49 protein-coding genes, 1 tRNA gene and 2 pseudogenes (1 of these 52 running past the window's edge) are annotated in these 57671 nt (G+C 73.4%); 28 read left to right on the forward strand and 24 right to left on the reverse strand.

The genetic code is table 11. The features are described 5' to 3' along the window. Positions 1 to 81: 81 nt before the first annotated feature. The 5 genes and pseudogenes from ACZ6TV_RS51115 to trxA form a co-directional block, all read right to left on the reverse strand. Positions 82 to 495 carry a CoA-binding protein gene (locus tag ACZ6TV_RS51115; protein WP_465308269.1) on the reverse strand — a complete coding sequence of 138 codons (414 nt, stop codon included), beginning with the start codon at positions 493 to 495 and terminating at the stop codon, positions 82 to 84. 19 nt (positions 496 to 514) lie between these two features. Further along, positions 515 to 1255: a hypothetical protein gene (locus ACZ6TV_RS51120; protein ID WP_465308271.1), complete on the reverse strand. Its 741-nt coding sequence runs from the start codon at positions 1253 to 1255 to the stop codon at positions 515 to 517. A 126-nt stretch (positions 1256 to 1381) separates the two neighbouring features. After that, positions 1382 to 2092, reverse strand: coding sequence for a hypothetical protein (locus tag ACZ6TV_RS51125; protein ID WP_465308273.1), 711 nt, complete (start codon positions 2090 to 2092; stop codon positions 1382 to 1384). A 45-nt stretch (positions 2093 to 2137) separates the two neighbouring features. After that, a complete protein-coding gene (locus tag ACZ6TV_RS51130; RefSeq protein ID WP_465308275.1) occupies positions 2138 to 4681 on the reverse strand; it encodes an intein-containing Rv2578c family radical SAM protein in 2544 nt (847 codons plus the stop codon). 150 nt (positions 4682 to 4831) lie between these two features. Beyond that, positions 4832 to 5179: pseudogene (trxA, locus tag ACZ6TV_RS51135) on the reverse strand (thioredoxin); the annotation flags it as partial. A 125-nt stretch (positions 5180 to 5304) separates the two neighbouring features. Here trxA and ACZ6TV_RS51140 point away from each other — a divergent pair. Continuing rightward, complete coding sequence (locus ACZ6TV_RS51140) at positions 5305 to 5712, forward strand: thiol-disulfide oxidoreductase DCC family protein (protein WP_465308277.1); 408 nt, start codon at positions 5305 to 5307, stop codon at positions 5710 to 5712. Between the two features lie 177 nt (positions 5713 to 5889). Continuing rightward, positions 5890 to 6378 carry a hypothetical protein gene (locus ACZ6TV_RS51145; RefSeq protein ID WP_465308279.1) on the forward strand — a complete coding sequence of 163 codons (489 nt, stop codon included), beginning with the start codon at positions 5890 to 5892 and terminating at the stop codon, positions 6376 to 6378. A gap of 96 nt (positions 6379 to 6474) precedes the next feature. On the opposite strand, the gene ACZ6TV_RS51150 is transcribed toward ACZ6TV_RS51145, so the two are convergent. Together ACZ6TV_RS51150 and ACZ6TV_RS51155 are read right to left on the reverse strand one after the other, a co-directional pair. Further along, positions 6475 to 7233, reverse strand: a complete 759-nt coding sequence (locus tag ACZ6TV_RS51150) for a DUF695 domain-containing protein (RefSeq protein ID WP_465308281.1) — start codon at positions 7231 to 7233, stop codon at positions 6475 to 6477. Positions 7234 to 7251: 18 nt separating this feature from the next. Then, positions 7252 to 7746: a MaoC family dehydratase gene (locus ACZ6TV_RS51155; RefSeq protein WP_354783356.1), complete on the reverse strand. Its 495-nt coding sequence runs from the start codon at positions 7744 to 7746 to the stop codon at positions 7252 to 7254. A gap of 309 nt (positions 7747 to 8055) precedes the next feature. Between ACZ6TV_RS51155 and ACZ6TV_RS51160 the strand changes: the two genes are divergently transcribed. The 10 genes from ACZ6TV_RS51160 to ACZ6TV_RS51205 all read left to right on the forward strand — a co-directional run bounded on the left by ACZ6TV_RS51160 (position 8056) and on the right by ACZ6TV_RS51205 (position 15703). After that, positions 8056 to 8490 carry a hypothetical protein gene (locus ACZ6TV_RS51160; RefSeq protein ID WP_465308283.1) on the forward strand — a complete coding sequence of 145 codons (435 nt, stop codon included), beginning with the start codon at positions 8056 to 8058 and terminating at the stop codon, positions 8488 to 8490. Continuing rightward, positions 8487 to 9452 carry an MFS transporter permease gene (locus tag ACZ6TV_RS51165; RefSeq protein ID WP_465308285.1) on the forward strand — a complete coding sequence of 322 codons (966 nt, stop codon included), beginning with the start codon at positions 8487 to 8489 and terminating at the stop codon, positions 9450 to 9452. Before ACZ6TV_RS51160 ends, ACZ6TV_RS51165 begins: the two co-directional genes overlap by 4 nt. A gap of 166 nt (positions 9453 to 9618) precedes the next feature. After that, positions 9619 to 10236 carry a TrmH family RNA methyltransferase gene (locus ACZ6TV_RS51170; protein WP_465308287.1) on the forward strand — a complete coding sequence of 206 codons (618 nt, stop codon included), beginning with the start codon at positions 9619 to 9621 and terminating at the stop codon, positions 10234 to 10236. Positions 10237 to 10255: 19 nt separating this feature from the next. Continuing rightward, on the forward strand, positions 10256 to 10936 hold the full coding sequence (locus tag ACZ6TV_RS51175; protein ID WP_465308289.1) for a DUF6758 family protein: 681 nt from the start codon (positions 10256 to 10258) through the stop codon (positions 10934 to 10936). 104 nt (positions 10937 to 11040) lie between these two features. After that, the gene (locus ACZ6TV_RS51180) at positions 11041 to 11232 is read left to right on the forward strand and encodes a hypothetical protein (protein ID WP_354783668.1); all 192 of its coding nucleotides are present in this window, start codon (positions 11041 to 11043) and stop codon (positions 11230 to 11232) included. A 5-nt stretch (positions 11233 to 11237) separates the two neighbouring features. After that, a complete protein-coding gene (locus tag ACZ6TV_RS51185; protein ID WP_465308291.1) occupies positions 11238 to 12074 on the forward strand; it encodes a PH domain-containing protein in 837 nt (278 codons plus the stop codon). An 80-nt stretch (positions 12075 to 12154) separates the two neighbouring features. Then, positions 12155 to 12871, forward strand: coding sequence for a SigE family RNA polymerase sigma factor (locus ACZ6TV_RS51190; protein ID WP_465308293.1), 717 nt, complete (start codon positions 12155 to 12157; stop codon positions 12869 to 12871). Beyond that, positions 12868 to 14055 carry a hypothetical protein gene (locus ACZ6TV_RS51195; RefSeq protein ID WP_465308295.1) on the forward strand — a complete coding sequence of 396 codons (1188 nt, stop codon included), beginning with the start codon at positions 12868 to 12870 and terminating at the stop codon, positions 14053 to 14055. Before ACZ6TV_RS51190 ends, ACZ6TV_RS51195 begins: the two co-directional genes overlap by 4 nt. Before the next feature lie 9 nt (positions 14056 to 14064). After that, complete coding sequence (locus tag ACZ6TV_RS51200; protein WP_465308296.1) at positions 14065 to 14913, forward strand: PHP domain-containing protein; 849 nt, start codon at positions 14065 to 14067, stop codon at positions 14911 to 14913. Between the two features lie 28 nt (positions 14914 to 14941). Beyond that, complete coding sequence (locus ACZ6TV_RS51205) at positions 14942 to 15703, forward strand: TetR/AcrR family transcriptional regulator (RefSeq protein ID WP_465308297.1); 762 nt, start codon at positions 14942 to 14944, stop codon at positions 15701 to 15703. 71 nt (positions 15704 to 15774) lie between these two features. Here the strand turns inward: ACZ6TV_RS51205 and ACZ6TV_RS51210 are convergent, their stop codons facing one another. Then, positions 15775 to 17016, reverse strand: coding sequence for a glycoside hydrolase family 18 protein (locus tag ACZ6TV_RS51210; RefSeq protein WP_465308298.1), 1242 nt, complete (start codon positions 17014 to 17016; stop codon positions 15775 to 15777). Positions 17017 to 17132: 116 nt separating this feature from the next. Here ACZ6TV_RS51210 and ACZ6TV_RS51215 point away from each other — a divergent pair, with 116 nt between their 5' ends. Beyond that, positions 17133 to 17750: a MarC family protein gene (locus tag ACZ6TV_RS51215; RefSeq protein ID WP_465308299.1), complete on the forward strand. Its 618-nt coding sequence runs from the start codon at positions 17133 to 17135 to the stop codon at positions 17748 to 17750. A 33-nt stretch (positions 17751 to 17783) separates the two neighbouring features. Beyond that, entirely contained in the window at positions 17784 to 18626 is an 843-nt protein-coding gene (locus tag ACZ6TV_RS51220) for a RecB family exonuclease (protein ID WP_465308300.1), read from the forward strand. Positions 18627 to 19095: 469 nt separating this feature from the next. On the opposite strand, the gene ACZ6TV_RS51225 is transcribed toward ACZ6TV_RS51220, so the two are convergent. After that, on the reverse strand, positions 19096 to 19674 hold the full coding sequence (locus ACZ6TV_RS51225) for a TetR family transcriptional regulator (protein WP_465308301.1): 579 nt from the start codon (positions 19672 to 19674) through the stop codon (positions 19096 to 19098). A gap of 73 nt (positions 19675 to 19747) precedes the next feature. Between ACZ6TV_RS51225 and ACZ6TV_RS51230 the strand changes: the two genes are divergently transcribed. Continuing rightward, positions 19748 to 20641 carry an oxidoreductase gene (locus ACZ6TV_RS51230; protein ID WP_465308303.1) on the forward strand — a complete coding sequence of 298 codons (894 nt, stop codon included), beginning with the start codon at positions 19748 to 19750 and terminating at the stop codon, positions 20639 to 20641. Here the strand turns inward: ACZ6TV_RS51230 and ACZ6TV_RS51235 are convergent. From ACZ6TV_RS51235 to ACZ6TV_RS51245, 3 genes are read right to left on the reverse strand one after another with little or no spacing between them, the layout of a single operon-like run. Further along, positions 20575 to 22731: a hypothetical protein gene (locus ACZ6TV_RS51235; protein ID WP_465308305.1), complete on the reverse strand. Its 2157-nt coding sequence runs from the start codon at positions 22729 to 22731 to the stop codon at positions 20575 to 20577. The genes ACZ6TV_RS51230 and ACZ6TV_RS51235 overlap by 67 nt on opposite strands. Positions 22732 to 22772: 41 nt before the next feature. Further along, positions 22773 to 23579 carry an oxygenase MpaB family protein gene (locus tag ACZ6TV_RS51240; protein ID WP_465308307.1) on the reverse strand — a complete coding sequence of 269 codons (807 nt, stop codon included), beginning with the start codon at positions 23577 to 23579 and terminating at the stop codon, positions 22773 to 22775. Next, entirely contained in the window at positions 23572 to 24036 is a 465-nt protein-coding gene (locus ACZ6TV_RS51245; protein ID WP_465308309.1) for a Fur family transcriptional regulator, read from the reverse strand. Before ACZ6TV_RS51245 ends, ACZ6TV_RS51240 begins: the two co-directional genes overlap by 8 nt. A 125-nt stretch (positions 24037 to 24161) precedes the next feature. Here ACZ6TV_RS51245 and ACZ6TV_RS51250 point away from each other — a divergent pair, with 125 nt between their 5' ends. Then, a complete protein-coding gene (locus ACZ6TV_RS51250; RefSeq protein ID WP_465308311.1) occupies positions 24162 to 24635 on the forward strand; it encodes a DUF2231 domain-containing protein in 474 nt (157 codons plus the stop codon). Positions 24636 to 24650: 15 nt separating this feature from the next. Here ACZ6TV_RS51250 and ACZ6TV_RS51255 read toward each other — a convergent pair whose 3' ends face one another. From ACZ6TV_RS51255 to ACZ6TV_RS51265, 3 genes are all read right to left on the reverse strand, one after another. After that, positions 24651 to 24953: a translation initiation factor 2 gene (locus ACZ6TV_RS51255; RefSeq protein ID WP_465308313.1), complete on the reverse strand. Its 303-nt coding sequence runs from the start codon at positions 24951 to 24953 to the stop codon at positions 24651 to 24653. A gap of 70 nt (positions 24954 to 25023) precedes the next feature. Then, positions 25024 to 25170, reverse strand: coding sequence for a hypothetical protein (locus ACZ6TV_RS51260; RefSeq protein WP_465308315.1), 147 nt, complete (start codon positions 25168 to 25170; stop codon positions 25024 to 25026). 39 nt (positions 25171 to 25209) lie between these two features. After that, positions 25210 to 26415 (reverse strand): alpha/beta fold hydrolase, encoded by a 1206-nt coding sequence (locus ACZ6TV_RS51265; protein ID WP_465308317.1) that lies wholly within the window; start codon positions 26413 to 26415, stop codon positions 25210 to 25212. 88 nt (positions 26416 to 26503) lie between these two features. Here ACZ6TV_RS51265 and ACZ6TV_RS51270 point away from each other — a divergent pair, with 88 nt between their 5' ends. Next, positions 26504 to 26983, forward strand: coding sequence for a MarR family winged helix-turn-helix transcriptional regulator (locus ACZ6TV_RS51270; protein ID WP_465308319.1), 480 nt, complete (start codon positions 26504 to 26506; stop codon positions 26981 to 26983). A 140-nt stretch (positions 26984 to 27123) separates the two neighbouring features. Next, on the forward strand, positions 27124 to 27327 hold the full coding sequence (locus ACZ6TV_RS51275; protein WP_465308371.1) for a hypothetical protein: 204 nt from the start codon (positions 27124 to 27126) through the stop codon (positions 27325 to 27327). Positions 27328 to 27389: 62 nt separating this feature from the next. On the opposite strand, the pseudogene ACZ6TV_RS51280 reads toward ACZ6TV_RS51275, so the two are convergent. Further along, positions 27390 to 27482, reverse strand: a pseudogene (locus ACZ6TV_RS51280) (FmdB family zinc ribbon protein); the annotation flags it as partial. Between the two features lie 3 nt (positions 27483 to 27485). Next, complete coding sequence (locus ACZ6TV_RS51285) at positions 27486 to 28121, reverse strand: 5-formyltetrahydrofolate cyclo-ligase (protein ID WP_465308365.1); 636 nt, start codon at positions 28119 to 28121, stop codon at positions 27486 to 27488. A gap of 71 nt (positions 28122 to 28192) precedes the next feature. Between ACZ6TV_RS51285 and ACZ6TV_RS51290 the strand changes: the two genes are divergently transcribed. The 6 genes from ACZ6TV_RS51290 (at position 28193) to ACZ6TV_RS51315 (ending at position 34152) form a co-directional block, all read left to right on the forward strand. Then, positions 28193 to 30265 carry a GGDEF domain-containing protein gene (locus tag ACZ6TV_RS51290; protein WP_465308321.1) on the forward strand — a complete coding sequence of 691 codons (2073 nt, stop codon included), beginning with the start codon at positions 28193 to 28195 and terminating at the stop codon, positions 30263 to 30265. A gap of 9 nt (positions 30266 to 30274) precedes the next feature. After that, on the forward strand, positions 30275 to 31210 hold the full coding sequence (locus ACZ6TV_RS51295; RefSeq protein ID WP_465308323.1) for a UTP--glucose-1-phosphate uridylyltransferase: 936 nt from the start codon (positions 30275 to 30277) through the stop codon (positions 31208 to 31210). Next, positions 31207 to 32502 carry a molybdopterin molybdotransferase MoeA gene (locus ACZ6TV_RS51300; protein WP_465308325.1) on the forward strand — a complete coding sequence of 432 codons (1296 nt, stop codon included), beginning with the start codon at positions 31207 to 31209 and terminating at the stop codon, positions 32500 to 32502. Before ACZ6TV_RS51295 ends, ACZ6TV_RS51300 begins: the two co-directional genes overlap by 4 nt. Beyond that, positions 32499 to 33113 carry a GNAT family N-acetyltransferase gene (locus tag ACZ6TV_RS51305; protein WP_465308327.1) on the forward strand — a complete coding sequence of 205 codons (615 nt, stop codon included), beginning with the start codon at positions 32499 to 32501 and terminating at the stop codon, positions 33111 to 33113. Before ACZ6TV_RS51300 ends, ACZ6TV_RS51305 begins: the two co-directional genes overlap by 4 nt. A 144-nt stretch (positions 33114 to 33257) precedes the next feature. After that, positions 33258 to 34013: a divisome protein SepX/GlpR gene (sepX, locus tag ACZ6TV_RS51310; protein WP_465308329.1), complete on the forward strand. Its 756-nt coding sequence runs from the start codon at positions 33258 to 33260 to the stop codon at positions 34011 to 34013. A gap of 65 nt (positions 34014 to 34078) precedes the next feature. Next, positions 34079 to 34152: transfer RNA gene (locus tag ACZ6TV_RS51315), tRNA-Ala, on the forward strand. A gap of 791 nt (positions 34153 to 34943) precedes the next feature. Here ACZ6TV_RS51315 and ACZ6TV_RS51320 read toward each other — a convergent pair. Beyond that, positions 34944 to 35585 carry a lipoprotein gene (locus ACZ6TV_RS51320; RefSeq protein ID WP_465308331.1) on the reverse strand — a complete coding sequence of 214 codons (642 nt, stop codon included), beginning with the start codon at positions 35583 to 35585 and terminating at the stop codon, positions 34944 to 34946. A gap of 76 nt (positions 35586 to 35661) precedes the next feature. On the opposite strand from ACZ6TV_RS51320, the gene ACZ6TV_RS51325 reads away from it, so the two are divergent. Beyond that, on the forward strand, positions 35662 to 36036 hold the full coding sequence (locus tag ACZ6TV_RS51325) for an Mth938-like domain-containing protein (protein WP_465308333.1): 375 nt from the start codon (positions 35662 to 35664) through the stop codon (positions 36034 to 36036). On the opposite strand, the gene ACZ6TV_RS51330 is transcribed toward ACZ6TV_RS51325, so the two are convergent. From ACZ6TV_RS51330 to ACZ6TV_RS51345, 4 genes are read right to left on the reverse strand one after another with little or no spacing between them, the layout of a single operon-like run. Continuing rightward, the gene (locus tag ACZ6TV_RS51330; protein ID WP_465308335.1) at positions 36021 to 36500 is read right to left on the reverse strand and encodes an NUDIX hydrolase; all 480 of its coding nucleotides are present in this window, start codon (positions 36498 to 36500) and stop codon (positions 36021 to 36023) included. The genes ACZ6TV_RS51325 and ACZ6TV_RS51330 overlap by 16 nt on opposite strands. 34 nt (positions 36501 to 36534) lie before the next feature. Next, a complete protein-coding gene (locus ACZ6TV_RS51335; RefSeq protein WP_465308337.1) occupies positions 36535 to 38469 on the reverse strand; it encodes a hypothetical protein in 1935 nt (644 codons plus the stop codon). A gap of 10 nt (positions 38470 to 38479) precedes the next feature. Continuing rightward, positions 38480 to 41191 (reverse strand): CHAT domain-containing protein, encoded by a 2712-nt coding sequence (locus tag ACZ6TV_RS51340; protein ID WP_465308339.1) that lies wholly within the window; start codon positions 41189 to 41191, stop codon positions 38480 to 38482. 54 nt (positions 41192 to 41245) lie between these two features. Continuing rightward, positions 41246 to 41770, reverse strand: a complete 525-nt coding sequence (locus ACZ6TV_RS51345) for a DinB family protein (RefSeq protein ID WP_465308341.1) — start codon at positions 41768 to 41770, stop codon at positions 41246 to 41248. A gap of 69 nt (positions 41771 to 41839) precedes the next feature. On the opposite strand from ACZ6TV_RS51345, the gene ACZ6TV_RS51350 reads away from it, so the two are divergent. Both ACZ6TV_RS51350 and ACZ6TV_RS51355 read left to right on the forward strand, forming a co-directional pair. Then, positions 41840 to 42325 carry a hypothetical protein gene (locus ACZ6TV_RS51350; protein ID WP_465308342.1) on the forward strand — a complete coding sequence of 162 codons (486 nt, stop codon included), beginning with the start codon at positions 41840 to 41842 and terminating at the stop codon, positions 42323 to 42325. Continuing rightward, the gene (locus tag ACZ6TV_RS51355; RefSeq protein ID WP_465308344.1) at positions 42322 to 42777 is read left to right on the forward strand and encodes a hypothetical protein; all 456 of its coding nucleotides are present in this window, start codon (positions 42322 to 42324) and stop codon (positions 42775 to 42777) included. Before ACZ6TV_RS51350 ends, ACZ6TV_RS51355 begins: the two co-directional genes overlap by 4 nt. A gap of 7 nt (positions 42778 to 42784) precedes the next feature. Here the strand turns inward: ACZ6TV_RS51355 and ACZ6TV_RS51360 are convergent, their stop codons facing one another. Together ACZ6TV_RS51360 and ACZ6TV_RS51365 are read right to left on the reverse strand one after the other, a co-directional pair. Then, a complete protein-coding gene (locus ACZ6TV_RS51360; RefSeq protein WP_465308346.1) occupies positions 42785 to 44113 on the reverse strand; it encodes a ricin-type beta-trefoil lectin domain protein in 1329 nt (442 codons plus the stop codon). 175 nt (positions 44114 to 44288) lie between these two features. Beyond that, a complete protein-coding gene (locus tag ACZ6TV_RS51365; protein WP_465308348.1) occupies positions 44289 to 47096 on the reverse strand; it encodes a GH92 family glycosyl hydrolase in 2808 nt (935 codons plus the stop codon). Between the two features lie 265 nt (positions 47097 to 47361). Between ACZ6TV_RS51365 and ACZ6TV_RS51370 the strand changes: the two genes are divergently transcribed. Further along, positions 47362 to 57671, forward strand: the 5' portion of a protein-coding gene (locus ACZ6TV_RS51370; protein ID WP_465308350.1) for a fibronectin type III domain-containing protein. Its footprint extends 2260 nt past the window's final position; the window shows 10310 of its 12570 coding nt (coding positions 1–10310); its start codon is at positions 47362 to 47364; the stop codon falls past the right edge of the window.

The raw sequence follows: 57671 nt of genomic DNA on the forward strand, positions 1-57671 counted from the left end.
GCCTCATGCGCGAAGCCCCGTTCCTCCTCATCGGCGAAGGCACCAGCGAGATCCAGAAGACCATCATCAGCCGCGGCCTGCTCAAGGAATACGGGGCCCGTTGATCGCGTGCACCGCCCGCACCACCGCGATGCAGGTGTCCTCGACGTAGTCGACGCCGGCGGCCTCGGCCAGCACCCGCCCCTCGGGCGACACGATGTCCTGCTGCAGCCAGACCGCCGGCGCCCCGATCGCGATCGCGTCCTGCACCACCTGCGTGGCGTCCCTCGACGGCCGGAACACGTTGACGAAGTCGACCGGCTCGGGGATGTCGGCCAGCCGCCGGTACGCCCGCACCCCGAAGATCTCGTCCACGAACGGATTCACCGGGATGATCCGCCACCCCCGCCGCTGGATGGCGAGGGGCACCGAGTGCGCGGTCTTCCGCGGATCCCGGGACGCCCCGACAACAGCAATGGTCACCGATTCCCGCAGGATCTGCTCAGCGCTCCGCACCCATAGACCGTAGCTCGCGTCACGCCGCCGGGATCGGGATCGGGGTCGGCCCGCCGGTCAGGCCCGCGGACAGCCGGGCACCGAGCAGCGCCGCGTGCACCCGCACCGCCTCGCCCGGCTCACCGACCGCTCCCCGGCGCCGCGGGTGCGCCACGTAGTAGCCGATCAGATCCATCAGGAACAGCAGGCTGCCGTCGACGTCCTCCGGCCGCACCGTCACCGGCCGCGCCCGCCCGGCGACGGCCAGGTCGATCCGCGGATGCCACCGGTCGCCGTTGAGCTCGACGCGTTGAATGTCCTCCCAGGCGTACGAGCGTGCGCCCACCCCGACGCCGCCGTCCGTGAGCCGCACCGCGGGCGTACCGCGCATGAGCCGCACCAGCCCCCGGCACCCGACCGCGAAGCCCGCGACGGCACCGGCGAACGCGACGGTGGCGAGCACCGGCCCGGCGCCGGCGAGCAGCCCCCACACCAGGGCGACCGACCCGACCGCGAACAGCCTGCCGACCCGCGCGCACCCCTCCCGGAACGGCCGGTGGAACACCCACCCTGCCCGGGCCGGCGCCTCGTCCCGCCGCCGCATCTCGTTGACGACGTAGTTCGCCCCGTGCACGACCACGTTGGCCAGCACGAACAGCAGGAACATCGCGCTGCCGTCCGGCCCGCCGTACGCCAGCAGCAGCCCACCCCCGGCCAGCGTCACGGCCGGCGGCACCGCGACCCACAACCAGTTCAGCGGAGCACGCCGCGCCGAGGTCATGGCCACACGGTAGACATTCCGCGCCGTGCCTGCGTCACCCGATCAGCTCCGGCGGATGACCGTCCCGCGCCGAATCACCCGCACCCCGCCCACACTGTCCGCGTCTGCCCCGGAATGCGGGTGCGGTCAGCTGACCTGCCGGGTGAGCGCGCCGCGGAGCCGCTCCAGCTCCGCCTCGGTGCCGATCGCGGCCCGCCGCTCGGGCTGCCGGGCGTAGAGGTCGATGACGCGGGTCAGGAAGTACAGCGACACCTCCAGCGGCACGTCCTCACCGGGCCGGAACTCCCGCACCCGCCGCCCGCGCACCAGCTCAGGGCTGCCGACCGCCCACGTGCCGGGCTCCGACGTGACGTCGAGCGCGTCCCACGGCACGAACGAACGCCCACCGTCGATGGCGATCCCTTCCGCGGTGAGGACGAGCGGCCCGCTGCGCAGCATCCTGACCGACAGGACCAGCAGGAACAGCGTCGTCAGGACGATGATCCCGTACGACATGGCGCGCAGCACCGAGATGTGCCCGACCCGGAACCCGTTGAACGCCATCATCACCAGCGCCGCGCCCAGCACCCCGTAGAACACGCACTGGCGCCGGAAGCTCGGCCGCACCCGGAACGCCGCCTGCTCCTGCCACACCACGATCGCGAACGTCGACGGTCCCCGCGTCGTGTGCGCCAGCAGAATCAACCCGAACGCGATCCCGACCGTCGCGATGATCAGCAGCACGAGCAGCATCGGCACGTAAGCGGCCGGGTCGTCTCTGGTCACGACCGGCACCAGCACGCCGACCACCACGGTCGGCGCGAGCAGCACCACGAAGTCACCGGCACGAGCACGCATACGACCGAGCTTATGCACGCTAGCTGACGTTTTCCTGACCGTCGATCACAGCAACGACAGCTGCTCGACGACCTCGACCGTCCCCTGCCTCACCCGCGAAGACCGCCCACCCCGACCCGCCTTCACCGCCGTGGTGCCCGGGGTGTCCATGGCCGACCCCACCCCTGCCTCCGAGGTGACCGCCGGGGGTGCGGTGGGGGTGATCGTGGCCGACCCCGCACCCACCCCGTCGCCGCCCGCGGGTGATGCGGCCGGACCGGCTGCGGGCGAGGTGAGTGGCAATTCCGGGCTGCCGGTCGGTGCGGCGGCGAGGGCCGCTGCCGGTGCGGGTGTCGCGCCGGTCGGCGGTGTCGAGGCGGTTGATGCCGAGGCGAGCGGCAATTCCGGGCTGCCGGGCGAGGTGCCGGTCGGTGCGGCGGCGAGGAGCGCTGCCGGTGCGGACGTTGCGCCGGTCGGCGGTGTCGAGGCGGGCGACGCCGAGGCGAGTGACACTGCCGAATCGAGCGGCAACGCCGGAGCAGCGGGCCGCGACCCGGGCGGTGCCGCGACGGATGATGCCGTGGCGATGGGCGGCGTCGGGGCGGATGCCGGGCCGGGTGGCGCCAGCGGGGTGGGTGGCGTCACGGTGAACGGCAGCGTCGGGGGCCGGGGTGGTTCCGCGGGTGGGCCCCCTGACGGCTGGCGGGTGGCGGTCATGCCGCCGGTCGGGATGCCGTGGCGGCGGCAGGCGAGCCTGACCCTGGCGGCGATCTCGCGTTGATAGGCCTGGTCGGTGTAGGCGCCGGAGCCATACAGCCGGCGGTAGCGCGGGGCGAGGTGCGGGTGCTCGCGGGTGAGCCAGGCCTGATACCACTCGCGGGCGCCCGGGCGCAGGTGCAGGGCCAGGGGCACGACGCCCGCGGCGCCCGCGGCGGCGAGGGCGGCGACGGTGGTGTCGATCGACTCCGGGGTGTCGGTGAGGCCGGGGAGGATCGGGGCCATGAGGACGGTGACGGCGAAGCCCGCGTCGGACAGGCGGCGCACGACGTCGAGGCGGCGGCGGGGGCTGGGGGTGCCGGGCTCGACGGAGCGCCACAGGGGCTCGTCGACGAAGCCGATGGACATCGACAGGCCGGCGGTGGTGACCTGGGCGGCCTGGGTGAGCAGGTCGAGGTCGCGGGTGATGAGAGTGCCCTTGGTGAGGATCGAGAACGGGTTGGCGTGGTCGCGGAGGGCGGCGAGGATGTCGCGCATGAGGCGGTAGCGGCCCTCGGCGCGCTGGTAGACGTCGACGTTGCTGCCCATCGCCAGGTGCCTGCGGGTCCAGGACGGGGCGGAGAGCTCGCGGCGCAGGACCTCGCCGGCGTTGACCTTGACGACGATCTGGGAGTCGAAGTCGTGGCCGGCGTCGAGGTCGAGATAGGTGTGGCTGTTGCGGGCGAAGCAGTTGTGGCTGACCACGCCGCCGGCGATGAAGTCGCCGGTGCCGGTGGTGATGTCGAACATCGGCACGTCGACGCCGAGCGGCTCGATCCCGGTGACCCGCAGGCCGTCGTCGCCGCGGACGAGCTCGCCGGCGACGGTGCCGGTGGGGGTGGCCGGGGCGAACGTCAGGCCGAAGCGCAGCCGCTCCCGCACGCCGCCGAGGACCCTGGTCACGGTGCCGTCGGTGGCGGCGGCGAAGCCGAGGACCGACAGGCACTCGACGAGCCAGTCGACGACGACCTTGTCGACCACGTCGAAGGACGGCAGGTGGCCGTCGCCCGGCATGTCGCCGGCGGCGTCGAAGAGGCCGGCGACGAAGCCCTGCCGCCACGCGCGGGTGGGGGCGGCGGGCCAGTCGATGACGGCGCTCGTGTCGCGGACGCTGGCGCCCGCATACTCGCGGTCGTCGGCGGCCATGGCGTGCAGGCCGCCGCAGGCGGTGGCATAGGTCCTGGCGCGGCGCAGCGCGGCCGGGGCGACCGGGCCGACGTGCCCGTCGCCGTGCACGAACCCGCAGAGATAGCCCTGCCGGTATGCCGGGGTCTCGCGGGGGCGCTCGGGCAGGGCGCCGAAGCCGGTGAGCCGGTTGGCGGTGGTCAGGTGGGGCCGGCGGGCGCGGCCGTGCCGGGCGCCGGTGACGTGCTTCCAGCCGCGGTCGGACAGGAACCGGTGGTCGCCGGAGGCGACGAGCGTGGTGCCGTCGTGGAGGGTGACGCGGTGTGCGGGCTTGACGGTCGACCAGTGTGCGAGCACGGTCGTGGTGACATAGCGTCGCAGCCGCCCGTCGCGGACCGTGCCGATGATCTCGTCGCCGGTGCGGAGGTCGGCGAGGGGGCGGGTGGTGCCGTCGGCCATGAGGATCGCGGTGTCGCCGGCGAGGCAGTAGACACACGCGTGCGAGCAGCCGCGATAAGGGTTGATGGTCCACTCGAACGGCACCCTGGACTGGCCGGACACCCGGTTGATCAGGGATTTCGCCTGGACCTCATAGAAGGTGACGCCGCGGAACTCGGGCGTGTCGAAGGTGCGGGCGACGGCGCCGGGCAGTGCGAGCGGAAGTGCTCGCACTGCCCCGGCGTCACCGTTGCCGGGACCGCCGGACGCCTTCAGGTTCTCCCATCGCACACGCCAATTCGAACACGTGTACGAACGAACCGCAAGCTACGCCTCGACGCTTTCCCCCGACTTCTCGTCACTCTTCGCAACCGCGGCCGGGGTGTCGGCGGGGGCCTTCCCGGACTTGGCCGGCGCCGCCGGCTCGCCACCCGAGGCGGCGGCGATCTGCGCCCGCACCTCGTCCATGTCCAGGTCGCGGACCTGCTGGATCAGCGACTCGAGCTGCTGCTCACGCAGCATGCCCGGCTGGGAGAACACCGCGACCCCGTCCCGCACGATCATCAGGGTGGGGATCGAGCGGATCTGGAACTCCATCGCGAGCTCCTGCTGCGCCTCGGTGTCCACCTTGCCGAAGATCAGGTCCGGGTTGTTCTCCGAGGCCTTCTCGAACGTGGGTGCGAAGGCCCGACACGGCCCGCACCACTCGGCCCAGAAGTCGACGAGGGTGATGCCCTCGCCGCCGACCTTCTCAGCGAAGTTCTCGGCGGTCAGTTCTACGGTTGCCATGTCTCTTCCGATCCTTTCGGGCGGTCGGGTACGCACCGTTGTAACCACGTACCCCTTACCGGCATTCCCAACCGGTGTCCGGGCTCACGATGGCGGCGGTGAGCACGTGATCCATGATGGAGGACATGAATCGGCCGACGTTCGTCTTCGACGGTGACTGTGCCTTCTGTTCATCATGCGCCCGCTTCATCGAGCGCCGCATCAGGCCGTCCGCGCATGTCGTGGCGTGGCAGTTCACCGACCTCGGCGCGCTCGGTGTCACGCGGGAGGCGGCGAGCGCCGCGGTGCAGTACGTGACCGCCGGCCGTGCCCCGACCGCGGGCCCTGTCGCGATCGCCGACATGCTGCGCGACGTGCCCGGCGCCGCCGGCCGCTTCCTGTGGCGCCCGATCGGCACCATGCTCCGGCTGCGACCCGTCGCCGCGACGGCATGGCCGGTGTACCGGTGGATCGCCCGCAACCGGCACCGGATGCCGGGCGGGACCGCCGCCTGCGCCCTGCCGCCCGGGCACCCGGCCCGAGCCGGCAACTGAGAGCCCGGCAGCCGGCAGCTGAGAGCCCGGCAGCCGGCAGCTGAGAGCCCGCGCGGACTGTAGACCGGCCCGAGAAGCCGGCAGCGCAGGGACCGCCCCGGAAACGAGCAGCCAAGATCAGCGAACGGCGGCAATCCCGCGGATCTTCGGCATACGCTCGCGGGTGGGAGGTACGCCATGTCGAGCCAGCCCACACCGAGCCAACCCAGCGCCGGAGTCGACCTGCCGCTGCACAGGCACGAGTGGGACCGGCTCGTCCGGCTGCCCCGCAACGTCCTCGTCGTCGCCAGCGCCGGGGACGACAACGTCGACGCCGTCGCCGGGGTCGAGGCCATCGCGGCAGGTCAGCGCTCCAGGGCGCTGCTGGTGCGGGGCGTCGTCGCGGCGATCTTCGCCGAGCACGAGCAGGTCACGAGCACCGCGCCGCTGGACCGCGAGGGCGTCCTCGCCGAGTGCGGCGCGGCCGTGCGGATGCTGGCCGGGCGGCTGGGCACGGACGTCGCGCTCGCCTACGGCGAGTGGCTGATGGACGTCGCCGCCAGCGTCGGCCGCACCGCGTGGCGGCCCGGGGTGATCCGGCTCGGCGGGGTGGAGGTCCTGCTCGCCGAGCGGGAGTTCGTCAACGAGATCGGCAGGGAATTGGCGCTGGCTCTGCACCGCCAGTAAGGGGTCACGCCGGTGGTCGCCGGTCGGGTGGGCTGGGCAATCCTTCTCATCCGGCCGGCCTCCAGACGTGCGGAGACCGGCCGCGGCGACGAGGGCTCAGGCCTGCACCATGCAGCCCCAGCCGTCATAGCTGCCGTCGTGCCGCTCCACGACTCCGCGGACCTCCCAGGTGACCTCGTGCAACGCCGGCGGCTCCACCGCGTCGCGGCGGATCGCCTGGAGCACGAAGTCGGCCTCGTCGCCGCGTTCCACCGTCACCGCGAAACCCAGGTTGCGCAGGTCCGCCGCGGCCGCCTCGGCGTGCTCGGTCTGCGGGAAGTACGCGAGGAACTCCACCGGCCGCGGCTGGCTGAGCCGGTCGCCGTGCCCCTCCAGCTCCTGGACGACCTGGTTGTCCTCCATGATGTTGCGCTGCCAGGCGTCGGGGGTGAGCTCCTCGCGGACCCGCGTCCAGCCCGGGTCCGGGCTGAGCGTGGCGACCGGGGACAGCGCCGGGATGTCGGGCAGCGGGGGCACGGACGCGCCGTCGGGCAGGTAGCCGGTGATGCGGCCGGTGCCGGCGGTGACCACCCTGCCGACCATCGCGCCGCCGGCGCCGCGCAGCGCCTGCCGGACCGCCTCGTCGAGGGCGTGGATCGCGCCCAGCTCGGCCTCCGCGGGCATGCCGCCGGCGCCGTCACCCGCGTAGGTGAAGTCGACGTCGTACCGCGACGGCATCCTCCCCACCGGGGCGGCCTCGACGGCGCCGAGGTCGATGTTGTACATCGCCAGGCCGGCACCGATCTCGCCGGGATACACCGCCCAGCGTTCGACCCATGCCGGCTCGCGCCCCAGCAGCCTGCGCAGCAACCCCACTGCCGTCCTCCTAAAGCGTCATTCCCGCGGCTCCGGGAAACTCGGCATCTCCGGGCCGGCGTGCGACTTCTTCGGCACCATCACCTTGCGCCGGAAGACGCAGATCAGGGTGCCGTCCTGCTTGTATCCCTTGGTCTGCACGGTGACCACGCCGCGGTCGTCCTTGGACTCGGACTCGCGCTTGTCCAGCACCGTGGTCTCGCCGTAGATGGTGTCGCCGTGGAAGGTCGGCGCGGTGTGCCGCAGCGACTCGACCTCGAGATTGGCGATCGCCTTGCCGGACACGTCGGGCACCGACATGCCGAGCAGGATGGAATAGACGTAGTTGCCGACGACCACATTGCGCTGGAAATGCGTCGACGTCTCGGCGTAGTGCACGTCGAGGTGCAGCGGATGATGGTTCATCGTGAGCAGGCAGAACAGGTGGTCGTCGGATTCGGTGACCGTCTTGCCCGGCCAGTGCCGGTAGACGGCGCCGATCTCGAACTCCTCGAAATACCTGCCGAACTGCATCTCGCACTCCCTCGTCGTTGTGGGGTCTGCAAGCATGCCGGGTGCGGCTGGAAAATTCAGCATGATTGTGACAAAGACGCAGTGTGACAAAGACGCAGTGAGCGGCGGGGCCCTCCCTGGCACCCGCCGCCCACGCTCTGTGACGAGTATCTTGGCCGCGAAGGCAACGCTCCGTATAGAGACGCAGATCACAGTTATGGAAATGAGACGAAAATTGAGCGTGGCGACTACCGAGTGTGCCGATGGTCTCACTACACAGCGTAGTGAGGGCCGGAGGGGCGAGACGGCGGACGGTAAAGTCCGGCGGCGATGGAACGCTTGAGCGCGCGGGGGCGCGTGACACGGGTGGCGGTCACGCTGGTGGTCGTCGTGCTGACCTTCGCCGGCTCGTTCTTCGGCGATGACCGCCACTTCCCGTTCGCCGCGATGCAGATGTTCGCCAATGCCGACGACCCCAACGCGCCGATCATGGTGCTGCGCACGGACGGGGTCGACACCACGGGCCGGCGCATCGTGCTCGACGAGCGCAACGCCGGGGTGCGCCGGGCCGAGATCGAGGCGCAGATCGACCGGTTCAAGGCCGACCCGAGCCTGCTGCGGTCGGTCCAGGACGCCTACGCGGTCCGCAACCCGGGCCGGCCGCCGCTGGTGGAGGTCGACATCGTCGAGGTCCAGCACCACCTGCGCGACGCGCAGCCGACCGGCGAGGTCACCGAGGTCGTGCTGGCGAGGTGGAAGCCGTGACGAAGCTGCGGAACTGGCTCTTCGAGCCGGTGCCGAAGGGGCGCATCGCCGCCTTCCGCACCCTGATCTACGTCTTCGTCGCGCTCGACACGGTGTTCTTCAGTGCCTGGGTGAAGAGCCACGGCGACCTGCCGGGCAATCTCTACCAGCCGCTCGTGATCGGCAAGATCCTGCCGCTGCCCACGCCGACCCCGCTGATTGTCGGCTCGATCTACTGGGCGCTCATCCCGCTGAGCCTCGCCGCCGCGACCGGCCGGGCGCACCGGCTGCTCGGCTGGAGCGTGTTCGTCCTGTACTTCGAGTGGATGATCATCGCGATGAGCTATGGCAAGGTCGACCACGACAGGCTCGGCCTGCTCGTCGCGCTCGCCGTGCTCCCGGTCGCGGGGCGCGCCAGGCACGGCGACAAGGAGCTCACCGAGGCCGGCGGGTGGGCGCTGCGGCTCACCCAGATCGGCGTCGTCTGCACGTATTTCCTGGCCTCGATCGTCAAGCTGCGCCACGGCGGCCTTGCCTGGCTGACCGGGGCCACGCTGACCCGGGCCTTCATCCGGCGGGGCACCGCGCTCGCCCAATGGCTGCTCGGCATCCCCGGCTTCACCACGGTCAGCCAGATCGGCATCGTGGGCTTCGAACTGTTCAGCCCGCTGGTGTTCGTGGTGAAGCCGAAGGTGCGCACGGCGGTCGTCGCCGGTTTCTACGCCTTCCACATCGTGACCTTCTGCCTGATCACGATCTCCTTCATCCCGCACCAGGTGGCGATGGCGAGCTTCCTGCCCCTGGAGAAGGTCACACCCGTGCGCTGGGCGCGCCGGCTCGCCGGAAGACCCGCCACGACCGGGGCCGGTGCGGGCTCGGCCGAGCTGGCGGGCTCAGCCGAACAGGCTCGCGAAGAAGTCTCCGAAGCCGCCGGCGATGTCCATCAGGGCGCCGCCGACGGACTTGACCACCTCGGCCGCTGACTGCGGCCGATACGCGACGAAGAAGATGAGGAAGGCAATGCCTCCCCAGGTGAGGACCTTCTTGACCATTTTCGCCAATCCCCTCCGGGTCTGCGATTGCAAGGAACGTAGCGTATCGGGTGAGCGCCACAGGGTGAATGAGTGTCGGCCCGGGGATTCACGGTAGATGCACGATCAAGACGAAGTCGGCGTGGGGCCGTGGAGCGGCGAGTGGCCGGCCGGTCCGCAGTACGACCCTGAGCTCCTCGCGGCGGGCGACCGGCGCAATGTCGTCGACCGTTACCGCTACTGGACGCTCGAGGCGATCGTCGCCGACCTCGACGGGCGCCGGCACGGTTTCCACGTCGCCATCGAGAACTGGCAGCACGACCTCAACATCGGCACCGTGGTCCGCAACGCCAACGCGTTCCTCGCCGCCGAGGTGCACATCGTCGGCCGCCGCCGGTGGAACAAGCGCGGCGCAATGGTCACTGACCGCTATCAACACGTGCGGCATCATCCGACGGTCGAGGAGTTCCTCGACTGGACCGCCGCGCACGGCCTGCCGGTGATCGGCATCGACAACCTGCCCGGCGCGCTGCCCCTGGAGCGGGCCGAGCTGCCGCGCCGGTGCGTGCTGCTCTTCGGCCAGGAGGGCCCTGGCCTCTCGGAACCTGCCCGCAAGGCGTGTGCCGCCGTGTACTCCATCGCGCAGTACGGCTCGACCCGGTCGATCAACGCCGGCGTCGCCAGCGGGATCGCGATGCACGCCTGGATCCGGGCGTACGGCGACAACAGCCCATAAGACCCATTACCGTGGGTACATGGGCGTCGCAGTCAGCTGTCCCCGTTGTGGCGGCCCGGTGCGGTCACCGGACCTCATGCACTCCGAGTGGAGGTGCGATGAGGACGGCGGTGTGCTGCCGCTGCACGTGGCGCAGCACATCGGGCCGGAGATCGTCGAGTCGGCGAAGGCGAAGCTGGCCGCCGCGGCGCAGCGCGCCGGCGACCGGCGGCCGATGCCGCTGTGGTGCCCGTGGCCGCTGCCGACCGGCTGGACCGTCACCGGCGTCGGCTGGGTCGGCGACGAGCGCTCCGGCGTGCGCGCCACCGCGGTCGCGTGCAGCGGCCCCGGCCCCGTCCAGCACGGGCCGGCCGACTGCGTGATCGTCGCGGAGGAGCCCGGCGTCGGCCTCGGCACCCGCTTCGCCGGCATCCCCGGCACCGACCCCGGCCCGTTCTTCGACGGCGACATCGCCACGACGACCGCGCACGCCAAGGTCCGCGCCGCCGGATGGCCGACCCCGCTGTGGATGGCGAAGTCGCCGGAGGACCGCTGCGCCTACGTCGGCGAGGCGATGGGGATCTGGCTGTACGTCATCACCTGGCCGGCCGCCGCGGGCTACCTCCTGGAGGAGGAGCTGGACCTGCACGACCTCGCCGACGATGTGCCAACCCACCTCGTCTACGGCGCGCCGTCGCCCTATCTTCACGGCAAGGCGTAGAAGTTCACGACTAGGATCGACCCTCAGTCGATGGGGTCGATGTCGGCGCGGCATACATTCACCGTGTGCCGCGCAACTGATACGCTGAGTTCGCCACGGTGCACGTGCACGACGCCGTGGGGAGGGGATTGACGGCAATGGTCAAGAAGGTCCTCACCTGGGGAAGCATTGCTTTCCTCATCTTCTTTGTGGCATATCGGCCGCAGTCCGCGGCTGAGGTCTTCAAGTCCATCGGCGGCGGCATCATGGACATCGCCACCGGCTTCGGTGACTTCTTCTCCAGTCTGGTTGCCTGACTGCGATGTCCACCGGGCCTGAGCCTTCCGCCGAAGAACCGGGTGCCCGCCGCTGGGAGGATCGCGACACCGAGCCGATCCCGCGGGCCCGTCCCACCAGTTCAGACCCCGACGGCTATGCCGACGCCGACCCCTACAACGACGGTGCGCAGTCGGCGAGGCTCGGCGGTTACGGGCGCGACGACTATTACGTCGACGAGGGTCCGCCCACCTTCACCGAGGACGAGTTCTCCGGCCTGCGCGGCGGCGACTCGGGCCCGCCGGTGCCGCCCGGCAGCCGCATGGCGCCGCTGGACGAAGAGGCCAGCCGGCACGCGGCCCGTTATCTCTTCCCGACCGAGAAGTTCCGCGGCGAATGGAAGCGGCACTGGATCCAGCTCGCGAAAGAGGGCGGGATCGCGGTGGCCGCCACGATCGCCATGGGCTACATCGCGGGCTGGCTGACCAAGCACAACCAGACCCAGCTGCGCACCGCGGTCCTGGTCATCTGGGCCATCGTGATCCTCTACTGCGCGTGGCGGGTCGCCGACTGGTGGTATGACCGCTTCATCCTCACCAACAAGCGGGTGATGGTGGTCTCCGGGATCTTCACCCGCAATGTCGCCATGATGCCGCTGCTGCGGGTCACCGACATGAAATACGTGCAGTCGCTGACCGGCCGCATGTTCGGCTACGGGCATTTCGAGCTCGAGTCCGCGGGCCAGGACCAGGCGCTGCGCAACATCCGCAACCTGCCCAACCCCAATGAGCTCTACCTGCGCATCGTCGAAGAGATGTATGAGCCGGAGGCCGTCGAGGCCCGCCTGGGGCGTGCCGCGGGCGTCGAGGACGACGGCACCTAGAAAAGTTTTGCCCCGGCGTGCAACCGTGCCGCCCCTCTGTCGCGTCTTGCCTGGTGGGCGGAGCGGGGGAGGGAGCGGCGGTGCCGGACGAGGCGGGGTTCCGTGAGGAAGACTTCCGTGATTTCGTCGAGACCAGGTCCAGTGCGCTGCTGCGCACCGCGTACCTGCTCGCCGGGGACTGGGCGACCGCCGAGGACCTGCTGCAGATCGCACTGACCAAGACCTACCTCGCATGGAAACGGCTGGGCCACATCGAAGCGGTCGAGCCCTACGCCCGCCGGGTGCTGGTCAACACCTCCACCAGCTGGTGGAGGCGCCGGTGGCACGGCGAGCGACCCACGGAGATCCTTCCGGAGTCCGCCGCCGCGGACCGGGTCGAGGAGAGCCTCGAGCGCGACGCCCTGTGGCGGCACGTCCGGGAGCTGCCCAACCGGCAGCGCGCCGTGCTGGTCCTGCGTTTCTACGAGGACCAGTCGGAGGCGGAGACGGCACGCCTGCTCGGCGTGTCCGTCGGCACGGTGAAGAGCCAGGCGTCACGGGCACTCGCGACGCTGCGGCAGCGCCTCAGCGCCGAGGGCATCGAGCCGGCCGCCCGCCCCGCCCGGCCGCCGACCGTCCGGCTGCGGCCGGCCGTACCGGCGAAGACCGTGAAAACCGCGGCACCGGCGCGGACCGCTGAGGCGGCGGCAGCGGTGCCGAAGGAGCAGCCCGCACGCGAAGACGAGTGCGAGACGCCCGAACGTGAGGCCGTCCTGGTGGAGACCTCCGGGTCGGTGGAAGTGGGACTGGTGACGTGACCATGATCGAAGACGCGCTCCGCGAGGCGTTCCAGGCGAAGGCGGGCACCAAGCCGCCGACGTCGCTGGACGGCATCGCCGATGTCGCCATCCGCAACGCCGTGCGGGTCCGCCGCCGGCGGCGCACGGCGGTGACCGGGTTCGCCGCGTTCGTCGCCATCGCGTTCGCCGCCGTCGCCACGTTCCACGTCCTCACCCCGAACACCCCGGCCGGCACCGGCGTCGCGCAGACCGACACCGGCCACCGGCCGCCGGAGCCGGAGGCGACCCAGAACACCGCCACCGCCCCGCCGGCCGCGGCACGCGAGGTCGACGCGATCGACGGGCAGGCGCAGCCGTCGCTCACGGTGAAGCTGAAGCTGCCCGACAACGGCACCGTCGCCGCCGCGTACAAGGCGAAGGACGGCTACCTGGTCGTCAACACCGAGTCCGACGGCGACAAGCAGCTCGTGCTCCAGGACGACCACGACGCGCAGCAGGTGCTCGTCAAGAAGGCCTCCGACATCGCCGTCGCCAAGGGCGGCGCCAAGGTCGCCTGGGCGCAGGAGGGCAAGGTCACCGTCGCCTCCCGCATCACCGACGACAAGTCCAAGAAGCAGCAGCTCACCGAGCAGGTGACGACGTCGGCGCCGCAGAGCACGGTCCCGGTCGCGTTCGTCGGCTCCGACCTGCTCCTGGGCCGCGAGGAGGGCGCCGGCTTCGACGTCTGGTACGCCGGCCGCAGCTACACCGAGTCGTGGGACGACACGGTCGTGCGGATCTTCGGGGTGTACCAGGACACGAAGAGCGTCTACGCCGAGGTGAAGCCCGCCGACAAGGACGAGCCGATGTGCCTGGCGCTGCTCACCCTGGACCAGCCGTTCAAGGAGATGAAGCGGCGGTGCGGGCTGCCGGTCGCGGCGAAGGCCGGCGGCCGGGTCTCACCGGACGGGCACTGGCTCGCGTACCCGGTCGCCGGCCTCAAACAGATCGCCGTGCTGGACCTGACGAAGATCTTCGACGGGACGACGGCGGCGAAGACGTGGGGGCTGACGGTCACCACGAAGACCGTGTGGATGAACGCGACGACGTTCGTGGTCGAGAGCGAAGGCAAGTTCCGCGCGATCACCCCCACGGCGGCGAGCGGCGCCACCGAGCAGCTGGACGGCAAGAGCGACGGCGTGGTCCTGGTCGAACCGCTCTAGTCTTGTTGGGTGCGGATCGATCTTCACTGTCACTCGACGGCCAGCGACGGCACGTCGAGCCCGGCCCACCTGGTCGCCGAGGCGGCCGCCGCCGGGCTCGACGTCATGGCGCTGACCGACCACGACACGACGTCCGGGTGGGCCGCCGCCATCGCCGCCCGCCCGGCCGGGCTCACCCTCGTGCCGGGCGCCGAGCTGTCGTGCCGGTGGCACGGCGGGCCCTGGCCGATCTCCCTGCACCTGCTCGCGTACCTGTTCGACCCGTCGGAGCCGGCCCTGGCCGGGGAGCTCGCCCGCATCCGGGCCTCCCGCGAGACCCGCGCGGAACGCATGGTCCACCTGATGCGGGCCGACGGCATCGACGTCACCTGGGCCGAGGTCCTCGAGCACGCCGAGGGCGGCACCGTCGGCCGGCCGCACCTCGCGCAGGCGTTGATGCGCCGCGGGCTGGTGGACACCGTGTCCGAGGCGTTCCTGCCGGAGTGGCTCGGCCACCGGTACCGGGTGGGCAAGGAGGACCTCGACGTCTTCACCGCGCTCCGGCTGGTCATCGACGCCGGCGGCGTGCCGGTCTTCGCGCACCCGCGGGCCAGCACCCGCGGTCCCGTCGTGCCCGACGAGGTGATCGAGGAGATGGCGTACGAGGGGCTCTTCGGCGTCGAGGCCGACCACACCGACCACACGCCGGCGGAGCGGGCGCACGTGCGGGCCGTCGCCGACCGGCTCGGGCTCGTCGTCACCGGCTCCAGCGACTACCACGGCACCAACAAGACCGTCCGGCTCGGCGCGCGCACGACCACCCCCGCCGTCTTCGAGCAGATCGTCGAGGCCGCCACCGGGTCCGAAGTGATCGCGTGACCGGCCCGCGGCACGCCGGAGGGACGCCGTGACGACGGAGTACAGCGGCGCCGGCGACCCCAGGCGGAGCATCGAGCTGCTGTGGGGCACCGCGGCGCCGGCCCGGCGGGGCCCGAAGGCCAAGTTCAGCGTCGCCGACGTCACCGCCGCCGCGATCGCGCTCGCCGACGCCGAAGGGCTCGCCGCGGTCTCCATGCGGCGGGTCGCTGAGCAGCTCGGCGTCACGGCGATGTCGCTGTACACCTATGTGCCCAGCAAGGCGGAGCTGCTCGACGTCATGGTCGACACGGTCAGCGCGGAGGCGGTCCGGCCCGCATACACCGCGACGGGGTGGCGCGAACGGCTCATCGAGATCGCCGGGACCAACTGGCTGCTGTACCGGCGGCACCCGTGGCTGCTGCAGATCGCCACCAGCCGGCCCGTCCTGGGCCCGAACGTGATCGCGAAGTACGACTTCGAGCTGCGCGCCTTCGAGTCCCGCGACGTGCCCGACGTCGACGCGGACCTGCTGCTCAGCCTGGTGCTCAACTACGTCGCGGGTGCGGTGCGCGCCGCGGTACAGGCGGATCAGGCCGAACAGGGCACGGGTATGAGCGAGGAGCAGTGGTGGGAGGCCTACGCGCCGCTGCTCGGCGAGGTCCTCGACCCGGACCGCTTCCCGACCGCGGCGCGGGTGGGGCAGGCGGCGGGGGAGGAGTACGGCGCCGGGGACCCGGTGCGCGCCTACGAGTTCGGGCTCGCGCGGGTCCTGGACGGCATCGACGTGCACCTCGGACGCCTTCGTGGCTGAAGGCGGGGCCGGTCTCCGCTCAGACGTGCACCTGGGCCGCCTTCGTCCTTGAAGGCGGCCCAGGCGGGTCCTTACTTCAGCACCGTGCCGATCGTCTTGGTGAGGGTGCCGTTGGTGTCGTCGCCGTCGAGGGACCAGACCATCGCGCCGCCGTAGCCGCCGAGACGGACGTACAGCGACTTCTGCGCGACCGTGATCTGGTCGTCGAAGGTCCAGAACGTGGTGCCGTTGAACAGCCACGCGTGGCCCGACAGCAGGTCACGGTGCACCTTGTAGCCCTGCTGCGGCAGCGTCGCGAGGACCTTGTAGTCCTCGTTGCCCGCGGCCCAGGTGCCCGGCGCGGGGCCGGACGCGGTCTGGAAGAGGCCCCGGTTGGCGTCGGTCACGCCGGTCCAGCCCTGCCCGTAGTACGGGATGCCCAGGACCAGGGACTTCTTCGGTGCGCCGCGGTCGGTCCAGGCCTTCAGCGTGGTGGCGCCGCTGAAGTCCGGGGTGGTCGGCGCGCCGCGCGGGACGAACAGCGCCGACTGCTGGTTGGTCTTGGGCTCCCACGTACCGTGGAAGTCATAGCCCTGGATGGTGCCGAAGTCGAGGTACTTGAAGATCTTGTCGACCTCGAAGCCGGCGTCGATCTTCGCCGGGCTGGCCGGCAGGAACGCGGTCAGCGTCGCCTTCTTCGGCAGCTGCTTGCGGAACTCCGCGAGCAGGAGCGTGAAGTTCTGCTTGTCCTCGGGGCGGATGACGTTGCCCGGGTTGCCCTCGGAGCCCGGCCATTCCCAGTCGAGGTCGAAGCCGTCGAAGACGCCGGTCGAGTAGAACGTGTCGATGCACGACTTCACGAGCGCCTTGCGGGACGCGTCGGTCAGCACGGCGTCGGAGAAGTTCGCCGACAGCGTCCAGCCGCCGAGCGAGATCAGCACCTTCAGCCCGGGGTGCTTGAGCTTGAGCTTCCGGAGCTGGTTGAAGTTGCCGTTGAGCGTCTGACCCGGCGCGTCGGCGACCCCGTCGACGCTCTCCTCCGCGGAGACCGGCCGCTGGTAGTCGGCCCAAGGGTCGGCGGAGACGCACTTACCGGTCGCGTCCACGTTGCCGAACGCGTAGTTGATGTGGGTCAGGTTCTTGGCCTGACCACTGGTCTCGAGGTTCTTGACGTAGTACTGGCGGCCGTAGATGCCCCACTGGATGAAGTATCCGACGCGCTTGTACTGGTCCTGATTCGGCGCGGTGTGCGCCGACGCGGTGCCGGGCACGATCGCCAGCGACGCCAGCGTCAGCGACACCGCCAACCCGGCCAGGACGGAGCGTCTGCCCATGAACCCTCCATGACTGTAAGGAAAGTTTGCTGTTCATGGGGAACGTAGGGGTGCCGTTCGATGCCGTCAAGACCCTGGTTTCGGCTCGATGCGGGCGCACCACGACAATCCGGGTTGTGGATCTCAAGCTTTTCGGCGAAGTGTTCGTCACCCTGCTCGTCATCCTGGACCCCCCAGGGGCGGTGCCGATCTTCCTCGCCCTCACCGGCACCATGGCCGCCAAGCACCGCAACCGCGCGGCACTGCAGGCCGTCGCCCTCGCCTTCGGCGTCATCGTGGCGTTCGCGCTCGTCGGGCGGCAGATCCTGGCGTACCTGCACATCGACCTGCCGGCCCTCCAGGGCGCGGGCGGCCTGCTGCTCCTGCTCGTCGCCCTGGAACTGCTCACCGGCAAGACCGACGACCCGCGCCAGGAGGCCACCTCCAACGTCGCCCTCGTGCCGCTGGGCACCCCGCTGCTGGCCGGCCCGGGCGCCATCGTGGCCACGATGCTCTTCGTGCAACGGTCCTCCGGCGTGCTCGACTACGCCGCCATCGCCATCGGCATCATCGCCGTCATGGCCATCGTGTACCTGGCACTGCGCTTCTCCGGGATCCTGGTCCGCGTCCTGCGCCCGAGCGGCATCGAGGTCGTCACCCGCATCGCCGGCCTTCTCGTCGCCGCCATCGCCGTGCAACTGCTCGCCGACGCGATCGGAGCCTTCGTCACCGAATACCTGCATTCACCCCATTGAGTTTTTGTCGTACCGCGGTGGCAGGATCGGGGTGTGGACAATGAGCAGCTCGGTCTCTTCGCCCCGCCCCAGCGGCTGTTCACCTGCACGCCCAGCAAGCTCGGCAGCTATGAGGACTGCCCACGGCGCTACCGGTATACGTATGTCGACCGCCCGGCGCCGCAGAAGGGCCCGCCGTGGGCGCACAACTCGCTGGGCGCCTCCGTGCACACCGCCCTGCGCAGCTGGTATGCGCTGGACCCCGCGCGCCGCGACAAGGCCGCGTTGCCGACCCTGCTGAAGGCCACCTGGGTCAGCGAGGGCTACCGCGACGAGACCCAGGAGCGCGACGTCTTCCGCCGCGCCCTCGGCTGGCTCGAGTCCTATGTGGACGGCCTCGACCCCCACGACGAGCCGCTCGGCGTCGAGCGCACGGTCGCCGCCCGCACCGAGACCCTCGCCCTGTCCGGCCGCGTCGACCGCATCGACCAGCGCGCCGGCGAGCTCGTCATCGTCGACTACAAGACCGGCCGCTCGGGCCTCACCCCCGACGACGCGCGGGGCTCACGGGCGCTGGCGCTGTATGCGATCGCCGCCTCCCGCGTGTTCCGCAAGCCCTGCCACCGCGTCGAGCTCCACCACCTGCCCACGGGCACGGTCGCCGCCCACGACCACACCGACGAGTCCCTCGCCCGCCACCTCCGCCGCGCCGAGGCCACCGCCGCCGACATCACCACCGCGGACGCCGCCCTGGCCGCGGGCACACCGGCGGACGACGCGTTCCCGGTCGCCCCGGGACCGCAGTGCTCCTGGTGCGACTACCGCCGCACGTGCCCGGCGGGGGTTGACGCCGCCCCGAAGGACCCGTGGACCGCCGTGGACCGCCCCGCCACCTGACGACGCTCCCGTCTCCTGCCCGGCGCCTGGACAGCAGCCCTGGCCTGCGCCGTGGCGGGCCTTGTCACGAGGTGTCGCACCACCACCGCGGCCGCACGGCTGTTTGCGCCGCGGCCGGTTGGCCAGGTCACGATCCATGGCCTGCCGCGAGCCCGGCGTCCTCCGCGCGAGCCGGTCCACTCCGCCGCGAGTCGCGTCCCGCATCGTCGGGGCGGGGGGCGCCGAGAACGACCCCTCGGCCCGGCACCCGGGGTTGCGCTGCGGCCACCACGACATGCTCCGACGTCTCGCACCGGCCTCCCGGCCGAACTGTGATTCCCCAGGCCGCAGCGCCGGCACGCCGACAGAGACGCTGACCCGACGATGCGGGACGCGACTCGCGGCGAGACTCGCGCGGATGATCCCCCCAGCGGATCGGGCCGCACCCGCAGCGACGCACGGCGGAAAGGATCCGGCAGCGGAAAGGCCTCTACGACGGGACGGGGAAGGCGGCGGTGAAGCAGGAGGTCAGCAGGGCGTTGAGGTCGGCCGCGTCGTCCTCGGCCCAGCGCATCAGCGCGGTGTCGAAGGCGGCGAACGCGACCGCCACCAGGACGGCGGGCCGCAGATCGGTGGCGGGGTCGGCGGACATGCGGGCGGCCAGGCCGGCGGTGAGGTCGGCCCGCCACGTGACCTGGCGTTCGAGGTAGCGGGCCAGCAGGGCGGGCGTGCCGACCATGATCTTCGTGAGGCGGCGGGACTTCTCGGGGTGCTCCCAGAAGGTGTCGGTGAAGACGCGCAGGGTCTGTTGCAGGGCGGCCGCCGGGGGCTCGGCGAGCGGGCGGGCCGACAGGCCGTCGCTGAGCTGGCGGCCGAGGTCGCTGAGGAACTCGATGATGACGTCTTCCTTGGACTGGAAGTAGCGGAAGAACGTCCTGCGGGACACGCCGGCCGCGGCGGCCATCTGGTCGATCGTCGTCTCTTCGAAGCCCTGGAACGCGAGCAGCTGCAGGGCGGCCTCGGTCAGCTCGTCGCGGACGAGCTGGCGTTTGCGTTCGGCGAGGCTCACCCGAACATACTACGTCAGGTGGCATGTGGAGACGTAGTTGACACTATGTGCCACAAGCGGCACCATGGAGCGCATGCGATGGAGTGAGGCTGAGGTCGGGGATCAGAGCGGCAGGACGTTCGTCGTCACCGGGGCCAACAGTGGGCTCGGGTTCGAGATGTCGCGGGTGCTGCTCGCCAGGGGCGCGCGGGTGATCATGGCGGTGCGCAACCGGGAGAAGGGTGAGCGGGCGGCGAGGATCCTCGGCGGTGGCGAGCTCAGGACGGTCGACCTCGCCGACCTCGACTCGGTGCGGAGGCTCGCCGAGGAGCTGCGCCGGGAGCGCGTGAGCATCGACGTGCTCGTCAACAACGCGGGTGTGATGATGCCGCCGAGGACGCTCAGTGCGCAGGGCCACGAGCTGCAGTTCGCCGCGAACCATCTCGGGCACTTCGCGCTCACCGGGCTCCTGCTCGACCTCGTCACCGACCGGGTCGTCACCGTCAGCTCGACGCTGCACCGGCCCGGCCGGATCCATTACGACGACCTCGACGGCGCGAAGGACTACTCGCCGGCGAAGTACTACAGCCAGTCCAAGTTCGCCAATGTGCTGTTCGGGCTGGAGCTGGACCGCCGGCTGCGGGCGGCCGGCGCGAAGCAGCGCAGCGTCCTCGCGCACCCGGGGTATTCGGCGACGAACCTGCAGACGTCCGGCCCGACCGGCGTGATGAAGGCGTTCATGCGCATCGGCAACGTCGTCATGGCGCAGCCGGCGGCGAAGGGCGCGCTCAACCAGCTGTATGCCGCCGTCGACCCGCGCGCCGAGGGCGGGCAGTTCATCGGCCCGGACGGCATCGGCGAGCATCGTGGCTGGCCGAAGGTGGTGCAGCCGGTCGACCGGGCGGCGGACCCAGCCGACGCTCAGCGGCTCTGGACGCTGTCCGAGCAGCTCACCGGCGTGCAGTTCGAGGTCGCGCGGAGCCGGTAGACCGCGACGTCGCCCCGCTGCCAGACCTCGTCGGTCAGCAGCGGCAGCGCCGCGGTGGGGGCACCGGCGGACCGGTCGACGACGATCCAGCGGACGCGCTGCGCATACAGCCACCCGAGCCGGGACGGTGTCGGGTCGAGCACCGCGGCGTCGTTCAGCGCGAGCCGTGCCGGATCCCAGTAGGTCAGCGACGGGCCGAGGCGGTGCGCGCGGGACTGCGCCCCGGTCGACTCCGGCGAATAGCCCCAGCTGCCCAGCAGCACCCGGCGTTCGCTGTACGCGGAGAGCCAGTACACGAGACTCTGCCCGGCCATGAGGCCGCCGGAGACGCGGTGCACATTCGTCGCCACATAGTCGTCGGGGTCGCTGTGCGCGCGCACGAAACGGGCGGCGGCGGCCTGGTCCCCGGTGACCCGGACGTGGTAGGCGACGCCGAGGTTCGCGCTGGTCGCGGCGTCGAACGGCAGCCGCGCGACACCGGCGGCCAGCACGACGGCCAGCGCCGCCGAGAAGCCCAGGCGACGCAGGAGGACGGCGGCCGCGAGGACCGCGCCGCCCAGGACGTACACCGGCAGCGGCACCCGCCAGCCGCCGGGTCCCACCGGCAGGGTCAGCCCGACGGAGAGGGCGGCGAGCAGCGCCGCCGCCCCGAGCACCGGCCACAGCGCGCGCCGGGACCACGGCAGGCCGACCAGGCCGGTCGCGGACAGGATCGCGGCGCACGGCCAGGCCGCCACGATGAAGAAGTGCTGGCTCCACGACACGTGCCAGACGCACAGCGTCCCGGCGAACCCCGCGGCGGTCGTCCCGGCGAGGAACGTCTCGGTGTCGGACCAGCGCCGGAACAGGGCGACGACCCCGGCGAGCCGGGCGCCCATCGCGATGCCGTACGCGCCGAGCCCCCAGAGGATCAGCGGGACGTCGCCGGCCGTGGTCCCGTGCCGCTGGCTGCCGACGAAGTCGAGCATGATCGCGAACGGTCCCCACCGCAGCCCCTGGCCCTCGAAGCCGTAGAGGACGGCGACCGCGACCACCTCGACGGCGGCGAGGAGCGCGCCGAGCAGCCACGGCGCCGACCGCGGTGTCCGCCGCAGCAGGTGTACGGCGCACAGCGTGGCCACCCCGGCGCCGACCAGCGGCACGATCGTGGATTTCGCGCCGGTCGTGCCGGCCGCGAACACCAGGACGAGCAGCCAGTCGCGCCGGCCGCCGCCGCGCAGCACCGACACGACGGCGGCGATGAGCGGCATGCCGACCGCCGCGCCGAAGAGCAGCGAGCGGCTCGACCAGCTGTAGTACGTGGTGATCGAGCCGAAGAACGCGGGCGCCTGCCGCTGCGGGACGAGCTCGCCGACGGTGAACATCAGCGCGGCCGCGACCGGGCCCGCCCACGGGTGCCGCGCGACCCGCCAGCCGGTGACGGCGAGCAGGCAGACCGCGAGGACGGCGAGGACGGGCAGGTCCAGGCGGAACCACACCACCGGCAGGTCGACACCGCTGATCATGCTGCTGGCGGCGACGTGACCGTAGGCGAACCAGTGGTAGCCGAGCGTGCGGTCGCCCTGCTCGGGGACGGCGAGCGGGAAGTGGTGCTTCAGGTCGGCGCTCACCGCGAGCAGGTTCAGCTGGTCGATCATGTACTGGTGCGCCCCGCCCGCCGGGACCGGGGGGTTGACCGCGATGAACGCCGCCGTCAGATAGGCGAGGAACCCGATCGCGACCCCGGCGACCGCCCACGACCAGGCCGCCGACGGCCGCTGCGGATATCCGGGGTTCCGCGTGTACCGCCGGGCGAGCGGGACGATGACCAGCAGCGGCCAGATCCAGAGCCAGCCGCGCAGGTCGAGCACGCCGGCGACGACCAGCGCCAACGTCTCGGCCAGGAGCCCGACGACGGTGCCGTAGGTGACGTCCTCCAGCAGCGATCGCGGGGCGGGCCGGATCGCGCGGTACACCAGCACGCCCGGAGCCGCGACCGCATACAGAAAATAAGCGACATATCGGACGACGTCGAGCGGGCTGGTGCCGAGCGCCACGGGGATGGCGGCGGTCGCCGCGGCGAGCGCGAGCCATGGAAGTTTCGCAGTCATGCCAACGGCTCAACGCCGCGGCCCCGTGGGGTGTGACGCCCTCAGGAGTTGATGCGGCGGATCGCGTCGCGGCGCAGCGGGGAGATCCACTCGATCGGGATGGCGCTCAGCATCCGGCCCAGGACGCGGGCGTTCGCCGAGGCGATCAGGTCCGTCGCGGGGAGCCCCGGCAGCCCGTACAGGCGGCGCGCCCACGCCGGCAGCAGCCCGATGGCCAGGGCGGACACCCCGAACGCGGCCCCTCGGACGGGGGTCAGGCCCAGCCCGTACGGCAGCGGCGGCAAGGTCAGGAAGAGCCCTGTCGCCGCGGAGTCCACGGTCAGCTCCAGCTCCGGGCGCATCCGCTCGTAATAGTCGGCGACGGCTGCCGCGGAGTCCGGCACCGTCGCCGGATCCAGGCCGACCAGCGCCGCCGCCCGGGTCTGCTCCGCGTAGTAGCGGTCGACGTCCGCCGCGTCGAGCCGCAACCCGCCACGCAGGGCGGACTCCATGAACGACTCGACCTCCGTGACGTGCACCCACCGCAGCAGGTGCGGGTCGTCGACCCGGAAGCGCTCGCCGGTGCGGGGATCGGTCGCGGTCATCTTCGCGTGGATCGCCCGGACCCGCCGCCCGGCGCGCTCCGCCTGCTCGGTCGTGCCGTAGATGACGGTCGCCACATAGGTCGCGGTGTGCTGGAAGCGGCCCCACGGGTCCTTGCGATACCGGCTGTTCTGCTCCACCCCGGCCACCGCGCGGGGGAGCAGCGCCTGCAGATACAGGCTGCGCAGGCCGCCGACGGTGACGATCGGCTCCCGGTGCACCCGCCAGGTGACCGAGTCCGGCCCGAACAGCCCCGGGTCACCCACCGGGCTGCTGCTCGCTCGCCAGGTCGTCGGCGCGGCGCCGCTGGCAGGCCGGGCACAGCCCCCAGAACGTGACCTCGGCCTCGTCGAGGACGAACCCGTGCGCCTGCGACGGCGTCAGGCACGGCGTCTCACCGACGGCGCAGTCGACGTCCGCGATCTCGCCGCACCCGCGGCACACCACGTGGTGATGGTTGTCGCCGACCCGCGACTCATACCGCGCGGGACTGCCCGCCGGCTCGATCCGCCTGGCCAGCCCGGCCCGCGAGAGGGCGCTCAGCACGTCATACACCGCCTGCGTGGACACCGTGTCGAGCCTGGCCCGGACCCGGGCGGCGATCTGGTCCACGTCGAGGTGCCCCTGGGCCTGCCCGCGCGACGCCTCGAGGACCTCCAGCACGGCCAGCCGGGGCCGCGTCACCCGCAGACCCCGGGCGCGCAGCAGATCCTCACCCGACACGCCTTCAATAACACCACGCAGCCTGGAACCGTTCAAATGTTTCCGGACTCTTGATTGAACTGCTCGTCCTCGGGTTGTGTACACGTCCGGTGGGGGAGGATCGCACCGACGAAGAGGAGGCCCCGTTGTTCGAACGTGTGCTCGGTCTGCCGGCTCACCCGTTCTTCATCCACGCAGCCGTCGTGCTCGTGCCGCTGCTCGCCATCGCGGGCATCCTGTACGCGGTCTGGCCGGGCGCCCGCCGGCACGTGCGCTGGACGCTGATCGTGCTGGCCGTCGCCACCCCCGGCGCGGTCTTCGCGGCGAAGGAGTCCGGCGAGGCGTTCGAGGAGAGCCCCAACTTCCAGTCCGCCGAGCTCCAGGCGAAGATCGGCGAACACGGGGACTTCGGGAGCACACTGTTCCTGGTCGTGCTGGGACTCGCCCTGGTCGCGCTGGCCACGGCCTACCTGGTGCGCCCGGTGCCCACCGACTCCGTCGGCCCCGCCGTGGCCCACTGGGCGCTGTCCGGCCTCATGGTCGTCCTGGCGCTCGCCGCCCTCTACTACGTCTTCAAGGCCGGCGACACGGGCGCGAAAATGGTGTGGGACGGCTTCTAGACCCGTCGCTCCCGCTCAGAACAGCAGCCGCCCGCAGAAGATCAGCAGCAGCACGACGATGACCGCGCCGGCGAAGATGCCCATCCCCTTGGTCAGGATCGTCGCCGCCTGCTCCTCACGGTCGATCCGCTCGGCGTCCTGGGCGGGTAGCTTCCTCGGCGCCGCCGGCCGCTCGACGGTCGGCGGCCGCCACCCCCGCGGCGGCGGCGCGCTGCGCGGGGCGCCCGTGTAGGGCACCGCCGCCGGAACGTCCCGCACCGCCGGCGGTGGCGGCGCGGCCCCCTCGGGCGGGCGCCGCCAGAACGCGTCGTCACTCACGCCGTCGAGCCTACCCACCGGACGGACCTGCGCGGCCCGACCGGTGGGAGCCGAGTGGCGACCGGGGACGTCAGTCGCTGTTGAGCAGGTCCGCGAGCGACATGGGCCGGGTGGCGTCCGGGTCGTTCTGCCGGTCGTCCAGCCGCACCGTCGGCTGCTCGTCCGCCGCCGGCTGCTCCGCGTCGCTCTCGTGCTGGGGGGCGCTCTGTTCTGTCATGCCGCCGAGTGTGACCTGTCGACGGAAGAGCGACTGTCGTCATTCGGCCAACTTCCCGCAAACTCGCCGGAGTACCCTCGTCCGCGTGGCGACGACCGAAGAGTGGGCATCGACCGACGAACAGCGCGAAGTGAGCTTCGAGGACTTCGCCGACGAGCTGGTCGTGCTTCCCGACACCACCACCGACGACACCGACGCGGGCTGGGGCGAGCGCAGCGCCTCCAACGACGACCGCCTCCTCGCCGACCGCCCCCCGCACTGGGAATAGCGGCTCCCGCCCGCCTCCCGCCGCGGGGCGGCGGCCTGGATTCCTGGGCGCGATGACCGCGGCGCGGCGTCGACGTCGCCGATGAAGCCGAGGACGGCGTCCGCGAGGGCCTCGGGCGCCTCCATCGCCGCGTAGTGCCCCACGCCGTCGAGCTGGACGGTGCGGACCTGCCCCGGCGCGGCCCTGGTCATGGTGCCCGCGGTGAAGGTCCCGCCGCCCGCGCCGACCGCGAGCACGGGCACCCGCAGCCCGGGGTCGTGCGCGAGGGCCCGCAGCTCGGGGCCTTCCCGCAGCATCGACCGGTAGAGACCCGCCGCACCGCGCCAGCCGCCGGCGCGGGCGTACGTGCGGGCGAACTCGCCGACGTCGGCGCCGGTGACAGCCCCCGGCCCGGCGGTCATGGACGGGAACGTGTGCCGGCCGAGGAACTCCTCCTCACGCCCGGCGAGCAGCAGCTCGGGAATGCCGGGCGCGGCGAGCACGCCGATGTGCCAGGCGCCGCCGTGGGAGACGTCGGCGAGCGCCTCGAGGCCGAACCCGGCCAGGCCCATCTCGATCGCGGTGAGGCTGAGGACGTCCCGCGGGTGCGCGGTGGCCAGCCGGAAGACCGCGCCGCCGCTGATGTCCTGCCCGGTGACGTGCACGGGACCGGCGCCGAGGTGCGCGATCAGCTGGTGCAGGTCCTCTGCCGCGGTCGCGCTGTCATGGCCGCCGCCCCCGCCGTCGCCGCCGGGGGTGATGTCGGGTGCGGTGTCGGAGTCGCCGAAGCCGCGCAGGTCGACGGCGAAGACCCGATGCCTGGCCGCGAGCAGGGGGATGAGCCGGTGGAAGGCCCACCACGTCTCCGGGAAGCCGTGCACCAGCAGGATCGGCGAGCCGCCGGTCCCAGCGGCGACGTAGTGCAGGTGGGTGCCGTTGACTGCGGCGCGATGGTGGGTGACGCCCGGCAGGGTGGCACCGGCTGGCGTGACGGTCATGGCTCGCTCCTCGATTCGACAACCTGACTGTCTAAATATAGACACCCTGGCTGTCGATCGCCCAGTGTCCGTGTCGTAGCCTCTGCGTATGTCCCGCTCCGGCGCCGATCTCGCGCTCCTGCTGCTCGGGGGGTTCCGCGCCCTCGTGGACGCCGCCGTCGCCGAGCTGGCCGAGCTCGGCTACGACGACGTGCGGCCCGTTCACGACTTCGCCATGCGGGCGATCGCCGAGGGCGCCGACAGCGCCTCTGAGCTGGGCCGCCGCCTGTCGATCACCAAACAGTCCGCGGCGAAGACCATCGCCGTGCTGCAGGAGCGCGGCTATGTCGCCCGCGACGCCGACCCGGCCGACGCCCGCCGCAAGCGCCTTCGGGTCACCGCCCTCGGCTTCGACGTGATGCGCCAGGGCGAGGCGATCTTCGACCGGCTCCGCGCCCGCTGGGCCCAGCAGATCGGCGACGCCGAGCTTCGCAACCTCGAAGAACAGCTGACCGTGCTGGTGGGCCGCCAGCCGGTGCGCTTCGACACGCCGGGCTGGCTCGCCCGCGACACCGGCGCGACGGGCTGACCTGCGGACCGGCGTCGCCGGGCGTGGGTCATGAGCCGCGGGGCGTGGCGCTCGGCGAGGGCGGTCGGGTGCGGCGAGCCAGCTGCGCCGGACACGCGAAAAGGCGCAGCCCTGAGGGGGCTGCGCCGATCGTGTGGAGCGTGGGTCAGACGGTCGAGGAGGCGGACTTCGTCGAGGCGCCCGAGGAGGCGGCCGGCTTCGAGTCCGAGGACGACGAGGTCGACGCTGGCGTGGACGAGCTGGACGAGCTCGAGTCCGACTTCGTGGACGAGTCCGACGAGGACGACGCCGAAGATGATGAGGAGGCGCCGGACTTCGTGGAGGAGCGGGAGTCGGTGCGGTAGAAGCCCGAGCCCTTGAAAACCACGCCGACGGCGGAGAACTGCTTGCGCAGGCGGCCCTGGCACTCGGGGCACTCGGTCAGTGCGTCGTCGGTGAAGGACTGCACCGCCTCGAGCTGGTGGCCGCAGGCCGTGCAGGCGTATTGGTAGGTAGGCACCGTTCAGCCTCCATCATTGGCACTCAACCCTATCGAGTGCCAATAGTGCGGTATCGGACATCCTTTCGTCCAGTCCAGGTGGGCGGTCTCATACCCGGCGGCGGAGCCGACGAGGGCGGCGCTGACCCGCTGGTCGTGGGATTCCGCCGGTACCGACGGCAGCAGCTCGCCCGGGTGCAGCAGCGCGACCGTCGGGGCCGTGACGCGGGCGAGGACCCGGTCGTAGGAGCCGCCGCCCTGGCCGAGGCGGGTGCCGTCCCGGCCCACCGCGAGGGCGGGGACCAGCATCAGGTCGATGGAGCGGACCGCGTCGACGCCCAGCCGGGGGCCGGTCGGCTCGGACAGGCCGAGCGGGCCGGCGGCGAGCGACCCGTCGAACACCGCCCAGTCCAGATCGCGGGACGGCAGCAGGACCGGCAGGAGCAGCCGGGGCGTCAGCGCGGACAGGGCGGAGACCATGGACGCGCCGGCCGGCTCGTACGGCAGCGGCACGTAGGCGGCGACGGAACGCGCGCTCGCTGCCCGTACCATGGCGGAAACAGCAGAAATGAGCGACTTGTCGGATAAGTCCCGCTGGTCGGGAGGCATGGCGCGGCGAGCGGACCGGATGTGCGATCGGAGCTCGGATTTCGGGGACACCGGAGACGGCAAGGCTCAAATCCTCCTCATCTGTGACAGCATCGCAGAAACACAGCTACGGGAGGACGGACGTGACGCTGCGGGCGCGGCTCACCGCGGCCTTCCTGGCGGTCGTGCTCGGTCCCGTGCTGCTCGGCGCGGTCTTCGTCGGCATCGCCGTCGCCGCGGTCACCGAGCAGCGGGCCAAGGAGCGGCTCGACTCCGGCGCGCAGAACGTCGAGGCGGCCCTCGCCGTCACCTGCCAGCGGCTCCGGCTCGCCGCCGAGACCACGGCCATGGTCACCGCCGACGGTGACCAGCCCGACGCGGCCCAGCGCGCCGTCGTGCGCGGGCTCGCCCGCGCGGTCGAGGTCAGCGACGCCGCCGGCAACATCGTCACCACCGCCGGCACGCTGCCGCCGAAGCCGTGGGCCGACTGCGCCGCGCCGACCGCCGCGCCGTTCGCCGCGATCGCCGCCTCCGTCGACGTGCTCGACCCGAGCTCGCGGCGCATCGGCCGGGCCTACGCGGTCGAGCCCGTCGACGACACCCTGCTGGACTGGCTGGCCGAGGCCGGCGGCGTGCGCGTCGACTCCCTCGCCGCGGGCGCCGGCGACTCCGAGGAGGTCGGCACCGCCCGCAAGCTCGACAGCGGCGCCACCGGCATCACGCCCGGCGGGCGCCTGGTCAGGCGGCTCGACCCGCAGCCCGGGCAGCCGCTGACCCTGGCGCTGTCGGTGCCGGAGCCCGACACGGGAGGGCTCTACGCGGTCCTCGTCGCCGTCGTCGCCTGCGCCGGGGTCGTCGCGATCAGCGTCGCCTGGTGGCTGGCGCGCTCCACCACGCACCCGCTGACCGAGCTCGCCGTGGCCGTCGAGCGGGTCGCCGACGGTGACCTGAGCGCCCGGGTGCCCGTCCGCAGCCAGGACGAGGTCGGGCGGCTCGGGCAGACGTTCAACCGGATGACCCGCGAGATGCAGGGCTACGTGCAGGCCCTCACCGCGAGCCGCGACCAGCTGCGCGGGCAGCTCGGCGTCCTCGGCGACACCCTCGCCGGCACCCACGACCTCGACCGGATCCTGCAGGTCATCCTGCAGACCGCGACGGCCGCGACCGGCGCCCAGTCCGGCGTGGTGCTCATGGTCGACCCGGCCAGCGGGGAGCTGCGCGGCCAGGTCGCCGAGGGGCTCGCCGGGTCCGACGTCGGCGACCTGCGCCTCCAGCTCGGCGATGGGCTGCTCGGGGCCGTCGCGGCGTCCGGCGAGCCGCGGCGCGGCCGCGTCGACCGGGACGGGCCGGCGCTGTCACCCGCCGAGCCGCGCTGCGCCACCTACGTCGCGGTGCCGATCGCGGCGCCCGGCGTCGGGCCGACCACCGGCCTGGAACCCCAGTCGGATCTGCCGCCCGCCGCCAGAGGGGTGCTCGCCCTGTACGACCGGCACGGCTTCGACGAGTTCGACGACGCCGACCTGATCACGCTGCGGACGTTCGCCGGGCAGGCCGCGGTCGCCGTCGACAACGTCCGGGTGCACGAGGAGGCGCAGCGGCTGTCGCTCACCGACCCGCTGACCGGGCTGTCCAACTACCGGTACCTGCGCGAGTCGCTGCGCCGCGAGGTCGAGCGGGCCAGCCGCTTCGGCCGGTCGCTCGCCGCGCTGGCCCTGGACCTCGACCGGTTCAAGGAGGTCAACGACACCTACGGGCACGCCGCCGGCGACGCGGTGCTGGCCGAGTTCGCCCGCCGCCTGCGGGCCGAGATCCGCGAGGTCGACTTCGCGTTCCGGCAGGGCGGCGAGGAGTTCGTGGTGCTGCTGCCGGAGACCGACGCGACCGGCGCGGCGGTGCTCGCCGAGCGGCTCGGCGCCGCCGTCCGGCGCGCCCCGGTCCTGGTGATCTCCTCCACACCGGGACAGGCGCCGCGGCGGATCCCGGTGACGGTGTCGATCGGTATCGCGGTGTTCCCGCGGCACGGCGCGACCGGAGCCGCCGTGCTGGAGGCCGCTGACGACGCCCTCTACGCGGCCAAGGCCGGCGGCCGCGACACCTACAAGATCGCGCCCGACGTGGCGGTTCCGCTCCCGGACGAGCCCGTGAAGGCTAGTGCGGAGGTGACGCCCGGCGCGCCAAAGGCCGCACAACCGCCACGACAGAGCCGCGGCGGCTAGCCTTGCCACATGCCTGACACGACTCCTCACCAGCCCGCGCTGCCGCGCCAGCGGGCTGTCAAAGCCGTGATCCCGGCGGCGGGCCTGGCCACCCGCTTCCTCCCGGCGACCAAGGCCGTGCCGAAAGAACTGCTGCCGGTCGTCGACCGGCCCGTCCTGCAGTACATCGTGGAAGAGGCGGCAGCAGCCGGCATCCGAGACATCCTGCTGGTCACCGGCAGGGGCAAGACCTCGATGGTCGATCACTTCGACCGGCGTCCAGACCTGGAGGCGCGCCTCGCGGAGAAGGGCGACGACGAGCGGCTCGCCGCGGTCGTGCGCCCCAGCGAGCTCGCCGAGATCTACACCTGCCGGCAGGGCGAGCCCCTCGGGCTCGGCCACGCCATCTCCTACGGCGAGTCCCACGTGGGCAACGAAGCTTTCGCGTGCCTGCTCGGCGACGAGTTCGTCGAGGAGACCGAGCCGCTGCTGCCAGCGATGCTCGACCTGCAGGCGAAGACCGGCGGCATCGTCCTCGCCCTCATCGAGGTCGAGCCCGACGAGACCAGCCGCTACGGCATCGCCTCCGTCGACCCGTCCGACCTCACCGCCGAGGCCGGCGAGGTGCTCAAGGTCACCGGCCTGGTCGAGAAGCCCAAGCCGGAGGAGGCGCCGAGCAACCTCGCCGTCATCGGCCGGTACGTGCTGCCGCCCACCCTGTTCGACGCGATCCGCCGCATCGGGCCCGGCGCGGGCGGCGAGATCCAGCTGACCGACGCCATGGCCCTGCTGCTCGCCGAGGGCACACCCGTCCACGGCATCGTCTACCGCGGCACCCGGTACGACACCGGCATGCCCCTGGGATACCTGCAGGCGGTGGTCCAGCTCGCGTGCAAGCGCGGCGACCTCGGCCCGGCGTTCACCCAGTGGCTGACCCAGTTCGTGGAGAAGGACCTGCGCGGGTGACAGCGGTTCCAGCGACGGGCTCCCACCACGACGCCGCGCGCGACGCGGGCGTCGGGTCGAACGCGCGCGTCCCCCTCGCCGACTATCTCGCCGGCGTGCTCCGGGGTCTGCGCCCGTTGCCCCCGCTGGACCTTGAGATCACCGCCGCGCACGGCAACGTGCTCGCCGAGGACGTGGTCGGACCGGGCCCGGTGCCCGCGTTCGACCACTCCGCGATCGACGGCTACGCCGCCCGGTTCGACGACATCAGCGACGCTCAGCCGGGCCGCCCGGTCCGGCTCAGCGTCGTCGGTGACCTGGTCGCCTCCAGCTGGCGGCCGGTCCGGCTGACCCCGGGCACCTGCTTCTCCGTCGCCGCGGGCGCCCTCATGCCCGTGTCCGCCGACGTGGTCGTCCCGCCGGGGATGACCGACCAGGGCATGGCCGCCGTCGAGGTGTACCACCCGACGAAACGCGGCCACGGGGTGCGCCGCGCCGGCGACGAACTGCCCGCCGGTGCCGTGCTCGCCCGGGCCGGTGCCTACGTCACCCCGCCGCTCGTCTCCGTCCTCGCCGCCAGCGGCATCGGGCACGTCGTGGTGCGGCCCAGCCCGCGCGTCGTGGTCATCGCCACCGGCGACGAGCTCGTCGACGTCGGCCGCGCCAGCCAGCCCGGCCAGGTCGTCGACGCCAACTCCCACGCGCTCACCGCGGCCGCCGCGGAGGCCGGCGCCCACGCGTACCGCGTCGGCATCTGCGACGACGACCCCGAAGGGCTGCGCGGCCTGCTCGACGACCAGATGCTGCGCGCCGACCTCATCATCACCACCGGCGGCACCGGCACCGGCCCCGGCGACATGGTCCGGCGGATCCTGTCCCGCTCGGTCGTGTTCTCCGACCTGTCCGTGTACCCGTGCTCGTCGCTCGGCTACGGCACCATCGGCGGCGCCGCCGGCGCCAACGGCGTGCCGATCGTCTGCCTGCCCGGCGACCCCGGCGCCGCGCTCATCGGCTTCGAGGTGCTCGCCCGGCCCGTCATCCAGCTCCTGGCCGGCGCCGACCCGGTCTTCCGGCCCAGCGTCCGCGCGCACCTGCTGGAGACCGTCAGCTCGCCGTCGGGCATGCGGGAGTTCCGTCCCGCGTACATCACCGAGCGCCGCGGCGGCGGGTACACCGTCATGCCGCTCGCCGGCGGCCCGTACACGCTGTCGGGTCTCGCCGACGCCAACGGGCTCATGGTCCTGGGCGAGAAGGTGATCAGCGCGGCCGCCGGCTCTACAGTGGACGTCATCATGTTGGATAGACGGCGATGAGCCAGCCCGGATGGCCTGCGGTCCTGACCGACGGCCCTGTCACCCTGCGGCCCTACCGGCGCGCCGACGCCCGCGCCTGGGCCGAGGTCCGGCGCGCGAACGAGCAGTGGCTGTCCAAGTGGGAGCCCACGCCGTACGGCACCTGGCACGACCTCAACTCCCCGGCCGCGTTCCGCGCCGTGCACGCCGACCTGCGCCGCGCCGCCCGCAGCGGCAGCGCGATGCCCTTCGCCGTCTGCTACGACGACCAGCTCGTCGGCCAGCTCACCCTCGGCAACATCGTGCGCCGCGCCTTCTGCTCCGGCTACGCCGGCTACTGGGTCGACTCCCGCCACGCCGGCAAGGGCATCACCCCGACCGCGCTCGCCCTCGTCGTCGACCACGCCTTCAGCGTCGGCGGCCTGCACCGCATCGAGGTCAACATCCGGCCCGACAACCTCGCCAGCCGGCGCGTCGTGGAGAAGCTCGGCTTCCGCCAGGAGGCCTACCACCACCGCTACCTGCACATCGACGGCGACTGGCGCGACCATCTCGGCTACGCCATGACCACCGAGGACGTCACCTCCGACGGCGGGCTGCTCGCCAGGTGGCACAAGGTCCTCGCGGCGTAGTTTTTGCCTTCTCCTGCGTGTTGACGTGGTGTAACGCTGCGCGACCCGTACTGTTCTGAGTCGGAGTTACCACGCTGTAACTTCCACAGACTTGGATGACTCGCGCGCCTGGGGGGACCGGCGTGTGAGGTGTGAACAGGAGGCGTGAGGGTGCCGACCTCGGTGCTCCTCGCCGTCCTTGCCGCTGCTGGGCTCCTAGCCTTGGCGCCCGCACTGGTGCGCCGGTACGACGCCACAGAGCGGCTGGTGGCGGAGCGGGCGTTGTCAACCGCACGGGTGCTGACCCGTGCCGGGATGCGCCGCGACCGCCGCCGCCGGACGATCCCCGGCCGCCGCCCCGTCAACCCGCCCCGCACCGTGGTGCACCGCACCGTCTCCGGCGCCCCCGTCTCCGGTGCTTCCACCCCTGGTGGTTCCGTCTCCGGCGCTCCCGGCGGCGGCTCCGGGGCGGCCGCGCCCGCGGCCCTGCGCGTCGTCCCGTCCACGGCCCGGCGGCGCCGCCCCCACCGGGCACCACGGGCCATGTACCGGCGCCGCCGCGTCCTGCTCGCCCTCGTCCTGCTCAACCTCGTCGAGCTCCTCGGCGTCGCCCTCGTCAGCAGCGGCTTCTGGGTCGGCTTCGCCGTCACCGGCGCCCTCCTCGTCGCGTACGTCGCCCACCTGCGCAACCGCGCCCTCACTGAACAGCGCCGGCGCCGCCGCGAAGCCCACTACGCCGCCTGGATCGCCCGCCGCCAGGCACAGGTCCGCCGCGAACAACTCCGCCGCGCCGCCCAGCGCCGGGAAGCCGTCGCCGCCCAGCTCGCCGAACGCGACCGCGCCCGCCGCGAAGCCGCCCGGCTCGGCGCGCTCGGCGCCGTCCGCGGCAAGCCCTACGACACGCGGGCCTCAGGACAGTGATCTGATTCGCGCCCCCTCTCCACCGTTTGCTACTCTTGTGCCCGGCCCACTCCGGCGGGCCGACTGGGGTTGTGGCGCAGTCTGGTAGCGCACCTCGTTCGCATCGAGGGGGTCAGGGGTTCGAGTCCCCTCAACTCCACGTTCCGCCAATCGGCGTAGCCTGCTCATCGGCTGCGCCGATTCGCCGTTGTGGCTCCACTTGGCCCCGCGCACGGCTTCGCCGTGCTCCCTGGTGGGGGAGCTTCGCTCCACCCACGGCCCCCTCAAGACCGTTGCGGGGTTGCCCCGATTTTCTGAGGTGTCCCAGGTCGGTGGCCTTTTGGCTTCGGCTTCGCCTTGCCTTTTCTTGGGTGGTGGGCCGCTTTGCTTCGGCCGCTCGCTTCTCCCGAGCATGTTGGTGCTGTGCTCTGGGCGGGCTCCTCGAGATCGTCGTGGGGGCTCGGGTTGTGTGAGGCGTCTCATCCTCGTCGTTGTGTGTGGGGCTGCGGCGTCGCTTTGCTCGCCGTAGGCGGCTTCGTCTTGCTCTGAGGGCGGTGCAGGTTTGCTCCGCGCGTGTCCCTCGAGGCCGTCGTGGGGCTCGGGTCGCGCTGTCACCTCCCGCACCCTCTGGGCCGTCGTGGGGGCTTGGCTCGAGCTGGTCACCTCCCGCACCCTCTGGGCCGTCGTGGGGGCTCGGCTCGTGCTGGTCAGTTCTGCCAGGGGCGGGCTGCCTCGTATGGGAGGCAGGCTGCGATGTGTCGCCGGGCTGCGCGGCGGACGGTCGGCCTCGGAGCGGGCGCATGCCAGTTGGGTGGTCCTCGCCGGGGTCGTTGGTCGTGCCTTGACGGCTCTGCCTGGTCGAAGAGGTGGCCGGATGTGTTCTTGTTCCCCGTGGTGAAGTGCATGGGGACACTCAAGCACGGGGGTACGACAGAAAATCCCGGCTCGAGGTCAGGCGAACGTGAGCGAGGTTCTGGCCAGGACGTAGGCGGGCAGGCCGGTCTTGAACTCGTCGGCGTCGATGCCGCGCCAGATGACGACCACGCCGCCGGCGGCGAAGGCGCGGCCGGGGCCGGGGCCGCTGGATTCGGCGCGGAGGTTGGCTTCGGTGGCGGGGGTGCCGGCGATGGTCAGTTGGCGTTCGGTGGTTTTCGTGCCGCCGCGGCCGGGGGTCGACAGGGCTGCGGTGAGTGCCTGCCGCGGGTCGGTGCCGTCGTAGGTGTACACGCGGATGAAGCCGACCACGCCGGCCGGCTTGGCGTCGATCTCGCAGCGGAGGGTGACGCCGCCGGTGGTGAGGCCGGTGGAGGAGGCGTCCTTGGGCTTCCAGTTCGCGGCTGTGGGGATGGTCGCCGGGATCGGGCATGCCGTGCCCGGGCCGATCTTGCCGGCCGCGGCCGCGGGGGGCGGGTCATCGAAACCGGAAGCGGCACCCCCGGAAGCGGCTCCGGAAGCGGCTCCGGAAGCGGCTGCACCGCCGGGGGCGGCTCCGGAAGCGGCGGCAGCTCCGGAAGTGGCCGGAGCCGGTGTGGAGGTGCCGGTGCAGGCGGCGAGCAGGGCCAGGGTCGGCAGGGCTAGCAGAGGGATGCGCACGGCCCGGATTCTGGCACGGTGAGGTGCCGGCCCGTGGCCCCGCGAGGGCCGCGCGAAGTGGCTACGATCCGTGGGTATGGGCGACTGGAAGCCGGCACCGCGGATCCTGAGTGTGGCCTGGGGCCGGATGGAGATCGAAGGGCTCGGGACCGGCAAGGACTTCAAGGTGTACCCGGGAGGCGGGCGGGCCTGGGACTGGCGGGAGACCGGCACGGACCACGATCCCGGGATCCAGCCGGAGGACGTGCGGGAGCTGCTCGACAACGGGGCGACCACGGTCGTGCTGTCGCGGGGCATGCAGGAGCGGCTGGGTGTCGACCCGGCGACGCTGCGGCTGCTCGAGAGCGAGGATGTCACCGTGCACGTCGCCGAGACGACCGAGGCGGTGGAGATCTACAACGACCTCATCGGTGAGGGGCCGGTCGGCGGCCTGTTTCACTCGACCTGCTGAGGCGCTTCCAGGTGCTGCAGGAGCCGGTCGAGGAAGACGGTCTGCCCCTTGGTCAGCTTGGTCCTGGCGTCGTCCAACGGCACCCAGGCGACCCGGTCCAGCTCGGGAAACTCGCGCAGCACGCCTGAGCCCTTCGGCCACTCGATCTCGAAGGTGTTGCTGACGGCGGTGGTCTCGTCGAAGTCGCCCTCCAGGGCGAAGACGGTGACCAGCTTGCCGCCGCTGAGCTTGACCTCGCCCAGCCCGGTCGGCGAGCCGGCCGGCGGGGCGGCGCCGAGCTCCTCGGTGAACTCGCGCAGCGCGGCGGCCTGCGCGTCCTCGTCGGGCTCGTGCTCACCCTTCGGGATCGACCACCCGCCGGCGTCCTTCCGGGCCCAGAACGGCCCGCCCATGTGCCCGATGAGCACCTCGGGTCCGTGGTCGCCGCGACGGTACAGCAGGAGTCCAGCGCTCAGCTTCGCCACCTCCCGATTCTGGCACGGGTGAGCGGCGCCGGTCTCAGATGCCGCGGTGGGCCAGGGCCGAGCGGTACTGCGGGGCGGCGAGGTCGGGGGCCGCGGCGGCCGACGCGTAGAAGGCCGGCAGGTTGTCCGGGGGTGTGCGGGCGGGGTCCGCCAGCCAGGAGCGGACGGCCTCGACGGCGGCGGGGGCGGGCAGGCCGTCCGCGGCCAGGGCCGAGTGCAGGACGAAGAGCATGAGGGCGGCGACCGGGTCCGGGACGTGGTGCCGCCAGGTGACGACGCCGGTGAAGCCCGCGGCCAGGAACAGGTCGGCGACGGACAGGGCGGGCGGGGTGGTGCCGGGCCGGGGCGGGGGCAGGACGACCAGCCCGGCGCCGGTGACCGGGGGCAGCTGGGTGAGGGGCAGTTCGGTGCCGTTGGCCAGCTCCAGGGCGCCGGCGGGGGTGATGCCGCAGGCCAGGTGCAGCAGCGAGGCGTCGAGGTGGGCGCGCAGGTCGTCCGAGGTGCCGGCGGCGTCGACGTACTCGATGGTGCGGCCGAGGCCGGTCGAGCGCGGGTAGAAGATCCGGCGCAGCAGCATGGCCTCGACGCCGGAGGGTTCGTGGTCGCCGCGGGGGTTGGCGACGAAGACGGGGTTCTCGGTGACCGGTGCGGGCTTGCGGGCGGCGAGCGTCATGAGCTGGCCGATGCCGGCGACCGACCAGGGACCGTCGCCGGCGGTGAGGACGCGACCTTCGGCGGGCCCGGAAGGCCGCAGGTCACCGGATGCACGGAGGGTGAGACCGGTGGCGGGCAGGGCGAGGGCGTCGGCGCCGATCGTGCGCAGGGCCGCGGCGGCCGGGGCGAGAGCGGTCGCGGCCAGGTCCGGGCGGCGCAGCCGGCCGGCCAGCTCCACGAGGGCGGGCAGGTCCTCGTCGGGCAGGGGACCGCCGGCGGCGGTGGCCAGGTGTCCGGCGGCGCGGTCCTCGTCGCCGTCGTCGCGCAGGTGCAGCGCGGCGGCCAGGAACAGGTGGTCGTGGGCGTCGCCGGAGGCGTGCACGGCGGTGGCGGCCAGGGCGACGAGCTCGTCGATGTCCACATCGGACCCGTCTGCGGCGAGCAGCGCGTCCAGGTCGCCGAGCTCGCGGCGGGCGGCGGTGGCGTCCGGCTCGACCGGGGTGCGGGGGCGGGGGACCGCCGGGGCGGGCAGGTCGCCGTGCTCGACGACGGCGACGGGGCGCAGCAGCGGGTCGTCGTTCGCGACCCGTTCGGCGTCGAACAGCGGCGGGATCGGCACGATGCCGGGCCGGGCGGAGAAGCGGCCGCCCTGCTGCTGGACGCGTTGCATCACGTTGACCATGTCGGCCATCCGGCTCAGGTCGAAGCCGCCCAGTCCCTTGCCGAAGCCGCCCATCAGCGACTGCAGGGCCTCCGCCATCTCCAGCATCATGCGGGCCATGTCGCGCATCTCGGTGTTGACCGTGCTGCCGTCCGCGACCCGGCGGAAGCACTCGACGGCCCGCTCGGCGTCGCCTGCGCCGCCGGGCGCCGTGCCGCCGCGCATGGCCGAGGCCATGTCGGTGGGGTTCATCGCGGCGGTGACGCGGCCCATGTACAGCTGGCCGAGCATGAGGTCGGCGCCGGACCGGTGCGGGCCGGTCAGGGTCGGGAAGGACAGCGCCTCCCGCAGCACGTGGATGCCCGTGTCGCGGTCACGCGGCGGACCGGCGTGCGCGAGGCTGCGGGCGCCGAGGAGCCAGCCGAGGGTCGCGGCGACCGTCCCGCGCAGCGTGTCCGCCGGATCGATGTAGCCGTACGCCTCGTCGAACGCCTGGATCGCGGCGTTGAGCGCCGGCAGCGCGCCCGGGCTGCCGGGGCCGGCCCGCCAGTACTCGTCGAACCTGATCTGGCCGAGCTTCAGCAGCGGCGTCGTACGTTCGGCGTCGCGCAGGCCCTTGAGCTGCTCCTGCAACGCGGCGGCGGTCTGGTTCACCGGTTCTCCCTCACTGTCCCCAGTGGACGAAGCCGGCCCAGGCGACGACGTCGCCCAGGTCGGACCTGGTCAGCTGTGCGCGGAGCTGCTCCGGCATCCGCTCCGGGATCCGTCGCCGCGGGTCGAGCATCCACAGCTGCGCCTGCCGCAGGGCGTCGCGCGCCGGGTACCGCTCGGTCATCAGGTAGTGGTGGAACATGAACATCAGCGCCGACGTCGCGGCGTCCGGGATGCTCCACTGGGTCGACAGCACCGAGCGGACGCCGCCCGCGAGGAACGCGGTGCCCAGGCTGTAGGCCTCGTCGTAGCCGCTCATCGCCTGGCCGGTCCGGCACGCGGCGAGCACGACGAGACCGATCGCCCGGTCCGGCACGCCGGTGAGCAGCTCGACGAGCTCCTCCGCGGCCAGCCGTTCGCCGCCGGCGAGCAGCAGGTACGAGGTCGCCGACCGCGGGTCCGCGCTGACGAAGCCGTGGCACGCGAGGTGCAGCGTCGTCCCGGCCGCCGGGCCTGTGCTCCTGATCCAGGCGCGGACCTCCTCGGCGGTGCCGGCCGGGCCGGGCCGCGAGTCCGGCCGGCGGCCGAGGTAGCGGCCGCCCCAGTAGAAGTCGCGGTGGATGGCGAACGCCTCGATCCGGGCGGCGGGCAGGTCGAGGCCCTTGGTGCCGGGGTCCGGGTCGCCGACGACGAGACCGACCGGCGAGGGCGGCACGGGCGCCAGCCGGGCGGTGCGGCACAGCAGGCGGGCGGAGACGGCCTGGGACAGCGCGAGCAGCTGCACGGCGTAGGTGCCGTCCGGCCGGCGGGCGGCCTGCCACGGGATGCGGGCCAGCTCACCGGTCGGCACCAGCACGACCCGCGGCGGCCGGTCGCCGTCGGGGTGGATGCCGGCGAGGTACCGCTCGTACAGCGGACCGATCGCCGCGTGCCAGGCCCATCCGCAGACCCTCGCGACGCTCTCGGCCATCGTCGTCCCGGGCGGCGCGGCCGCGGCCTCGAAGTCGCGCAGACCGCCGGCGGAATCGGCCTCGGCGTCGCGCGGGCCGGGGCCGCGGACGGAGATGGCCGCGAAGAACTGCTCGACCGCCATCTCGTCGGTGACGCCGAGGTTCGGCAGCGCGCAGTACGCCACCCGGCCGGCGACCGGCACGATGACGGCGAACCCGGGCTGGGGCGGGTCGGCGGGCATCAGGTAGACCAGCGCGTCGATGTCCAGCGTGGCGAGCGCCTCGCGGATGTCGGCGATGGAGGGCGCGTCCAGCAGCTGCGCCGAGGGGCCTTCGGCGGTCAGTACGCCGAGGATCTCCCGGCGCACCTCCTCCGGCAGGTGGTCGGCGCTCGCCGTCCGCCACCGCTCGGCGAGGTCGGCGTGGCCGGACTCGATCAGCCGGGTGGGCACGTCCTGCCGCTCGGTCGCCGCGTACAGCGCCAGCCCCCGGCCCAGGTCCAGCGCGCGGATCGCGTCGTCGGGATGGTTGTCGGCCAGGCAGATCCGCGCCGCCTCCAGCGCGTCGCGGGCGGCGCGGCGCGCCGCGACGTGGGCGCCGGCCAGGGTCGGCTGCAGCAGCACCCGCCACGTGTTCGCCCGCAGGCCGTCGAGCGCCCGCAGGTGCGGGTCGGCCACGCCGCGCCGCCGCTGGGTGTGCGCGAGCATCTCGTTGAGGTCGGACCACAGCGGGTGCGCCGGGCCGCCGGCCGCCGCGAGTGCCTCCTCCAGCACGATGATCGTCTCGTCGACGTCGGCGAGCGAGTTGGTCAGCTCGTTGCGCCGGGTCAGCCCGAGTGCCAGTCCCTGCAGGACGGCCACCCGCTGGGGGTGGCCGGGCGGGGTCAGCGAGACGGCGGTGCGGAAGTGCCCGATGCCCTGCGCGATGCGGGCCGGGTCGGTCTCGGCGCCGGCGCCGAGCAGCGCGCCGCCCGTCATGGCGTGATACAGCGCGCTGTCGGCGGTGCCCAGCCCGCTGCCGGTGGTGAGCCGCTCCATGGTCGCGAGCTGCTCGTCGGTGATCCGGCCGCCGGCGCCGCCCACGACATCGCGGAACGGCGACATCATGGCCGTCGCCCGCTCCACCGCGGTCCGCAGGTCCGACCCCTCGGGGAACCGCGCCGCGAGGCCGGCCATCCGGTCCATCGCCGCGAACACGTCGCCGTCCTGCTGGTTGGCGGTCAGCACCGCGGTGGCGGCGTCGAGCATCTCGCCGAGCGCGGCGCCCATCGGATGGCCCTGGGTCACCTGGCGCATGTGCTCGGTGTCGGTGGCGAACGAGGCCGGCAGGGTCACGTCGCCGTGCTGGATCGACAGCAGCACCGCGATGCCGGCGCGGGCGGACCTGATGTACATCGTCGCGATGGGGTGCCCGTCGGCCTCGACCTCGATCCGGTCGAGCTCGGCCATCGCCGCCTTCGGGTCGGTGATCTCCCGCTCGGCGGCGTCGCCGGCGATCTTCGCGGCGCGGGCGGCGGCGCGCAGGCGCGGCCACCGCGGATCCGGCGGCGGGTCGCCGTCCGCCAGCGCCAGGAGCGGGGCGATCTTGCGGAGCCGGAAGGTGCCGCTGAGCGGCTCGCCGCAGAGGACCGCCTGGAGCAGCAGCGCGGCGAGGGTGCCGCGCCCCGGGAACGCGGGCAGGCTGAGCAGGTCGGCGATGGCGGCGTCCAGGTCACCGTCGCCGGCCGCGGCCCGCGCGATGGTGTCGCGGCGGGCCGCGATGTCCGTGCCGCCCATGGTTCCTCCCGTGGTCAGTCAGCTCCGTGCGGTAACTGACGGACACCGGGGGCGTCACTCGGCGGGGGCGAAGCGCTCCAGGGCGGGCATGTAGCGGCGGTACGGGCCGACCTCGGCGCGGTAGCGGCCGGCCAGGACCTCGGCGATCTGGGCCAGGTGGGTCAGGTCGTGGGCGACCCACGCGGACAGCACCTGCGCCAGCGTGACCGTGCCGAACTCGGGATGGGTGCCGGTCAGCGCCAGGTCGGGCGGGGTCAGGAAGGAGAGGTGCTCCAGCGCGCGGGCCCGCACCGAGTGGAAGCGGTCGAGCAGGCCGGCGACCGGCTCGCGGTCCCACGAGAGCATCGCGACCCGGTCGAAGGGTTCGAAGGTACGGCCGGTGCCGTGCTCGACGATCAGCTGGATGCGGGGCAGCCAGTTCGTCTCGTCGCCGTGCAGGAGGTGCCCGGCGATGGCGTACGCGCTCCAGGTGTCCGGGCCGTCGTCGCGGTGCAGCCACTCGTCCGGCAGGCCGGGCAGCAGGGCGGAGACCGCCGAAGGGGTGCGGGCCAGCAGCGCGAACGCGTCGGGGATGTCCATGAAGCCCATGCTCGGCGGGCGGGGGTCCGGGGGACAGGGCCACCTCGAAAACACTGGCATGCTGGTGCCGTGCAACGCATCGGGATCACCGGGCACATGAACCTGACCGCGGCGACCGTCGAGCTGGTCCGGGCAGACCTGCGGACCGCGCTGCCGGCGGCGGGGCTGACCGGGGTGAGCTGCCTCGCCCGCGGCGCCGACACGGTCTTCGCGGAGGTCGTCCTGGAGCTCGGCGGCGCCCTCGAAGTGGTGCTGCCCTCCGCCGACTACGCCGGCGCCATGGTCCGGCCCGAGCACCGCGCCGCGTTCGACGCCCTGCTGGCGGCGGCCGAGACGGTCAAGGTCATGCGGCCCGTCAGCGAGCGGCGGGCGTCGTACGAGGCGGCGAACCGCTACATCCTCGACACCTGCGACCGGCTCATCGCCGTCTGGGACGGGGGATCGGCGGCGCTGCGCGGCGGCACCGGCGCGTTCGTGGCGGAGGCGCTGCAGCGCCGGCTACCGGTGGACGTGCGCTGGCCGCGGGGCGCCACCAGGGAAGCGAGGCGGCGGTGAAGGACGTGCGCGGGCGGGTCGTCGCCGTCGAGTCGGGCCCGGACCGGTATCAGGACCTCGTGGACGAGGTCGAGACGGCCGGGTTCGAGGTCGAGGCGGACGTGCGGCTGGTGCTGGGCGCCGCCTGCACCACCGTCGCGCGGACCGTCGAGCACCTCGTCGGCGTGCTGCAGCTGCCCTACGCGGCGAGCCGTGGCTGGCACGAGCTGCTGGAGGCGATCGGCGACCGGGCCGCGTCGCTGCGCCAGTACGTCGTGGTCGTCGACGCCGCCGCCCTGCTGAAGTACGAGGACCAGGACCGCTGGCACGAGCTGGTCGGCGAGTTGCACAGCGGCCCGCACTGCATGGGCGGCGGCTGGAGCACCCTCGTCCTCGCCGACCACCCGTACTGCTGGGAGCGGTCCCCGTTCAGGAGCGCGGCGGGCGCGGAGGACCGCACCCGCCGCGCGTGACAGCGAACTAGTGCCACTTCTGGTTGCCGGCCCCGTTGCAGGTCCAGATGTGCAGCTTCGAGCCGTTGGCGGTGGCCACGTTCTGCACGTCGACGCACTTGTTGGCCTGCGTGTTCACCAAGTCGCCGGCGGCGGTCAGGGTGAACTTCTGGGCGCCGGTGCCGTTGCACGTCCACAGCTGCACGACCGTGCCGTCGGCGGTGCCGCCGCCGGAGACGTCCATGCACTTGCCGAGCGCCCGCACCGAGCCGTCCGCGTTGAACGTCCACTGCTGCGCGCCGGTGCCGTTGCAGTCCCAGATCTGCAGCCGGTTGCCGTCGACCGCGTTGGAGGACGGGATGTCGATGCAGCGGTTGCTGCCGTTGCCGATGATCGGGCGGGCGGTGCCGGTGGAGCCGCACGGCGGCGCGGTGTCGAAGGTGTCGGTGAACGTGGTGCCGGCGTTGCGGTACGCGAGCGCCTGCGCGGTCGCGGCGGCCGGTGACAGGACCTGGTTGCGGGCGAACAGGAACCAGTCGACCTGCTGGACGTAGGTGGACGTGCCGCCGGTGTGGGTGGCGGTGTCGATGAACCACAGGTTCCAGTTCACGGTCATCGTCTGCCGCGGGTAGAACTTGCCCGAGTGGTCGCCCACCAGGACGCCGTCGATGTGGTACTTGACGTGCCCGCCGGACACCTGGACCACCAGGTCGTGCCAGCCGTCGTAGCTGCGCCGCTGCTCGGAGTGGGTGTTGTCGGCGAGCCACGGCTCGTTGCGGTACGTGTACCAGCTCGTCTGGTAGTTGATCGGGCCGGTCTCGCCCCAGCCGCCGTTCGGCAGGTACTCGGAGAAGTCCAGTTCGCTGTAGGTGGGGTCGAGGTCGCCGTTGAGCGGGCTGATGGCGAAGAACGTCTGGTTGACGTGGTCGCCGTCGTTGCCGGCGGTCGGGGTGTCGGTGAAGCGGACCCGGCTGGCGTAGGTGCCCTCGAAGTAGCGCTTCTGCGCGGAGTACACCTCGGCGTGCCTGGTCCCGGCGCCGGTGCCGTTGGTCGACGCGGTCAGCTGCATGACCTTCTGCCCGCCGGAGGTGGGGAAGGTGATCTGCGCCGGCGACCAGGTGGCGCCCGGGACACCGGGCCCGCCGGCGTTGCCGCGCGGCACCCAGCCGTGGCCGGTGAAGCCGGCGTCGGCGGACGAGGCGTAGTTGAAGTCGTCGAACACGTTGCCGCAGCTGTTCGCGGCCGCGCCGGCCTGGCCGGTGGTCGCGGCGGTCACCGCGACGGCACCGAGCGCGGTCGCGAGGACCAGCGCCGCGGCACCCAGCGCGGGCCGTGACAGGGCATGGCTGATGGGCATGGTGAAGCCTCCCGAAGCATTCCGTTGGCGGTCGGAATTTTCATCGAAGATCGATGTGGATGAAAACTAAGCCCATCACTGCCGCGCGGTCAACACGCAAAGACCGACAAGAGATCGCTTTAAGGCCCGCATAAGGCGGCCGGCCCCGCACCGAGGCGGGGCCGGCCGGAGGAGCTCAGTACACCTCGAACTCGTAGATGCGGGTCGCGCCGTTGGAGCTCTGCTCCGCCGCGATGACGTTCATGCGGACGTAGCGGGCGGTGGCGGTGAACGTGTGCGACGAGACGTTCGCCGTGTTGCCGCGGACCTGGGCGACCGTGGTCCACGTGGTGCCGTCGGAGGAGACCTGCAGGTCGAAGTCGCGGGTGTTCCAGGTGGCGCTCTCGCCGCCGGCGCCGGCGTGGCGGACCGTCACCGACTTGAGGGCCTTCGACGAGCCGAGGTCGACCTGGAGGTACTTGGTCGCCGCGGTCGAGCAGAACTTGTCGCTGGTGCCGCCGGAGACGCTGCCGTTGACGGCCTTGGCGGGGCCCTCGTTGGTGTTGCAGGCGGCGGAGCCGGTGGCGGGCCGGTTCAGCGCGAGGTTCGTCGACGGCGGCGTCGACGTGGTGTCGAACGACGGCGGTGCGTCGGCGACGGCGCTGCCCCACGTCGTGGCGGTGGTGCCGACCGTGAAGGCCAGGGTCCCGCCGTTGGCGACGAAGGACTCCGGCAGCCACGCCCGGTTGGAGGCGGCGCCGTTGACGGTGAGGCTCTGCACGTACGTGGCCGCACCGGGCGCGGTGATGCTGATCGTCTTGCCGTTGCCCCGGTTGATCGTGACGCCGGGGAAGAGCGGCGCGGACACCAGCAGCTCGGAGCGGCCCGGGGTGAGCGGGTGGATGCCCATCGCGGACCACACGTACCACGCCGACATCGCGCCCAGGTCGTCCTGGCCGGGGATGCCGGACGGGGTCGGCGCCCACAGCGCGTTGAGCGTCTGGCGGATGGTCTGCTGCGCCTTGTCGGGGCGGCCGGCGAAGTTGTAGAGCCACGGCACCCAGATCGACGGCTCGTTGTCCATCTCGGACTTCGTGCCGCCGGCGCCGGTGAGCGCCCAGCTGCCGTCGCTGTTGTGGAAGAAGCTGTCCAGCCGGCTGACGGCGGTGGCGTTGCCGCCCATCCGGTCGAAGAGGCCGCGCACGTTGTGCGGGACCATCCAGGTGTACTGCGCGGCGCTGCCCTCGGCGAACCCGCTGTCACTGCCCGGCGAGAACGAGGGCCATGTGCCGTTGTCGTTGCGGTTCTGAATGTACCCGCCGTTGGCCGGGTTGAAGACGTTCTTCCAGTACTGCGACCTGGCCAGGAACTGCGACGCGGTGCTCGTGCTGCCCAGCCGCGCGGCGAGCTGCGAGACGCCGAAGTCGGCGACGGAGACCTCGAGGGTCTCGCCGGCGCCGCCCCACGCGTTGCCGTTGGTCGGGATGTAGTTGATCGACAGCCACTTGTCCAGCGACGGCCGCTCGCCGACGACCATGACGTTCCAGCCGTCGCGGCTCAGGTCCGCGGCGGTGACGGTGGTCGCGGCGGTCACCATCGAGTTGAGCGCGCCGGTGGCGTCGAAGCCGGTGCCGCCGAACGCGTAGATGCTCGGCACCGCCGCGTGCGCCGGGTCGCCGGTCATGACGTGCGTGCCGCCCTGGTTGTGGGTCCAGCGGTCCCAGACGCCGCCGTTCTGGTTGGCCTGGTTGAGCAGCGACTGGGCGATGTCGGCGCCGATGTCGGGTCGTAGCAGCGTGACCAGCTGGACCTGCCCGCGGTAGACGTCCCAGCCGGAGAAGTTGGCGTACTGCTTGTGCCCGCTCGCCGCCGTGTGCACCTGCTGGTCCATGCCGACGTACTGGCCGTTGACGTCGCTGAACACGTTCGGGTGCAGCATCGCGTGGTACAGCGCGGAGTAGAACGTCTGCAGCTGGGTGGTGGTGCCACCGGTGACGTCGATGCGGCCGAGCTCGGCGTTCCACGCGTCGGTGGCCCGCTGGCGGACCGTGTCGAAGGTGGTCCCGGCCGGGTTCTCGGCGGCGAGGTTCGCCTGCGCGTTGGCCTGGCTCACGTACGAGATGCCGACCCGCACCCCGACCGCGGTGCCCTGGCTGAGGTCGAACGTGACGTAGCCGCCGGAGCCCCGGCCGGCCACCGGCCAGCCGTCGGTGCCGTAGGTGGTGCCGCCGGACGCGCTCGTCGTGCCGGGGCGCAGCGCGTTGTCCTGCCACGTGCCGACGCTGGCGAACGGCTTGTCGAACACGGCGGTGAAGTGCAGCGTGTAGTAGCTGCGCCGGCCGACGGCGTTGATGTAGCCGCAGAAGTTGCCGCTGGTCACCGAGCCGCTGATGGTGCGGTTCGCGGCGTCGATGTTCACCGTCGCCGCGCTGCTGCCGACCTCCGAGTTGGAGGTGCGCACCAGCATCGACGCGGTGCTGCCGGTCGGGTACGTGAAGCGCCCCGAGCCGGTGTGGGTCGTCGCGGTCAGCTCGGTGTTGACCCCGGAGTTGAGCCCCACCCGGTAGTAGCCGGCGGTCGCGGTCTCGTTGCTGTGCGAGAAGCCGCTCGCGTACGTGGCGTCGGTGGTGTCCGCGGACGGCGACGACCCCACGGTGCCGACGTGCGGCATGAAGGGGATGTCACCGGACCCGCCGGCGCAGCCCGTGCCCGACATGTGGGTGAGGCTGAAGCCTCGCGTCCGGGTGGTGTTGTACCCGTAGCCGCCGGGCCGGACCGTGCGGGTCTGGTTGCCGGCGGTGTTCTCCGGGCTCCACTGCACCATCCCGTAGGGCGTGTCGGCGCCCGGGAACGTCTCGCCGCCGTTGGTGCCGACGAGCGTGTTGACGTAACCGGCCGGGTTGGTGACCGCGAGCGCCGGTGCGGACGCCGCCAGGGGTGCCCCGACGGCGCCCACCAGCAACGTCGTCACGACGAGCGCCCGCCCGCTTCGTGCTGTCCTCATAGTGCCTCCCATCCATCCAAGGATGTGAAAACTATGAGTATCTGTAGCCGCAGGTCAACGCCGTTGACATCGTTGGCACATTCTTTTCATCGAAGGCGACCTCCGAGACTCGTGGGAGCAGGGGTGCCCAAGGCCGGAAAACCGCCGATCGTCCGGGTCCGAAAGATCAGACGTCACGAATTTTCGCTGCACAGGGCCGGTGAGTGGGTGATTCTCGGGGTGGATCTTCGAGGAGGTGCACGTGCCTACGTGCAGCCGTCGCAGCGTGTCGCGATTGATGATGTTCGGCCTGGGCGTCACCGCTGGAGCGGGACTCGCCATCCTGGCGTTCGCGAGCCGGGCGCTGGCCGCCGAGACCCCGCCGTCCGGCGACGCGGCCCATCGGCAGCGCCCCGCGGCCGTCGCCCAGGCGGCCAAGACCCCCGCCAGGGCGCCCGAAGGCGCTCTCGCGGACGCCTCCGGGAACGTTGTCTCGAAGGCGCCGGCGAAGGTCGCGGAGAAGCCCCCCGCGGCAGCCGTCGCGAAGACGACCGTGGCGAAACCGCCCGCGCCGCAACCGGTGCGGAGCACCGCGACGGCACCGGCGACGAGCCTGGCGAAAACGCCGCCCGCCAATGCCTCGCCGGCCCCGGCGGCGACGCGGACCACCGACGTCAAGCGGGTCACGAGGGTCGCCCCCGCCGCGACGGTCACCGCCTCCCGCCCCGCCGCCACGGCGACCGCGCCACCGCCGGCGACGGCCGGCCGGCCCGCCTCGGCGTCCGTCACGCCGCGCGGATCACGGGCGCCACCGGCCACGTCCGGGAAGCAGTCCGGCCCAGCCTCCGCCAAGGCGTCGACCGGAGCCCGCAAGCCCCTCGGTACCAACGGATCCGCCGCCACCGACGGCATCGGCACCATCGAGGCCGCGCCCGCCGCCCCCACCGGCGCGGGTGCCGTCGGCGGCGTGAACACCATCGTCGTCTCATGGCTCGGGTCCGGCGGCGCGACCTCCTACACCGCGACCGCCACCAGCGGAGCGCTCACCAAGACCTGCACCTCGGCGCTGCTGGGCTGCACGATGTCGACCGTCACCGCCGGCACCTGGTCGGTGACCGTCACCGCGACCGGCCTCGGCGGCACCTCCGTCGCGTCGACCCCGGTCACCGCGACCGTCACCGATCCGCTGAACCCGCCCAGCCAGCCGGTCGGGATCAACGTGACCGCCGGCGCCAGGCAGGCGACCGTGTCGTGGACCGCGCCCGCCAACCCCGGCGCCGGCGTCGCCTCCTACACCGTGACCGCCTTCCCCGGCGGCGCGACCTGCACCACCGCCACCCTCAGCTGCACCGTCACCGGCCTGACCGCCGGCGTCGGATACACGTTCAACGTCGTGGCCACCGCGATCAACGGCGCCGGCACCTCACCGGCGAGCGTCCTGTCCGCGATCGCCGTGGTCGGCCCGCCCGGCCCGCCGACCGCCGTCGGCGTCGTCGCGCTGGCGAACTCCGCCCAGCTCACCTGGCTCGGCCCGGTCCTGTCCGGCGGACCCGTGGACTACTACCGGGTGACCGCCAGCCCCGGCGGGCAGTCCTGCACCGGCATCCTGCTCGCCTGCACCGTCACCGGCCTGACCAGCGGCACCGCCTACACGTTCTCGGTCGTGTCGGTCGGGCCGGGGCAGACCGGTACGTCGACCGCCGTGGTGACCTCCGCGGTCACCCCCGGACCGCCCGGCCCGCCGAAGAACGTCACCGCGTCCGCCGGCTTCCTGACCATCCACGTCGAGTGGGACGCGCCGGACATGGACGGCGCCGGCATCGCGTACTACGTCGCGACGGCCAGCCCGGGACTGCTCGGCTGCGCCACCCTGACCGCCGCCGACCACGACTGCACGATCCTCAACCTGGTCCCGAGCACCAGCTACACGATCACGGTCGTCGCCGTCGGCGTCGGGCTCACCGGCACGTCGGCGGCGAGCCCGCCGAGCGCCCCGGTCACCCCCGGCCCGCCGGGCGCGCCGACCGCCGTCACGGCGACGCCCGGCAACAGCTCCGCCCTGGTGTCGTGGACCGCGCCGGCGAACGCGGGCACCGGCATCACCGGCTACACGGTGACCGCGTCGCCCGGCGGCCTCGGCTGCGTCAGCGTGGGCACCAGCTGCACGGTGCCGCTGCTGACCCCGGGGACCGCGTACACGTTCACGGTCGTGGCGAACAGCCTCGCCGGCGCGTCCCCGGCGAGCACGGCGTCCAACACCGTGACGCCCGGGCCGCCCGGCGCGCCGACCGGCGTCACCGCGACCCCGGGCAACGCGTCAGCGATCGTCTCCTGGACCGCGCCGGCCAGCACCGGCGCCGGCATCGGTGGCTACACCGTCGTGGCCGCGCCCGGCGGCGCGACCTGCACCACGTCCGGCACCAGCTGTACCGTGCCCGGCCTCGTCAACGGCGTCGCGTACACGTTCGCGGTCGTCGCCAACGGGTCGGCCGGCACCGGCGGCTCGCTGCCGAGCGGGCTGTCCGCCGCCGTCGTCCCCGGCGCCCCGGACGCACCGGTGCTGCCCGTGGCCACCGCCGGGATCGGCGGCGCGACCGTGTCGTGGACCGCGCCGCTGATCACCCGCGCCGGGATCACCGGCTACACGGTGACCGCGTCGCCGGGCGGGGCGACCTGCTCGACCAGCGGCACCACCTGCACCGTGACCGGGCTCAGCGCCGGGACGTCCTACACGTTCGCGGTCACCGCGTCCGGGCCCGGCGGCACCTCGCCCGCCGCGCCCGCCGCGTCCGCCGCCACCCCCGGGCCGCCCGGCGCGCCGACCGGCGTCAACGCCGTCGCCCTCGGCGGCGCCCTCACGGTCTCCTGGACCCCGCCGCTGCTGTCCGGCAACCTCGTCAGCGTCTACGTCGCCACCGTCACCCCCGGGCTGCGCGCGTGCGTGACCGTCAACGCCTCGCAGAACAGCTGCACCATCACCGGGCTCGACGACGGCACCGCGTACACCGTCGCCGTCGTCTCCGTCGGCCTCGGCCTGACCGGCTCCAGCGCGCCCAGCGTGCCGAGCGCCCCGGTCACGCCCGGCGCGCCGGACACGCCGGCGAACGTCACCGCCGTCGCCGGCCCGACCAGCGCCGTCGTGTCCTGGGCCGCGCCCGGCACGACCCGCGCCGGGATCACCGGCTACACGGTCACCGCCTCGCCCGGCGGCGCGACCTGCACGACCCTGCTGCTCACCTGTACCGTCACCGGACTGACCAGCGGCACGTCCTACACGTTCACGGTCGTCGCGACCGGCCTTGGCGGCGCGTCACCGGCGTCGGCGCCGTCGGCCGCCACCGTGCCCGGCCCGCCCGGCGCGCCGACCGGCGTCACCGTGCTCCCCGGCAGCGGCACCGCGACCGTGTCGTGGACCGCGCCGGTCAACCAGGGCGGTGGCGTCACCGGCTACACCGTGACCGCGCTGCCCGGCGGCGCGACCTGCACGACCTCCGGGCTGAGCTGCACCGTCACCGGCCTCGTCAACGGTGTCGGCTACACCTTCACGGTCGTGGCCAACGGCGTCGCCGCCACCGGGAACTCCGCGCCGAGCACGCCGACCGCGCTGACCGCGCCCGGTGCGCCCGACTCGCCGACCCTCGTGGTCGCCGTCGCCGGCAACGGATCGGCCGCGGTGTCGTGGGTACCGCCGCTGATCACGCGGGCCGGGGTGACCGGCTACACGGTCACCGCGTCCCCGGGCGGCGCCACGTGCACCACCGGCGGCACCACCTGCACCGTCACCGGCCTGACCGGCGGCACCGCGTACACGTTCGCCGTGGTCGCCTACGGTCCCGGCGGTTCGTCGACGGGCACCGTCACCACCGCGGTCACGCCCGGGCCGCCCGGCGCGCCGACCGGGGTCACCGTCACCGCCGCCGGCACCACGGCGACCGTGTCCTGGACCCGGCCGGTCAACGACGGCGCAGGCATCGCCTCCTACACGGTGACCGCCTCGCCCGGCGGCGCGACGTGCACCACCATGGGCACCTCGTGCACCGTCACCGGCCTGAGCGGCGGCACCGCGTACACGTTCGGCGTCGTCGCCAACGGCGTCCTGAGCACCGGCACGTCGCCGGCGAGCACGCCGTCGGTGCCCGCCACCCCGGGCGCCCCGGACGCGCCGACGGCCGTGTCTGCCGTGGCCGGCGCCGGCGTCGCCGCGGTGTCGTGGACCGCGCCGGGCACCGTCCGGGCCGGGCTCACCGGCTACACCGTCACCGCCTCCCCGGGCGGCGCCACGTGCACCTCCGCGACCACCGGCTGCACCGTGTCCGGGCTGACCGGCGGCACCGCGTACACGTTCACGGTCACCGCGACCGGTCCCGGCGGCACGTCCGCGGCGAGCACGCCGTCGGCGACGGTGACCCCCGGGCCGCCCGGCGCGCCGACCGGCGTGACCGTGACCGGCGGCAGCGCGAGCGTCACCGTGTCGTGGACCGCGCCCGGCAACGCGGGCGGCGGCATCGACCACTACGTGGCGACCGCGAGCCCCGGCGGTGCCTCCTGCACCACCAGCGCCACCTCGTGCGTCATCACCGGCCTGGCCGACGGCGTGCCGTACACCGCCTCCGTCGTCGCCGTCGGCGTCGGCAGCACGGGCGCCTCGTCGCCCGCCGGGCCGGTCACGCCCGTCACCCCGGGCGCGCCCGACGCGCCGCTGCTGGTGCTCGCCGTCCCCGGTGACGGCGCGACCGCCGTGTCGTGGACCGCGCCGCAGATCCGGCGGGCCGGCGTGACCGGCTACACGGTCACCGCCTCGCCCGGCGGCGCGACCTGCACCACCAGCGGCCTGACCTGCACCGTGCCCGGCCTCGCCGGGGGCACCGCCTACACGTTCACGGTCACCGCGACCGGCCCCGGTGGCACGTCCGCGGCGAGCCTGCCCTCGGCGCCGGTGATCCCCGGCCCGCCCGGGTCACCGACCGGGGTCACCGTCGCGGCCGGCAGCGGCAGCGCGACCGTGTCGTGGACCGCGCCCGCCAACGTGGGCGCCGGGATCGCCGGGTACACCGTCACCGTCAGCCCCGGCGGCGGCTCCTGCACGACGCTGCTGCCGATCCAGACCAGCTGCACGGTCTCCGGCCTGACCAACAACACCGACTACACGTTCTCGGTCGTGACCAACGGCATCCTCGGCACCGGCGACTCGGCACCGGCGACGACCGCCACGGTCCGGCCCGGCGCGCCCGACGCGCCGGCCGCCGTCACCGCGACCGCGGGCAGCGGCGCCGCCACCGTGTCGTGGACCGCGCCCGCGCAGGTGCGCTCCGGCGTCACCTCGTACACCGTGACCGCCGCACCCGGCGGCGCCACCTGCACCACCGCCGGCCTGAGCTGCACCGTGCCCGGGCTCACCGGCGGCACCGCCTACACGTTCAGCGTGGTCGCGTCCGGACCGGGCGGCAGCTCGCCGGCCAGCACGCCGTCGGCGCCGCTGACCCCTGGCCCGCCGGGCGCGCCCACCGGCGTGACCGCGACCGGCGGCAACGGCACCGCCGCCGTCACCTGGACCCCGCCGGTGAACGCCGGCGCCGGGATCACCGGGTACACCGTGACCGCCACCCCCGGCGGTGCCACCTGCACCGCGAGCGGGGCGGCCGCCACCGGCTGCACCGTGCCCGGGCTCGGCAACGGGCTGAGCTACGCCTTCAGCGTCGTCGCGAACGGCACCACCGGGACCGGGACCTCCTCGCCGGCGGTCACCGGCCTGACGGTGATCGGGCCGCCGGACGCGCCGGCGCTCGTCGCCGCCGTCCCGGGCGACCGCGCGGCGACCGTCACCTGGACCGCGCCGCTGATCGCGCGGGCCGGGATCACCGGGTACACCGTGACCGCCGCGCCCGGCGGTGCCACCTGCGCCACCGCGGGCCTGACCTGCACCGTGACCGGCCTCAGCAACGCCACCGTCTACACGTTCTCGGTCGTGGCGAACGGCCCCGGCGGCGCGTCCGCGGCCGGCGGCCCGTCCAACGCCGTGCACCCCGGCCCGCCCGGCGCGCCGACCGGCGTGACCGCGACCGGCGGCAGCGGCACCGCGGCGGTCAGCTGGAGCCCGCCGGCGAACCAGGGCGCGGGCATCGGCTCGTACACCGTGACCGCCACGCCCGGCGGCGCCACCTGCACCGTGCTCGCGCCGTTCACCACCTGCACCGTCACCGGGCTCACCGACGGTGTCGCGTACACCTTCGGCGTCGTCGCGAACGGGCTGCCCGGCACCGGCACGTCGGCGTCCGGGAGCTCCGGCGCGCCGGTCACGTCCGGCCCGCCGGACGCGCCCACCGCCGTCGTCGCGACCGCGGGCAGCAACGGCGCCGCCGTGTCGTGGACCGCGCCCGCCGTCACGCGGGCCGGCGTCACCACCTACACCGTCACCGCGTCGCCCGGCGGCGCGACCTGCACCACCGCGATCCTCGGCTGCACCGTGCCCGGCCTGCTCGGCGGCACCGCGTACACGTTCCGGGTGGTCGCGTCCGGGCCCGGCGGCGGCTCGCCGGCGAGCGACCCCAGCATGCCGGTGACCGTGGGCCCGCCGGGCGCGCCGACCGGCACGGGAGTCACCGACCTCGGCTCCGGCGACGCCCTCGTCAGCTGGACCGCGCCCGGCAACACCGGTGCGGGCATCGACCACTACCTGGTCACCGCCCTTCCCGGCGGCGCCACCTGCACGACGATCGGCACCAGCTGCACGGTCAGCGGGCTGTCCCCGCTCACCGGCTACCTGTTCGGCGTCGTCGCCGTCGGGGTCGCCGGCACCGGTACGTCCCTGCCCGGGCTGCCCGCGGTGCTGGTGCCCGTGACGGCGCCCGACCCGCCGACCGCCGTGCAGGCCGTCGCCGGGATCGGCTCGGCGACCGTGTCGTGGACCCCGCCGGTCGTCGACCGGGCCGGCGTCACCGGCTACCTGGTGACCGCCTCGCCCGGCGGGCTGACCTGCGTCACCGCCGGCACCTCGTGCACCGTGGCCGGGCTCCTCCCGGGCACCGCGTACACGTTCACCGTGGCCGCCTCCGGCCCCGGCGGCAGCTCGGCGGCCAGCGACCCCTCGCCGCCGGTGACCGCGGGACCGCCCGGGGCGCCGACCGGCGTCACCGTCCAAGGCGGCACCGGCTCCGCGACCGTGTCGTGGACCGCGCCGGCCAACACGGGCGGCGGCATCGCCTCCTACACGGTCACCGCGTCGCCCGGCGGCAGCACGTGCACGACCAGCGGCACCTCCTGCACCGTCACCGGCCTCGCGGACGGCGTGCCGTACCTGTTCACGGTCGTCGCGACCGGCGTCAGCGGCACGGGCGTGTCGGCGCCGAGCATCAGCGCGGGCGGCCTCACCGGCGCGCCCGGCGCACCCACCGGCGTCACCGCCGTCGCGGGCGACCGCTCCGTGGACGTGTCGTGGACCGCGCCCGCGGCGCCGGGCGCCGGCATCACCGGCTACGTCGTCACCGGCGCGCCCGGCGGCGCCTGCGCCACCGCCGGCACCTCGTGCACCGTGACCGGGCTCGCCCCGGGCACCGCGTACACGTTCACCGTGGTCGCGACCGGCCCCGGCGGTCCGTCGCCGGCCAGTGCGCCCTCGGCCGCGGTCAGCCCCGGCCCGCCGGGCGCGCCCACCGGCGTCACCGCGGCCGGCGGCGACGGCGCCGCGACCGTCACCTGGACCCCGCCCGCCGTCACCGGCGGCGGCGTCGACCACTACGTCGTCACCGCCGTGCCCGGCGGCGCGACCTGCTCGTCCAGCGGCACCACCTGCACCGTGACCGGGCTGACCAACGGTGTCGCGTACACGTTCGTCGTCACCGCGGCCGGGACCGCCGGCACCGGCACGTCGCTGCCCGGCGCGCCCTCGGCACCGGTGACGCCCGGCCCGCCGGACGGGGTCACCGGCGTGACCGCCGTGGCCGGCGACCGCAGCGTCACCGTGTCGTGGGAGCCGCCGGGCGTCGCCCGCGCCGGCGTCACCCTCTACACGGTCGCCGTCTCGCCCGGCGTGCAGATCTGCGTCACGACCGCCACGTCGTGCACCGTCACCGGGCTGACCCCGGGGGTCGCGTACACCTTCACGGTCCTCGCCGGCGGGCTGGGCGGCGACGCCCCGATCAGCTCGCCGACCGCCCCGGTCGTGCCCGGCCCGCCCGGACCACCGACCGGCGTGTCCGTCACCGGCGGCCGGGGCTCGGCGACCGTGTCGTGGACCGCGCCGGTCAACGCCGGTGGCGGCATCGACGGGTACCTGGTCACCGCCTCGCCCGGCGGGCTCACCTGCACCACCGCGGGCACGTCGTGCACTGTCACCGGCCTGAGCCAGGCGACGCCCTACACGTTCACCGTCGTCACCGTCGGCGTCGGCGCGACCGGCGTGTCCGCGGCGGCGTCCCCGCCCGGCAGTGTCACCCCCGGACCTCCGGGCGCGCCCGGCGTGCCGAGCGCCACGCCCGGCAACGGCGCCGCGGTGGTCAGCTGGGCGGCGCCGTCGGCCCTCGGCGCGGGGATCGACCACTACACGGTCGTCGCCTCACCGGGCGGTGCCACCTGCACCACCTCGTCGACGACCTGCACGGTCGCCGGGCTGACCGGCGGCACCGCCTACACCTTCGTGGTGCGCGCCCACGGCATCGGCAGCTCCGGCACGTCCGCGCCGTCCGGGGCCTCCGTGGCGGTCGTGCCCGGCCCGCCGGGCGCGCCGACGGCGGTGACCGCGACCGCCGGCGCCGGTCAGGTGACCGTGTCCTGGACCCCGCCGGCGATCACCGGCGCCGGGATCAGCAACTACGTCGTCACCGCCTCGCCCGGCGGCGGGACCTGCACCACCGGCCTCACCAGCTGCTCGGTCACCGGCCTCACCGACGGTGTGTCCTACACGTTCACCGTCACCGCGGTCGGGGTCGGCAGCACCGGCACCTCCGCCGCGGCGGTCCCGTCCGCCGCGGTGAGCCCCGGCCCGCCCGGCGCGCCCAGCGCCGTCGTCGCCACCGCCGGCAGCGGCGCGGCGACCGTCACCTGGCTCGCCCCGGCGCAGGCGGGTGCCGGGATCGACCACTACACCGTCACCGCGTCGCCCGGCGGCATGACGTGCACCGCCACGACCGCGACCACCTGCACGGTCACCGGCCTGACCTCGGGCGTGTCCTACACGTTCCGGGTCACGGCCAACGGGGTCAGCGGCGACTCGCCGGCCAGCGCGCCGTCGGTCGCGATCGTGCCCGGCCCGCCGGGGACCCCCGGCGGTGTCACGGTCACGCCCGGCGACACCACCGCGGACGTCTCCTGGACGCCGCCGGTGAACCAGGGCGCCGGCATCGACCACTACACGGTGACCGCGTCGCCCGGCGGTGCGAGCTGCACCGGCGTCGCGACCAGCTGCACCGTCACCGGGCTGGTCAACGGCACCCCGTACACGTTCACCGTCGTGGCCACCGGCCCGGCCGGCACCGGCGACTCGGCCGCCGCGACCTCGGGTGGCCCGGTCGTCTCCGGTCCGCCCGGGGTGCCGGGCACGGTGACGGCCGTCGCGGGCGACGGCTCCGCCGTCGTGTCGTGGCAGGCGCCGGTCACCGGCACGGTCACCGGCTACACCGTGACCGCGTCGCCGGGCGGTGCCACCTGCACCACGTCCGGCGCCACCACCTGCACGGTGACCGGGCTGGTCAACGGCATGCCGTACACCTTCGCGGTCACGTCGACCGGCCCCGGCGGCACGTCCGCCGCCGGCACCGCCCCGCCCGCCGTCACCCCCGGTCCGCCGGGTGCGCCGAGCACGGTCCAGGCCGTGGCCGGCAACGGCGAGGCGAACGTGACCTGGACCGTGCCCGGCACGACCGGCGCGGGGCTCACCCGGTACACGGTGACCGCGTCGCCCGGCGGTGCCACCTGCACCGCCACGGTGCCGGGCTGCCTGGTGACCGGGCTGAGCAACGGGGTCGCGTACACCTTCACCGTGACCGCCGGCGGGCCGGGCGGCGACTCCGCGCCCAGCACGCCGTCCGGCCAGATCACGCCGACCGCGGGGCGGCCGGGGGCACCCACCGACGTCACGGCCGCGCCCGGCGCGGGTGCCGCCACCGTCAGCTGGAGCGCGCCGCAGGTCACCGGCGACGGGGTCACCGGCTACACCGTCACCGCCTCGCCCGGCGGGGCCACCTGCACGGCGGCCGGCACCTCGTGCACCGTGAGCGGGCTGGCCGACGGCACGCCGTACACGTTCGTCGTGACCGCCTCCGGCACCGGCGGCACGTCGGCGCCCGCGGTGGCGTCGCCCGCCGTGGTCCCCGGACCGCCCGCGGCACCGGCCTCCGTCAGCGTCACCCCGGGTCAGGGGCAGCTCGCCGTCGCCTGGGTCGCCGGCACCGGCCCGTCCGGCGGGTCCGCCGTCACCGGGTTCACCGCCACCGCGTCCCCGGGTGGTGCCACGTGCACCAGCGCCGGCACGCACTGCACGATCACCGGGCTCGGCGACGGTGTGTCCTACACGGTGACGGTCGTCGCGAACGGTCCCGGCGGCACGTCGGCCCCGACGTCCGCGGCGCCCGCCGTCGCCGGCCCGCCCGGCGCCCCGGTCGG

The organism is Dactylosporangium sp. NPDC051087 (assembly GCF_055586325.1).

Excerpts from the sequence above, each read along its gene's own strand:
- ACZ6TV_RS51120 (WP_465308271.1), bottom strand. The coding sequence starts at position 1,255 with ATGACCTCGGCGCGGCGTGCTCCGCTGAACTGGTTGTGGGTCGCGGTG.
- ACZ6TV_RS51125 (WP_465308273.1), bottom strand. The coding sequence starts at position 2,092 with ATGCGTGCTCGTGCCGGTGACTTCGTGGTGCTGCTCGCGCCGACCGTG.
- ACZ6TV_RS51140 (WP_465308277.1), top strand. The coding sequence starts at position 5,305 with ATGAATCGGCCGACGTTCGTCTTCGACGGTGACTGTGCCTTCTGTTCA.
- ACZ6TV_RS51145 (WP_465308279.1), top strand. The coding sequence starts at position 5,890 with ATGTCGAGCCAGCCCACACCGAGCCAACCCAGCGCCGGAGTCGACCTG.
- ACZ6TV_RS51155 (WP_354783356.1), bottom strand. The coding sequence starts at position 7,746 with ATGCAGTTCGGCAGGTATTTCGAGGAGTTCGAGATCGGCGCCGTCTAC.
- ACZ6TV_RS51160 (WP_465308283.1), top strand. The coding sequence starts at position 8,056 with ATGGAACGCTTGAGCGCGCGGGGGCGCGTGACACGGGTGGCGGTCACG.
- ACZ6TV_RS51170 (WP_465308287.1), top strand. The coding sequence starts at position 9,619 with ATGCACGATCAAGACGAAGTCGGCGTGGGGCCGTGGAGCGGCGAGTGG.
- ACZ6TV_RS51175 (WP_465308289.1), top strand. The coding sequence starts at position 10,256 with ATGGGCGTCGCAGTCAGCTGTCCCCGTTGTGGCGGCCCGGTGCGGTCA.
- ACZ6TV_RS51185 (WP_465308291.1), top strand. The coding sequence starts at position 11,238 with ATGTCCACCGGGCCTGAGCCTTCCGCCGAAGAACCGGGTGCCCGCCGC.
- ACZ6TV_RS51210 (WP_465308298.1), bottom strand. The coding sequence starts at position 17,016 with ATGGGCAGACGCTCCGTCCTGGCCGGGTTGGCGGTGTCGCTGACGCTG.
- ACZ6TV_RS51230 (WP_465308303.1), top strand. The coding sequence starts at position 19,748 with ATGCGATGGAGTGAGGCTGAGGTCGGGGATCAGAGCGGCAGGACGTTC.
- ACZ6TV_RS51235 (WP_465308305.1), bottom strand. The coding sequence starts at position 22,731 with ATGACTGCGAAACTTCCATGGCTCGCGCTCGCCGCGGCGACCGCCGCC.
- ACZ6TV_RS51260 (WP_465308315.1), bottom strand. The coding sequence starts at position 25,170 with ATGACAGAACAGAGCGCCCCCCAGCACGAGAGCGACGCGGAGCAGCCG.
- ACZ6TV_RS51265 (WP_465308317.1), bottom strand. The coding sequence starts at position 26,415 with ATGACCGTCACGCCAGCCGGTGCCACCCTGCCGGGCGTCACCCACCAT.
- ACZ6TV_RS51270 (WP_465308319.1), top strand. The coding sequence starts at position 26,504 with ATGTCCCGCTCCGGCGCCGATCTCGCGCTCCTGCTGCTCGGGGGGTTC.
- ACZ6TV_RS51295 (WP_465308323.1), top strand. The coding sequence starts at position 30,275 with ATGCCTGACACGACTCCTCACCAGCCCGCGCTGCCGCGCCAGCGGGCT.
- ACZ6TV_RS51305 (WP_465308327.1), top strand. The coding sequence starts at position 32,499 with ATGAGCCAGCCCGGATGGCCTGCGGTCCTGACCGACGGCCCTGTCACC.
- ACZ6TV_RS51325 (WP_465308333.1), top strand. The coding sequence starts at position 35,662 with ATGGGCGACTGGAAGCCGGCACCGCGGATCCTGAGTGTGGCCTGGGGC.
- ACZ6TV_RS51340 (WP_465308339.1), bottom strand. The coding sequence starts at position 41,191 with ATGGGCGGCACGGACATCGCGGCCCGCCGCGACACCATCGCGCGGGCC.
- ACZ6TV_RS51345 (WP_465308341.1), bottom strand. The coding sequence starts at position 41,770 with ATGGACATCCCCGACGCGTTCGCGCTGCTGGCCCGCACCCCTTCGGCG.
- ACZ6TV_RS51360 (WP_465308346.1), bottom strand. The coding sequence starts at position 44,113 with ATGCCCATCAGCCATGCCCTGTCACGGCCCGCGCTGGGTGCCGCGGCG.
- ACZ6TV_RS51365 (WP_465308348.1), bottom strand. The coding sequence starts at position 47,096 with ATGAGGACAGCACGAAGCGGGCGGGCGCTCGTCGTGACGACGTTGCTG.